General features: G+C 32.1%; 49 protein-coding genes (2 of these 49 running past the window's edge). 34 read left to right on the forward strand and 15 right to left on the reverse strand.

All coding sequences use genetic code 11. The features are described from left to right. The 7 genes from J1D01_RS02075 to queG all read left to right on the forward strand — a co-directional run. Positions 1–1248 carry the 3' portion of a cytochrome c oxidase subunit I gene (locus J1D01_RS02075; RefSeq protein ID WP_372936184.1) on the forward strand. It extends 543 nt beyond the left edge of the window, so the window shows 1248 of its 1791 coding nt (coding positions 544–1791); its start codon lies off the left edge, out of view; the stop codon is at positions 1246–1248. A gap of 217 nt (positions 1249–1465) precedes the next feature. Then, positions 1466–5635: a gliding motility-associated C-terminal domain-containing protein gene (locus tag J1D01_RS02080; RefSeq protein WP_421149656.1), complete on the forward strand. Its 4170-nt coding sequence runs from the start codon at positions 1466–1468 to the stop codon at positions 5633–5635. Between the two features lie 28 nt (positions 5636–5663). Next, a complete protein-coding gene (locus tag J1D01_RS02085; protein ID WP_372936180.1) occupies positions 5664–6620 on the forward strand; it encodes a PorP/SprF family type IX secretion system membrane protein in 957 nt (318 codons plus the stop codon). Between the two features lie 18 nt (positions 6621–6638). After that, entirely contained in the window at positions 6639–8522 is a 1884-nt protein-coding gene (locus J1D01_RS02090) for an OmpA family protein (RefSeq protein WP_421149657.1), read from the forward strand. A 140-nt stretch (positions 8523–8662) separates the two neighbouring features. Then, positions 8663–8878, forward strand: coding sequence for a hypothetical protein (locus J1D01_RS02095; protein WP_372936176.1), 216 nt, complete (start codon positions 8663–8665; stop codon positions 8876–8878). A 47-nt stretch (positions 8879–8925) separates the two neighbouring features. After that, positions 8926–9948 carry a Holliday junction branch migration DNA helicase RuvB gene (gene ruvB / locus J1D01_RS02100; protein ID WP_372936174.1) on the forward strand — a complete coding sequence of 341 codons (1023 nt, stop codon included), beginning with the start codon at positions 8926–8928 and terminating at the stop codon, positions 9946–9948. Positions 9949–9988: 40 nt separating this feature from the next. Next, a complete protein-coding gene (queG, locus tag J1D01_RS02105; RefSeq protein WP_372936172.1) occupies positions 9989–10915 on the forward strand; it encodes a tRNA epoxyqueuosine(34) reductase QueG in 927 nt (308 codons plus the stop codon). A 7-nt stretch (positions 10916–10922) separates the two neighbouring features. Here queG and J1D01_RS02110 read toward each other — a convergent pair whose 3' ends face one another. Continuing rightward, on the reverse strand, positions 10923–11057 hold the full coding sequence (locus J1D01_RS02110; protein ID WP_372936170.1) for a hypothetical protein: 135 nt from the start codon (positions 11055–11057) through the stop codon (positions 10923–10925). A 309-nt stretch (positions 11058–11366) separates the two neighbouring features. On the opposite strand from J1D01_RS02110, the gene J1D01_RS02115 reads away from it, so the two are divergent. The 22 genes from J1D01_RS02115 to tsaB all read left to right on the forward strand — a co-directional run bounded on the left by J1D01_RS02115 (position 11367) and on the right by tsaB (position 38207). Beyond that, entirely contained in the window at positions 11367–13664 is a 2298-nt protein-coding gene (locus J1D01_RS02115; RefSeq protein ID WP_372936168.1) for an NADP-dependent malic enzyme, read from the forward strand. A 51-nt stretch (positions 13665–13715) separates the two neighbouring features. Continuing rightward, positions 13716–14297 carry a Holliday junction branch migration protein RuvA gene (gene ruvA, locus J1D01_RS02120; RefSeq protein ID WP_372936166.1) on the forward strand — a complete coding sequence of 194 codons (582 nt, stop codon included), beginning with the start codon at positions 13716–13718 and terminating at the stop codon, positions 14295–14297. A gap of 6 nt (positions 14298–14303) precedes the next feature. After that, on the forward strand, positions 14304–21518 hold the full coding sequence (gene sprA, locus J1D01_RS02125) for a cell surface protein SprA (RefSeq protein ID WP_421149658.1): 7215 nt from the start codon (positions 14304–14306) through the stop codon (positions 21516–21518). Between the two features lie 65 nt (positions 21519–21583). Then, a complete protein-coding gene (gene gcvH, locus J1D01_RS02130; protein ID WP_372938145.1) occupies positions 21584–21964 on the forward strand; it encodes a glycine cleavage system protein GcvH in 381 nt (126 codons plus the stop codon). Between the two features lie 58 nt (positions 21965–22022). Continuing rightward, complete coding sequence (locus tag J1D01_RS02135) at positions 22023–22334, forward strand: VanZ family protein (RefSeq protein ID WP_421149659.1); 312 nt, start codon at positions 22023–22025, stop codon at positions 22332–22334. Between the two features lie 59 nt (positions 22335–22393). Beyond that, positions 22394–23113 (forward strand): energy transducer TonB, encoded by a 720-nt coding sequence (locus J1D01_RS02140; protein ID WP_372938143.1) that lies wholly within the window; start codon positions 22394–22396, stop codon positions 23111–23113. Between the two features lie 243 nt (positions 23114–23356). Next, complete coding sequence (locus tag J1D01_RS02145; protein WP_421149660.1) at positions 23357–24142, forward strand: energy transducer TonB; 786 nt, start codon at positions 23357–23359, stop codon at positions 24140–24142. Between the two features lie 130 nt (positions 24143–24272). After that, the gene (locus J1D01_RS02150) at positions 24273–26372 is read left to right on the forward strand and encodes a gliding motility protein RemB (protein WP_421149661.1); all 2100 of its coding nucleotides are present in this window, start codon (positions 24273–24275) and stop codon (positions 26370–26372) included. Positions 26373–26478: 106 nt separating this feature from the next. Continuing rightward, positions 26479–27372 carry a heme o synthase gene (cyoE, locus tag J1D01_RS02155; protein WP_372937517.1) on the forward strand — a complete coding sequence of 298 codons (894 nt, stop codon included), beginning with the start codon at positions 26479–26481 and terminating at the stop codon, positions 27370–27372. A 2-nt stretch (positions 27373–27374) separates the two neighbouring features. Continuing rightward, a complete protein-coding gene (locus J1D01_RS02160; protein WP_372937516.1) occupies positions 27375–27956 on the forward strand; it encodes a cytochrome c oxidase subunit 3 in 582 nt (193 codons plus the stop codon). Positions 27957–28102: 146 nt separating this feature from the next. Beyond that, complete coding sequence (locus tag J1D01_RS02165) at positions 28103–29086, forward strand: cytochrome c oxidase subunit 3 (protein WP_421149662.1); 984 nt, start codon at positions 28103–28105, stop codon at positions 29084–29086. A gap of 26 nt (positions 29087–29112) precedes the next feature. Further along, the gene (locus J1D01_RS02170; protein WP_372937514.1) at positions 29113–29493 is read left to right on the forward strand and encodes a cytochrome C oxidase subunit IV family protein; all 381 of its coding nucleotides are present in this window, start codon (positions 29113–29115) and stop codon (positions 29491–29493) included. 93 nt (positions 29494–29586) lie between these two features. After that, positions 29587–30306: a hypothetical protein gene (locus J1D01_RS02175; RefSeq protein ID WP_372937513.1), complete on the forward strand. Its 720-nt coding sequence runs from the start codon at positions 29587–29589 to the stop codon at positions 30304–30306. 4 nt (positions 30307–30310) lie between these two features. After that, positions 30311–31057 (forward strand): SCO family protein, encoded by a 747-nt coding sequence (locus J1D01_RS02180; RefSeq protein WP_372937512.1) that lies wholly within the window; start codon positions 30311–30313, stop codon positions 31055–31057. Then, positions 31050–31580 (forward strand): DUF420 domain-containing protein, encoded by a 531-nt coding sequence (locus tag J1D01_RS02185; RefSeq protein ID WP_421149663.1) that lies wholly within the window; start codon positions 31050–31052, stop codon positions 31578–31580. Before J1D01_RS02180 ends, J1D01_RS02185 begins: the two co-directional genes overlap by 8 nt. A gap of 1 nt (position 31581) precedes the next feature. After that, positions 31582–31800: a hypothetical protein gene (locus J1D01_RS02190; protein ID WP_421149664.1), complete on the forward strand. Its 219-nt coding sequence runs from the start codon at positions 31582–31584 to the stop codon at positions 31798–31800. A gap of 86 nt (positions 31801–31886) precedes the next feature. Next, positions 31887–32588, forward strand: a complete 702-nt coding sequence (locus tag J1D01_RS02195; protein ID WP_421149665.1) for an ABC transporter ATP-binding protein — start codon at positions 31887–31889, stop codon at positions 32586–32588. Beyond that, entirely contained in the window at positions 32581–33810 is a 1230-nt protein-coding gene (locus J1D01_RS02200) for an ABC transporter permease (RefSeq protein WP_421149666.1), read from the forward strand. Before J1D01_RS02195 ends, J1D01_RS02200 begins: the two co-directional genes overlap by 8 nt. 1 nt (position 33811) lies before the next feature. Then, a complete protein-coding gene (locus J1D01_RS02205; RefSeq protein ID WP_421149667.1) occupies positions 33812–35056 on the forward strand; it encodes an ABC transporter permease in 1245 nt (414 codons plus the stop codon). 14 nt (positions 35057–35070) lie between these two features. After that, the gene (locus J1D01_RS02210; RefSeq protein ID WP_372937896.1) at positions 35071–36198 is read left to right on the forward strand and encodes an efflux RND transporter periplasmic adaptor subunit; all 1128 of its coding nucleotides are present in this window, start codon (positions 35071–35073) and stop codon (positions 36196–36198) included. Next, positions 36185–37534, forward strand: coding sequence for a TolC family protein (locus J1D01_RS02215; protein ID WP_421149668.1), 1350 nt, complete (start codon positions 36185–36187; stop codon positions 37532–37534). The genes J1D01_RS02210 and J1D01_RS02215 overlap by 14 nt, the downstream gene beginning before the upstream one ends. A 1-nt stretch (position 37535) precedes the next feature. Then, positions 37536–38207: a tRNA (adenosine(37)-N6)-threonylcarbamoyltransferase complex dimerization subunit type 1 TsaB gene (gene tsaB / locus J1D01_RS02220; protein WP_421149669.1), complete on the forward strand. Its 672-nt coding sequence runs from the start codon at positions 37536–37538 to the stop codon at positions 38205–38207. On the opposite strand, the gene J1D01_RS02225 is transcribed toward tsaB, so the two are convergent. The 5 genes from J1D01_RS02225 to J1D01_RS02245 form a co-directional block, all read right to left on the reverse strand. Beyond that, on the reverse strand, positions 38204–39016 hold the full coding sequence (locus J1D01_RS02225; protein ID WP_372937893.1) for a mechanosensitive ion channel family protein: 813 nt from the start codon (positions 39014–39016) through the stop codon (positions 38204–38206). The genes tsaB and J1D01_RS02225 overlap by 4 nt on opposite strands. 82 nt (positions 39017–39098) lie before the next feature. Then, positions 39099–39458 carry a DUF1304 domain-containing protein gene (locus J1D01_RS02230; RefSeq protein ID WP_421149670.1) on the reverse strand — a complete coding sequence of 120 codons (360 nt, stop codon included), beginning with the start codon at positions 39456–39458 and terminating at the stop codon, positions 39099–39101. Next, positions 39455–41491, reverse strand: a complete 2037-nt coding sequence (locus J1D01_RS02235; protein WP_421149671.1) for a thioredoxin domain-containing protein — start codon at positions 41489–41491, stop codon at positions 39455–39457. Before J1D01_RS02235 ends, J1D01_RS02230 begins: the two co-directional genes overlap by 4 nt. Before the next feature lie 94 nt (positions 41492–41585). Then, on the reverse strand, positions 41586–41786 hold the full coding sequence (locus tag J1D01_RS02240) for a dodecin family protein (RefSeq protein WP_076699320.1): 201 nt from the start codon (positions 41784–41786) through the stop codon (positions 41586–41588). A gap of 86 nt (positions 41787–41872) precedes the next feature. After that, positions 41873–42775: a NifU family protein gene (locus tag J1D01_RS02245; RefSeq protein ID WP_421149672.1), complete on the reverse strand. Its 903-nt coding sequence runs from the start codon at positions 42773–42775 to the stop codon at positions 41873–41875. A gap of 147 nt (positions 42776–42922) precedes the next feature. On the opposite strand from J1D01_RS02245, the gene J1D01_RS02250 reads away from it, so the two are divergent. Beyond that, positions 42923–43927 carry a PorP/SprF family type IX secretion system membrane protein gene (locus J1D01_RS02250; protein ID WP_372935879.1) on the forward strand — a complete coding sequence of 335 codons (1005 nt, stop codon included), beginning with the start codon at positions 42923–42925 and terminating at the stop codon, positions 43925–43927. Between the two features lie 36 nt (positions 43928–43963). Here the strand turns inward: J1D01_RS02250 and J1D01_RS02255 are convergent, their stop codons facing one another. Then, on the reverse strand, positions 43964–45124 hold the full coding sequence (locus tag J1D01_RS02255; RefSeq protein ID WP_372935881.1) for a vWA domain-containing protein: 1161 nt from the start codon (positions 45122–45124) through the stop codon (positions 43964–43966). A 208-nt stretch (positions 45125–45332) separates the two neighbouring features. Between J1D01_RS02255 and J1D01_RS02260 the strand changes: the two genes are divergently transcribed. Genes J1D01_RS02260 through J1D01_RS02270 form a run of 3 tightly spaced genes read left to right on the forward strand, consistent with a single transcriptional unit; the run spans position 45333 to position 48809 of the window. Next, positions 45333–47501, forward strand: a complete 2169-nt coding sequence (locus J1D01_RS02260; protein ID WP_421149673.1) for a histidine kinase — start codon at positions 45333–45335, stop codon at positions 47499–47501. Next, positions 47502–48236, forward strand: a complete 735-nt coding sequence (locus J1D01_RS02265; protein ID WP_421149674.1) for a LytR/AlgR family response regulator transcription factor — start codon at positions 47502–47504, stop codon at positions 48234–48236. A 60-nt stretch (positions 48237–48296) separates the two neighbouring features. Then, positions 48297–48809, forward strand: coding sequence for a gamma carbonic anhydrase family protein (locus J1D01_RS02270; protein ID WP_372935887.1), 513 nt, complete (start codon positions 48297–48299; stop codon positions 48807–48809). Positions 48810–48884: 75 nt separating this feature from the next. On the opposite strand, the gene murI is transcribed toward J1D01_RS02270, so the two are convergent. The 8 genes from murI to J1D01_RS02310 form a co-directional block, all read right to left on the reverse strand. Then, the gene (gene murI / locus J1D01_RS02275) at positions 48885–49664 is read right to left on the reverse strand and encodes a glutamate racemase (protein ID WP_421149675.1); all 780 of its coding nucleotides are present in this window, start codon (positions 49662–49664) and stop codon (positions 48885–48887) included. A 70-nt stretch (positions 49665–49734) separates the two neighbouring features. After that, positions 49735–50241, reverse strand: coding sequence for an OmpH family outer membrane protein (locus J1D01_RS02280; RefSeq protein WP_372935891.1), 507 nt, complete (start codon positions 50239–50241; stop codon positions 49735–49737). Between the two features lie 28 nt (positions 50242–50269). Beyond that, complete coding sequence (locus J1D01_RS02285; protein ID WP_421149676.1) at positions 50270–51316, reverse strand: OmpH family outer membrane protein; 1047 nt, start codon at positions 51314–51316, stop codon at positions 50270–50272. Between the two features lie 124 nt (positions 51317–51440). Then, positions 51441–54059, reverse strand: a complete 2619-nt coding sequence (locus tag J1D01_RS02290; protein WP_421149677.1) for a BamA/OMP85 family outer membrane protein — start codon at positions 54057–54059, stop codon at positions 51441–51443. Next, positions 53992–54732 carry an isoprenyl transferase gene (locus J1D01_RS02295; protein WP_372935897.1) on the reverse strand — a complete coding sequence of 247 codons (741 nt, stop codon included), beginning with the start codon at positions 54730–54732 and terminating at the stop codon, positions 53992–53994. The genes J1D01_RS02290 and J1D01_RS02295 overlap by 68 nt, the downstream gene beginning before the upstream one ends. A gap of 1 nt (position 54733) precedes the next feature. After that, on the reverse strand, positions 54734–55420 hold the full coding sequence (locus J1D01_RS02300) for a DUF6089 family protein (RefSeq protein WP_372935899.1): 687 nt from the start codon (positions 55418–55420) through the stop codon (positions 54734–54736). 111 nt (positions 55421–55531) lie between these two features. After that, positions 55532–56416 carry an NAD kinase gene (locus J1D01_RS02305; protein WP_421149678.1) on the reverse strand — a complete coding sequence of 295 codons (885 nt, stop codon included), beginning with the start codon at positions 56414–56416 and terminating at the stop codon, positions 55532–55534. A 28-nt stretch (positions 56417–56444) separates the two neighbouring features. Continuing rightward, entirely contained in the window at positions 56445–57104 is a 660-nt protein-coding gene (locus tag J1D01_RS02310) for a CBS domain-containing protein (RefSeq protein WP_372935903.1), read from the reverse strand. Positions 57105–57191: 87 nt separating this feature from the next. Here J1D01_RS02310 and J1D01_RS02315 point away from each other — a divergent pair, with 87 nt between their 5' ends. Next, positions 57192–57671 carry the 5' portion of a pyridoxine 5'-phosphate synthase gene (locus tag J1D01_RS02315; protein ID WP_421149679.1) on the forward strand. 234 nt of this gene lie beyond the right edge of the window, so 480 of the gene's 714 nt are visible here — the first part of the coding sequence; it begins with the start codon at positions 57192–57194; the stop codon falls past the right edge of the window.

A 57671-nucleotide genomic window follows, 5' to 3' on the forward strand; every position in this document is an offset into this window, starting at 1 on the left:
ACCCTATGGTTAGTGGCTATGGCAATTTTTATTGCTTCATCATTATTAGGTTCTCTTAATTATATTGTAACAGTATTAAATTTAAGAACTAAAGGAATGTCTATGACAAGATTGCCATTAACAATTTGGGCTTTCTTTATCACAGCTGTAATTGGTGTTATTTCATTTCCTGTATTATTATCTGCAGCCTTATTATTAATAATGGATAGAAGTTTTGGTACGTCATTCTTCTTATCAGATATATTTATACAAGGTGAAGTTTTACATTATCAAGGTGGTTCACCTGTATTATTTGAGCATTTATTTTGGTTCTTAGGTCATCCAGAGGTATATATTGTAATTTTACCTGCAATGGGTCTGGTTTCAGAGATTATGGCTTCAAACTCACGTAAACCAATTTTTGGTTATCGTGCTATGATTGCTTCAATTTTAGCTATTGCATTTCTATCAACAATTGTTTGGGGTCACCACATGTTCGTTTCGGGAATGAATCCATTCTTAGGATCTGTGTTTACTTTTACAACATTATTAATTGCAATTCCATCTGCAGTTAAAGCCTTCAACTGGATTACCACCCTTTGGAAAGGGAATCTTCAAATGAACCCTGCTATGTTATTTTCAATTGGATTTGTATCAACATTTATAACGGGTGGTTTAACAGGAATTATACTTGGAGATAGTGCTTTAGATATCAATGTACATGATACATATTTTGTTGTGGCTCACTTCCATTTGGTTATGGGTATTTCTGCACTATATGGTATGTTTGCAGGTATTTATCATTGGTACCCTAAGATGTTTGGTAGAATGTTGAATAAAAACTTAGGATACATCCATTTTTGGGTAACTGCTGTTTGTGCTTATGGTGTTTTCTTCCCTATGCATTTTATTGGTATGGCAGGTTTACCACGTAGATATTATACAAACAGTAATTTTCCATTGTTTGATGATTTAGCAAATGTTAATGTAGTTATTACCATTTTTGCTTTAATTGGTGGTGCTGTACAATTAGTATACTTATACAATTTCTTTGTTAGTATATTCTACGGAAAGAAAGCATCTCAAAATCCATGGCGTTCTACTACTTTAGAGTGGACAACACCTGTTAAACATATTCATGGTAACTGGCCAGGAGAAATTCCTCATGTATACCGTTGGGCTTACGATTACAGTAAACCAGGACATGATGTAGACTTTGTTCCTCAAAACATTCCTCTAAAAGAAGGAGAAGAAGAGTTGCAGCACTAGTAAATAAAATTTTTTACATATATCAAAACCCGTCTAAAAGACGGGTTTTGTCGTTTAAGAGCATTTTTTTTCGATAAAAGGTAGATTTTTGCAAATAAATCGATGAAATACAAAAAAATCAGTTAAATTGCAGGAAATTAATTTTGTAAATCAAAACTGACTATTAATTGTTTTCAATTAATATATAGCTATTAACAACTATTAATTAACCCAATCTATGAAAACAAAACCTATTTTTAAGGTTTCAACGTTGTTTGTAACCTTTGTTATGGCAATGCTTTGGACGTTTTTTTCTGCTACTGCGCAATGTCCAACAGTTACTAATTCAACGCCTCCACCAATATGTAATGCTTCAGGATATACTTTTGCAGATTTAAGTGCAGATTATGCTACAGATAATGGTAATGGTATTGTTTGGTATAACTCACTTACAAGTAATGACCCTTATATTGATAATGAATTACTTTCAGAAGGAACTTATTACGCTGATGACAGTTCAGGATCTTGTGGTGCCAGACAGCCTATAACTATAAGTTTTCAAGTATCAGAAAGTGGTCAAAACCTTGATCAAATTTATTGTAGTAATGAAGGAGCTACAATACAAACCTATATTAATGATGTTTTGCAAACCAATATTCCAAGTGGAGGAGGTGTAGAAATTTACTATGACCTAGATTTAACAACTCTAGCTAACGTTACAGATGCTATTCCTAGCGGAGCAACAAAATATTTTATTGTTTTCACTGATAATGGAGGTTGTAGAAGTCAAGTAGAAATTGGTCAAGTAGGTGTTTTTATAGCACCAGCAGACCCAACACCAGCCAACCCACAAGAGTTCTGTTCTAATACTAACCCAACCATTGGAGATTTAGACCCAGGAACTACTGCTACAAATATTAGCTGGTATAATAGCGTAGATGCTTTTGGAGACCCTATTCCACCAGCATTAACATTATCAACTCCATTAGTTGATGGAAATACCTATTACGTTCAAATAAATGATGTATTTTGTGTTAGTAACCCTGTAGCAGTAAATGTTAATATTGATAAACCTGTAGATGCTGGTACTTCTGGAAATTTAGAATATTGTATTGATAATTTACCCACGTTAGATTTTAATTTATATGATGAATTAGGAGGAACACCAGAAACAACAGGAAGTTGGTCTGGGCCATTAACTACATCAAATGGTTATCAAGGTACTGTAAATATATCATCTTTAGCAGCAGGAACTCATACATTTGTTTATACTGTGCCTAGTACAGGTGTTTGTCCAGATGATACTTCAAATGTTGTTATTACAGTAAATGAAACCTTATCTTCTGGGATACCATCTACTTTAAATCCAGCTTCGTTTTGCGAGGCTAGTTTACCATCAGCGTTTAATTTACTTACATTATTAGATAATGAAGATGCGGGAGGACAATGGACACAAGGAACCTCAAGTTCAGACCCTGTAATTACATCTCCAATAGATTTAACCGGATTTACTCCAGGAACGTATAATTTTACATATACTCAAAATGTATCGCCTAACCCTTGCCCTGAAGAATCTACTACCGTTCAAGTAATTGTGTTAGAAGAGCCTAATGCAGGAGTAGCTGTAAATCAAACATTTTGTGAAAATGATTTAGTTGCAAATTCACCTTTTAATTTGTTCGATGCTTTAAACGGTTCTCAAGATCATGATAGTGGGATTTGGACAGATGCTTCTAACACCACCATTTCAAATGCTCTGGATATTACAACTCTTACAGTATCAGGAAGTCCTTATTCTTATAGTTATACCATTGATAACGGTACATGTTCTGATACAGAAGAAATAACTATTACCATTGAGCCTGCTCCAGAATCAGGTGAACCTGTATTAGTTATTACAGAATTTTGCGAAGGTTTAGCACCAGCAAGTTTTAATTTATTCGATTTATTAACAGGTGAAGATCAAACCGGAACTTGGATTGATGATGATGCAACTGGAGCCTTAACAGGAAACACGGTAGATTTATCAGGATTAGCACCTAACACCTATAATTTTACTTATGATGTAGATACCATTGGAAGTTGTGATGATGTAAACGTAACAGTAAGTATATTAATTAACCCCTTACCTAATACCGGAATACCAACTTCGGTAACATTCTGCGAAAACGACTTGGTAGCAAATTCACCTTTAGATTTATTTGGTCAATTATCAGGAGAAGATGCTGGCGGAACATGGTCTGATGATAATGCAACTGGCGCTTTATCAGGTAGTGATTTAGATTTAACAGTTTTAGCAGTTGGTTCTTATAATTTCACTTATAGCATAACAGACGCCAATAGTTGTACTAACAGTAGTACAATAACAGTTACAATTGAAGATGCTCCAGAATCAGGTACTCCAAATACACCAATTGAATTTTGTAAATTAGATATAACTACTGGTCAAACGTATGACTTATTTGATTTATTAACAGATGAAGACCAATCAGGAATTTGGAATGATGATGATGCTTCTGGAGCTTTAAGTGGAAATATAGTAACACTTGATGGTTTAGCAGAAGGAACTTATAATTTTACTTATGATGTGGATGCCATTGGAAGTTGTGATGATGTAAACGTTACAGTAAGTATTGTTATAAATGATACACCAGCACCAGTAGCTTCAACACCACAAGAATTTTGTGATAGTGCTACGGTTGCAGATTTAGTTGCAATAGGTAATGCAGTACAGTGGTACGATGTTGCTACTGGAGGAACACCATTAACAAGTACAACAGCGCTTGCAGATGCTAAAACGTATTATGCAACCCAAACCAATGCTACAACAGGATGTGAATCTTCAACAAGAACTGCTGTGTTAGTAACAATTCATCAGTCTCCAAATGCAGGAAATCCTAATACCACCTCAATAGTTACGTGTAACACAAATAATAATATAGATTTATTTACAGGACTAGATGGTACTCAAGATAATGGAGGTGTTTGGAGTAATAATGATGGCGTAGGTAACTTAACAGGAAACATATTTGATGCCACAGGAGTTTCAGCAGGAACTTATAGTTTTACTTATACCATAACAGCTTCGTCACCTTGTGTTGATGATAGCGAAACCATAACCGTAACCATAGAGGAACCTTTAGATGCCGGTACAGATGGAGCACCGTTAGGTTTATGTAGTAATAACGGAACAATAGATTTGTTTACTCAATTAGGAGGAACACCAGATTCTGGAGGAACATGGTCTCCAGCAATGGCAAGTGGTACAGGAGTTTTTAATCCTTTAGTAGATGCTCCAGGAACATATACGTATACTTTATCAAATGGATGTGGAACGGTTTCAAGTAGCATTGATGTAGCTGTAACCTTGGCGCCAAATGCTGGGGCAGATGCCACAGTAGATTTATGTGTGATTGATGAACCCATTGATTTATTTGAGCAATTAGGCTCTGGAGCACAAAGCGGAGGAACATGGTCACCAGCAATGGCAAGTGGTACAGGTGTTTTTGACCCAACAGCAGATGCAGCTGTTGTATACACTTATACCGTTGCAGCAGTTTCACCCTGTTCACCAGATGCTACAGCTACTGTTACCGTAACTGTTAGTGATACACCAACGCCAACGATAACAGATAACAATCCTGAATTTTGTTTGATTGACAATCCTACAGTTTCTGATTTAGATAGCACTATAAGTTCATCAGGAACTATTAATTGGTATGAAGATGCTTCCTTAACATTACCGTTAACAGGAACAGAAAGTTTAGTTGATGGTGAAGATTATTACGCAACACAAACCAATAGTTCGGGTTGTGAATCATCTAATGCAGTTCAAATTAATGTTACTGTTAATGATACGGCAACCCCAACATTGTTAGATGCTTCAGCAGAATATTGTGTTAATGATGATCCTGTAATATTAGACTTAACAAACAACATTGCAGAGTATGATTCAAACGCAGAAAATGTAGTTTGGTATGATTCTGAAACAGGAGGATCAACAATTTCTAGTAGTACAAACTTAACTAATACAACTTATTACGCGGCGTTGATAGATGCTTCAACAGGATGTGAGAGTAGTACACGTTTAGCTGTTACTCCAAACATAACCGCCTGTGGAAAACTTAAATTACCAGATGGTTTCTCACCAAATGGAGATGGTGTAAATGACACGTATGAAGTAGATAATTTAGCCTTATTATATCCAAATTTTGAAATAGAAATTTATAACCGAAACGGAAACCTTGTGTATAGAGGTAATGCCAACACACCAAGATTTGATGGTACTTCAAACCAATCTAGAATCATTTCAAAAGGAGATTTACCAGTAGGTGTATATTTCTACATATTTAGGTTTAATGATGGTGAAAATAAACCAGAACAAGGACGCTTATACTTAAGCAGATAATTTATAGATAAAGCAAAATTTAGAAACAATGAAACATTTAAATATATATCATAAAATAGCTGCTTTGTTAAGTTTGACGTTCTTGTCATTACAAAGTTTTGCTCAACAGGATCCTCAGTTTACTCAATACATGTACAACATGAGTGTTATTAATCCGGCTTATGCCACTGCAGAAGAAGGTATATTAAACTTAGGAGGACTTTATAGAACCCAATGGGTGGGTATTGAAGGAGCGCCTAAAACGGGAACCTTTTTTGCTCATACACCAATAAATGATAAAATAGAGATGGGAATATCATTTACAAATGATGATATAGGAGATGTTGTAAGTGAAAATAATATATATGCAGATTTTGCATATGTATTACCAGTTGGTGTTGAAAGTAAAATATCATTTGGTTTAAAAGCTGGTTTAACAATGTTCGATACTAATTTTGATGGGTTTGTGTTGCAATCTGGCGGAACAAATACCGATGTAGCTTTTAACGAAAACATCAATAAAGCATTCCCCAATTTAGGTATAGGAGCCTTCTTTTTTGCCAATAATTATTATTTAGGACTATCTGCTCCAAATATGTTATCAACAAAACATTTAGAAGAAGAAAATGGTGTAAAAGTAACAGGTGTTCAAAATGTGCATTACTTCTTTACAGGGGGCTATGTTTTTAATATTAATCAGAATATAAAACTAAAACCAGCTTTTATGGGTAGAGTTGTAAAAGGAGCTCCAATGGCTTTAGATGTTACGGCAAATGTTTTAATTAACGAAAAGCTAGAAGCTGGTTTAGGCTATCGCTTAGGTGATGCTATGAGTGCTTTAGTGAATTTTAGAGTTACTCCAGACCTTAGAATAGGTTATGCCTATGATTATACAACTACTAACTTAGGAGATTTTAACTCCGGATCTCATGAAATATTCATTTTGTTTGATGTTGATTTATTCGGATTTAAAGGCGGATATGACCGTTCACCAAGATTCTTCTAATATTCAATACTAGGAAACATGAAAAAACACACATACATACTTGCAAGCCTTTTATTAGTTAGTGGAATAGCATTAGCACAAAAGGAAAATATAAAAAGAGCAAATAAGCTTTTTAAAATGAAAGCTTATACCCAAGCAGCCAAAACTTACGAAACCAAAGAGCGTACACAAGAAGTGTTACAAAATTTGGCAGATAGTTACTATTACAATACCAGTCTTCAAAAGGCTATTGAAACTTATAGAGAATTATTTGTTAAATACGGAGACTCTATTGATATAGAATATCATTTTAGGTTTGCACAAGCATTAAAAGGAGTTAAAAATTATAAAGAAGCCGATGAACATTTAAGTAAATATTACAATAAACCAGTTAATACTTTAGAGTTTATTGAGGCTAATAATAAAATAACACCTCATAATTTTAAATTAAAAGAAATTGTAAATGAAGGTTCTAGTAGTGATTTTGGATTGTCTTTTTACGGTGAAAATAAAGTCGTTTTTGCTTCAACAAGAAATACAGAAAACCCTTCTTATGCTTGGAATGAATTACCCTATTTAGATTTGTACACTGCAACGCTTACAAATTCTAATACTTTAATTAATGTACAGCCATTTCCAGAGGCCATTAATACCAGTTTACATGAAAGCAATGCTGTGTTTACTAAAGATGGAAAAACCATGTATTTTAATAGAACCAACAGCACTCGTAAAAAAACTGATGAAGCGCGTATTGCCCACATTAAAATTTATAAAGCAGAATTAATTAATGGTGAATGGACAAATGTTACGGCATTGCCATTTACATCAAATAGTTATAGTACAGAACACCCTGCGTTAAGTAAAGATGAAAAAACACTATACTTTGCTAGTGATATGCCCGGAACTTTTGGAAGTTTTGATATTTACAAAGTGGCCATTAATGACGATGGTACTTACGGAGAACCTGAAAATTTAGGTGAAACAATTAACACCAAACACCGTGAACAATTCCCTTTTATAAGTGAATTTAATGTGCTCTATTTTTCATCAATTGGCCATCAAGGTTATGGCGGTTTAGATGTGTTTAGAAGCAATATGGTTAATGGTGGTTTTGATAAACCAGTAAATTTGGGAAACATCATTAATAGCAATTTAGATGATTTTGCATATGTAATTAAAGAAAAAGATAATGTGGGTTATGTGTCATCTAACCGTACAGGTTATGATAGAATTTTTAGCTTTTCAAGAGAAGAAAATCCATTAACAAAATATCTAGTAGAAGGTGTTGTGCAAGATAAAAACAGTAAAAAACTTCTGCCAGGAGCATTGGTAGAAATTATTAATCAATCTAATAAAACAATTAAAGATACTGTTGTAGGAGAAAATGGATATTATGTATTTAAATTAGAACCTAATAAATTATATAAAATTAGAGGAACTCGTCAAGCATACATAGAACAAGAATTAGAATTTTTAACGGGTAATTATGGTAAATCTCATAATATTGATATTAATTTAGAATCACTTGTTAGTGTTGAAGAACGTATTCATCAAAATGAAAAAGGTGAATTACATGTACAACTAGATAAAATATATTTTAATTACAATACATCTGAAATAACAAATGAAGCAGCCAAAACATTAGATGTTTTAGTAGATTTAATGAAAAAATACCCATCTATGAAAGTAGAAATTGCAGCTCATACAGATGCCCGTGGGTCAGAGCAATATAATTTAAACTTGTCAAAACAAAGAGCTGCTTTGGTATTAGAGTACCTAGTAAACCAAGGTATTAATAAAAACAGATTAAAAAGTGTAGGCTATGGAGAAACAAGGCCGCTTAATAAATGTATAAAAGAAGGTATTTGTGATGATGAAGAATATGATATTAACAGACGTTGTGAGTTTACAATTTTAAAATAACCAACCAAAATCCTTAAAGCCTTTCTTTCTAATAATCTTAGAATTGAAAGGCTTTTTTACATATGTTTTCATCGTTTATTTCTTTCTAAGTAAGTCATTTGTTTTATGTATTTTTATCATGTTATAAATTTGTAGGCATTATGGAATATTATATAATTGCAATAATTTTATTTTTGTTGCTAAGTTTTGTTATCCACAAATTAGCCTACAATAGGTTTAAAAAAATAACAGGAAGAACACCAAAAAGGAAAGAACTTTGGAGTATCTATCACTGGGAAGGTGTTCTAGGTATAAGTGCTGTAATTGTTCTTATTCTTGTATATATTTTAAAAACCACCAATGTTTTAACGCTTTAATGTTTTAAAAATCCGAAAGGTCAATCGGGTTAAGTCACACTATAAAAATGAACGAAAACCTAGATCCAACAAACGAGAATTTTTCACCCGAAGAATTAGATGTAGAAAAAAAGTTAAGACCCTTAGAATTTGATGATTTTACAGGTCAAGATCAAGTGTTGGAAAATCTGCAAATATTTGTAAAAGCAGCCAATTTAAGAGGAGAAGCTTTAGATCATACATTGTTCCATGGTCCTCCAGGATTGGGTAAAACAACTTTAGCTCATATTTTGGCTAATGAGTTAGATGTTGGGATTAAAGTAACATCGGGTCCAGTGTTAGACAAACCAGGAGACTTAGCCGGTTTGTTAACAAATTTAGAAGAGCGAGATGTTTTGTTTATTGATGAAATTCATCGGTTAAGTCCTATTGTAGAAGAGTATTTGTACTCAGCAATGGAAGACTATAAAATCGATATTATGATTGAAACAGGACCAAATGCTAGAACAGTTCAAATTAATTTAAATCCATTTACTTTAGTTGGGGCTACTACACGCTCAGGATTGTTAACGTCACCTATGCGGGCGCGTTTTGGTATTCAAAGTAGGTTAGAGTACTATAAAACCGATTTACTAACCACTATCATACAGAGAAGTGCTAGCATTTTAAACGTGCCTATTTCAATGGAAGCAGCTATTGAAATTGCAGGACGAAGCAGAGGAACTCCGCGTATTGCCAATGCATTATTGCGTAGGGTGCGTGATTTTGCACAAATAAAAGGAAATGGCACTATTGATATTAAAATTGCAAAATTTGCTTTAGAAGCCTTAAATGTAGATGCGCATGGTTTAGATGATATGGATAACAAAATTCTGTCAACCATCATAGAAAAATTTAAAGGTGGTCCGGTAGGAATTACAACCATAGCTACGGCAGTAAGCGAAAGCCCAGAAACTATAGAGGAGGTTTATGAACCCTTTTTAATACAACAAGGTTTTATAATGAGAACCCCACGTGGGCGCGAAGTAACAGAACAAGCCTACAAGCATCTAGGAAAAATTAAAGGACCAACACAAGGCGGATTATTTTAATACCTAGTGTTATTCTAAACAGGTTTCTAGATCTTTATTTATGACTTTAAAAACCAAACATACTCAACTTATAAAAACCGAAGCAAAACGCCTCGGTTTTTTGTCTTGTGGTGTTAGCAAAGCACAATTTTTAGAAGACGAAGCTCCAAGATTAGAAAAATGGTTAAGCCAAAACATGCATGGAGAAATGAGTTATATGGAAAACCATTTCGATAAGCGTTTAGACCCAACAAAACTAGTTGAAGGTTCAAAAAGTGTAGTATCTTTGTTGTTAAACTATTACCCAAGCCAAGAGCAAATAGAAAATAGTTATAAACTTTCTAAATATGCTTACGGAACAGATTATCATTATGTAATTAAAGATAAATTAAAATCTCTTTTACAATTTATTCAAAATGAAATAGGAGAAGTAAACGGAAGAGCCTTTGTAGATTCTGCACCAGTTTTAGATAAAGCTTGGGCTGCAAAAAGTGGTTTAGGTTGGGTAGGAAAACACAGTAATTTATTAACCCAAAAAGTGGGGTCATTTTATTTTATAGCAGAACTTATAATAGATTTAGATTTAGAATATGATGCTCCAGTTACCAATCATTGCGGTACTTGTACTGCATGTATTGATGCTTGTCCAACAGAAGCCATAACAGAACCTTATGTGGTAGACGGCAGTAAGTGTATTTCTTATTTTACAATAGAGTTAAAAGACAACATCCCAACAGAATTCAAAGGGAAATTTGATGATTGGATGTTTGGGTGCGATGTGTGTCAAGACGTTTGTCCGTGGAATCGTTTTTCAAAGTCCCACAGTGAACCACTTTTTAATCCGCACCCAGAACTACTATCAATAACAAAACAAGATTGGGAAGACATAACCGAAGAAACCTTTCGTAAAGTATTTAAAAAATCTGCAGTAAAAAGAACCAAGTATTCTGGTTTAAAACGAAATATTAGTTTCTTAAAGAAAAATTAGATTTTATTTAGTAAATTTCAGAGTAGGGCATTTTATAGGCATGCCTATATTTTATGGCATAAAGCCTTACCTTTATAGTTAAAATCCAATACTCGTAGTAAGCTTTTTTTCTAAACTGTTTTATTCTTTTATATAACTTCATAGGGCTTAATTTTAAAACAAAGTTAGCAAATTTACTTTTAATTTACAATTTGTTAACATTAAATTTACATTGGGATTAAAAATACACAACCAATAATTGAATTAATAACAGCCTCTATAACAAAGATTTTTAAGTTTTTAATAAATGTAATTTTATCTTCAAAATAGCTCTCAATATTATCAAAAGATTGACTGTTTTAGTTTTAACTATTCTTATATTTGAAGTTTAAAAATAGTTTTTCAAGCACTGTGTAAAGATGTCTTTTAAATCTGTTATTCTCACAGACAATAGAATTTAAAGTAATATATAATGAGAGAGCAAAATAAACGTAAAGAAGCCCTTATATACCACGCAAAACCAACACCTGGTAAAATTAAAGTTGTACCCACAAAAAAATATGCTACGCAAAGAGATTTATCACTGGCATATTCTCCAGGAGTGGCAGAACCTTGTTTAGAGATTGAAAAGGATAAAAATAATGCTTATAAATATACTTCTAAAGGAAATTTAGTAGCAGTAATATCAAACGGAACTGCTGTTTTAGGCTTAGGAAATATTGGTCCGGAAGCTTCAAAACCAGTTATGGAAGGTAAAGGTTTACTTTTTAAAATATTTGCAGATATTGATGTTTTTGATATTGAAATAGATACAGAAGATGTTGATGCATTTATTGAAACCGTTAAAAACATTGCACCAACGTTTGGAGGTATTAATCTTGAAGATATAAAAGCCCCAGAAGCGTTTGAAATAGAAAGACGTTTAAAAGAAGAACTGGATATTCCAGTAATGCATGATGACCAACACGGAACCGCTATCATTTCCGCAGCAGCACTAATAAATGCTATTGAGATTACCAATAGAAAAATTGAAGACACTAAAATTGTAATTAGCGGAGCAGGAGCTGCTGCTATTTCATGTTCGCGTTTATATCAAGCTTGTGGAGCCAAAAGAGAAAATATGGTAATGCTTGATAGTAAAGGTGTTATTAGAAAAGATAGAGCGAATTTGTCTTCTGAAAAAGCTGAATTTGCAACACACAGAAAAATAGATACTTTAGATGAGGCTATGGAAGGCGCCGACGTATTTATTGGCTTATCAAAAGCCGATATTGTATCTCCAGAAATGCTATTGTCTATGGCTAAAGACCCCATAGTGTTTGCAATGGCTAATCCAAACCCAGAGATTAATTATGATTTAGCAATTGCTACTAGAAAAGATATTATTATGGCAACAGGCCGTAGTGATCATCCTAATCAGGTTAATAACGTTTTAGGATTCCCATTTATATTTAGAGGAGCTTTAGATGTAAGAGCTTCAAAGATAAATGAAGAAATGAAAATGGCAGCCGTTAAGGCTTTAGCAAAACTAGCAAAAGAGCCTGTTCCAGAGCAAGTTAATGTTGCTTATGGAGAAACAAAACTAGCTTTTGGTAAAGACTACATAATACCAAAACCATTTGACCCACGTTTAATTGCCGAAGTTCCTCCTGCAGTAGCAAAAGCAGCTATGGATAGTGGTGTTGCTAAATCACCTATAACAAATTGGGAAGATTATCAAGATGTTTTAAGAGAACGTTTGGGGTCAGATAATAAAATGGTAAGGTTGCTTATAGACCGAGCAAAACAAAATCCTAAACGAGTAGTTTTTGCCGAGGCAGACCATTTAGATGTTTTAAAAGCTGCCCAAATAGTTTATGAGGAAGGCATAGCTAAACCTATTTTGTTAGGAAGAAAAGAAACTATTGAAGGACTCATGGCTTCAATTGATTTTCATGCCGATATACCAATTATTGATCCTAAAGCAGAAGAAGAAAACCCAAGAAAAGATAGATACGCAAAAGTATATTGGGAAAATCGTAAAAGAAGAGGGGTTACTTATTATGCAGCACAAAGGCTAATGAGAGAGCGTAATTACTTTGCAGCTATGATGGTTAATGAAGGAGATGCCGATGCTTTAATTTCGGGATATTCTCGTAGTTATCCTACAGTAGTTAAACCAATGTTAGAGTTAATAGGTATGGCGCCTGGGGTTACAAGAGTAGCAACCACTAACTTAATGATGACTAAAAGAGGGCCACTTTTCTTAAGTGATACATCCATCAACATAGACCCTAGTGCAAAAGATTTAGCTAAAATTGCACAAATGACATCAAAAGTAATAAAGTTGTTTGGTTTAAACCCAGTTTTAGCAATGGTGAGTTATTCAAATTTTGGTTCGTCTGGTAATGAGAAAGCATCTAAAGTACGAGAGGCTGTGGCTTATTTGCATAGATATTATCCAGATTTAGATATTGATGGAGAGTTACAAACAGATTTTGCTTTAAATGATGATATGCTTAGAGAAAAATTTCCGTTTTCAAAATTAGTAGGCAAAAAAGTAAATTCTTTAATTTTTCCAAATCTAGATTCAGCAAATATTACATACAAGCTTTTAAAAGAATTAGATGGAGCAGAATCTATAGGTCCTATAATGATGGGTATGGATAAGCCTGTGCATATTTTGCAATTAGGAGCCAGTGTTGATGAAATTGTTAACATTAGTGCAATTGCAGTAATAGATGCACAAGAGAAAGAAAAGTTAGAAAAGGCGAATGTTAAAAAGAAGTAAAACAATAAAAATAAATTTTACTACATTTGATTGGTTAAGGGATTAGTATAAATGATAACACATATTCAAGGAAAACTTACTGAAAAAAATCCAACACATGTTGTCATTGATTGCAATGGAGTAGGCTATATGATTAATATTTCTCTACACACCTACTCTCAAATTCCTGACAATGAAAGTTTAAAACTTTTCACACATCTTCAAGTAAGAGAAGATGCTCACACACTTTATGGGTTTTCATCAATTGCAGAAAGAGAGATTTTTAGGTTGTTAATATCGGTAAGTGGTGTAGGTGCAAGTACGGCTCGTACTATGTTATCTTCCTTAACTCCAAAACAAGTAAGAGAGGGTATAGCTAATAATGATGTAGCTTTAATTCAGTCTATTAAAGGAATTGGGGCTAAAACAGCACAACGGGTAATATTAGATTTAAAAGATAAAATCTTAAAGATCTATGATATTGATGAAGTTTCGGTTTCACAAGGCAATACCAATAAAGATGAAGCGTTATCTGCTTTAGAAGTGCTTGGTTTTACCAAAAAGCAAGCAGAACGTGTTGTAGATAAAATTGTTGCTTCTCAACCAGAAGCAGATGTAGAAACCATAATTAAACAGGCCTTAAAAAATTTATAAAATATTTTGAAGAGAACCAGCCTTAAATTTTATAAGTCGTTTAAACAATATACTTTTTTAGTTTTAGTGCTACTTAGCTCTATAGTTTCGTGGTCACAGCAAACACCCCAAGATTCTGTAAAAACAGGGTTTAGTAAGGGGTCTATAAAATCTCCCAATCCTAATAGTATTGAATCTAAATATACATATGACCCCGTTACAGATAGATACATTTACACAGAAAAAATAGGGAGTTTTAATATAAATTACCCCATTATTTTAACTCCTAAGGAGTATTATGAGCTTGTTGCTAAAGAAAATATAAGAAGTTATTATAAAGAAAAAATAGATGCTTTTGATGGGAAAAAAGTAGGTGAAGACGGACAGAAAAATCTATTGCCAGAATTTTATGTAAAGTCTGGGTTATTTGAATCTATTTTTGGAGGTAATACTATTGAGGTTATTCCTCAAGGATCTGTAGAAATGGACTTAGGAGTACTCTTTTCAAAACAAGATAACCCTGCATTTTCACCAAGAAACAGAAGTAATTTTACCTTTGATTTTGATCAACGAATCAATTTAAGCCTTCAAGGTAAAGTAGGAGAAAGACTCCAAGTAAATGCAAACTATGACACACAAGCATCTTTTGATTTTCAAAATCTAATAAAGCTAGATTACACACCAACAGAAGATGATATTATTCAAAAAATTGAAGTTGGTAATGTAAGTATGCCTTTAAATAGTTCATTAATTACAGGTGCTCAAAGTTTGTTTGGTGTAAAAGCACAACTGCAGTTTGGTAAAACAACCGTTACAGGTGTGTTTTCAGAGCAAAAATCTCAAGCAAATACAGTAGTATCTCAAGGAGGAGGTACTGTTGAAGAATTTGAGCTATTTATTAGAGAGTATGATGAAAACCGTCATTTCTTTTTGGCTCAATATTTTAAAGATACCTATGACACTTCCTTAAAAGATTACCCTTTTATAAATAATAAAGGACTTCAAATTACCCGAATAGAAGTTTGGATAACCAACCGAAGCAACCAAACCGATGATGTTAGAAATATTGTAGCACTTCAAGATATTGGAGAATCTGATAATGTTGGGTCTGCAGTTAATATTTATGCAGCTCCAGGGGCATTCCCTGATAATAGTAATAATGCTTTTGATCCAACCAATATTGGTGGCAGTGGGTCTCAATTAACAACCGCTATAAGAGATGTTTCTACCGTACAAAGTGGTATTACGGTTTCAAATGTTAAAGAAGGCTATGATTATGCAAAACTAGAAAACGCTAGAAAGTTATCATCTCAAGAATATGATTTAAATGAAGAGTTAGGGTATATTTCATTAAACTCACGTTTAAATAATGACGAAGTTTTAGCAGTAGCTTTTCAATATACTGTTGGTGGGCAAGTTTACCAAGTAGGTGAGTTTGCAAATGATGGTGTAGATGCTACTGATGTAGATTCAAGTTCTGGTGAAGTAACAAATCAAAGTTTAGTTCTAAAACTATTAAAAAGTAGCATAACCAGCGTAGAACAACCCGTTTGGGATTTAATGATGAAAAATATCTATGATACTGGTGCTTACAATTTAAGTCAAGATGATTTTACGCTAAATATATTTTATAATGAATCATCACTATTAAATTATATCACGCCTGTTGGCGGTAGTTTTGATTTAGATATAAACGGAAATCCAGTTTCCGGATCAACACCAGAGGAAGATTTAATTGAAAACGTACCCTTATTAAGAGTTTTTAATTTAGATAAACTTAATTATAATAATGACCCACAAGCCAATGGTGATGGCTTTTTTGATTATTATCCTGGTATAACCGTTATTCCAGATAACGGAAAAATTATATTTACAAGTGCAGAACCTTTTGGAGAATACTTATATAATGTGTTAGGTGGGGGAAATAACTATGAAGACAATACTTCATATAACGAAAACCAACAAAAGTATGTCTATGATATTCTTTATAAAGAAACAAAAACAGCTGCTCTAGAAGAGGTTGAAAAAAATAAATTTAAACTTAAAGGACGCTACAAATCTACAGGAAGTGATGGCATTTCATTAGGAGCCTTTAACGTTCCAAGAGGTTCAGTTACAGTAACTGCTGGTGGTCGTGTTTTGGTAGAAGGTATAGATTATACGGTAAATTACCAATTAGGAACCGTTCAAATTTTAGACGAAGCCCTAAAAGCATCTAGTACTCCAATTGAAGTTTCAACAGAAAACAATGCTGTTTTTGGGCAACAAACCAAACGCTTTACAGGGCTTAATATAGAACACAAGTTTAATGAAGATTTTGTTTTAGGAGCAACACTTTTAAATCTTAATGAGCGTCCTATAACCCAAAAAGCCAATTACGGAACAGAGCCAATTAATAATACCATTTTTGGTATAAACGGAAATTATGCTACCAAAGTGCCACTTTTAACAAGGTTAGCAAATAAACTACCTAATATAGACACAGATGTAGAATCTAATCTTTCACTACGTGGAGAGTTTGCTTATTTAGCTCCCGGATCACCCAAAGGAACAGACCTAAATGGTGAAGCAACATCCTATATTGATGATTTTGAAGGAACCCAAAATTCCATTGATTTAACTTCTCAGCAATCATGGTTTTTATCAAGTAGACCAGTAGATTTAGACGGTGATGGTATTGAAGACCCAGAAAGCGATATAAGTGCTGGTATTCAAAATGGTTATGGTAGAGCTATGTTAAATTGGTACACCATAGATCCTATATTCTACAGCAGTCAAAGACCAAGTGATATCACAGATGATGATATGTCTAGCCTTTATACCAGTAGAGTATTTATAAATGAATTATTCCCAGACCAAGATTTAGTACAAGGTCAAAACTCTGTACTTTACACTTTAGATTTGGCTTACTATCCACAAGAAAGAGGTCCGTATAATTTTGACCCTAATGCTGCAGACGGTACAATTGATAATCCAAGTGAAAGTTGGGCAGGAATTACAAGAGCACTAACATCTACAGATTTTGAACAACAAAATGTAGAATATATCGATTTTTGGGTTCAAGATCCATTTCAAGAAAACCCAACCAATCCAGGAGGTAAACTAGTGTTTAACCTTGGTAATATTTCAGAAGATATTATTAAAGACGGAAAAAAACTTTACGAAAACGGATTGCCAGAAGATGGAGATATAAGCCTGTTTACACCTACATCATGGGGAACCGTAACACCACAAAACCAATCATTAGTTTATGCTTTTGATACCACTGGAGATGAAAGAACAAATCAAGACGTTGGGTATGATGGTTATGATGATGTTGAAGAAGCTAATGTGTTTGGTTCTAATTTTGGGTCAGATCCAGCTAATGATAATTACGCCTATTTCTTAGATACCGATGGCGGCATTTTTGAGCGTTATAAATATTACAATGGTGTAGAAGGTAACACACCAGATACTTTTTCAGATACTGAAAGAGCAGCTAATACCCAACCAGATGTAGAAGATATTAACAGGGATAACACAATGAACACCATTGATAGTTATTTTGAGTACGAACTAGATATTACAAGACAAAATTTACCAGAAACACAGTCAGAATTTGAGAATATTTCTAGTACAAACCCTTTAAAAGATTTCTTAAGAGATTATAAAGAAAGACCACGTACCTTACCCAATGGAGACTCTGAAACAGTAAGGTGGTATCAATTTAGAATACCCGTTGAAGGAAGTCACGCAAGAGCTATAGGTGGTATAAGCGATTTAAGATCTGTTCGTTTTATGCGCATGTTTCTTAAAGAGTTTTCAGAAACAACCATATTCCGTTTTGGTACTTTAGATTTAGTTAGAAGTGATTGGAGACGCTACACACAAGCCTTAGATGAAGATGACCCAACACCTGATGACCCTCAAACCGAATTTTCAGTAGGCGTAATAGGTACTTTAGAAAACGAAGGCAGCTATCAAAGCCCTCCTGATATAGAACCAGAAGAATTGTTTAACAACAATACCGTTGTAGAACAAAATGAACAATCTTTAGTAGTAAATGTATGCAATTTAGAAGCCGAAGATTCTAAAGCAGTTTATAAAAACATCAGCATAGACATGAGGCAGTTTAAACGCTTAAGAATGTATATACATGCTGATGATGATGAAGGAGTTTTGAACGATAATGAACTAGTAGGGTTCATAAGAATGGGGAATGATTTAACTGAGAATTTTTATCAAATAGAAATACCGTTACAGATATCAACTTCTACAACAAGAGAAGGGCTTTGGCCAGAGGCTAATGAAATTAATTTAGAAATTGAAAAATTAGGAGATATTAAATCTCTCGGTATTTCAGATGGTTCATTAGTTAATGAAGATCCTACTTTTTATGATGTTGTTGGAGATGACCTAGTGCCTGTTTCAAATCAGTATTCAGGTTATGTTTCTGGCCAGCATAGAATAGGTATTAAAGGAAATCCAAATTTTGGCGATGTAAGAACATTGATGGTTGGTGTAAAAAATGCCACTACAAGAAATGATGTTTGCGCAGAGGTTTGGTTCAATGAGTTGCGTTTATCTGATATGGATAACGAAGGTGGTTGGGCAGCAGTAGTAAGTATGGATACCAACATTGCAGATTTTGCAACTATAAGTGCAACTGGTAGACAAAGTACCTCTGGTTTTGGTTCTATAGAACAAGGCCCAAGTGAGCGTAGTTTAGAAGATGTTAAACAATATGATGTTGTTACTAATGTACAAATAGGCCAGTTGCTGCCTAAAAAATGGGGCGTTCAAATTCCTTTTAATTATGCGCAAAGCGAAGAACTAATAACGCCAAAGTACGATGCATATTATGAAGATTTAACGCTAGAGTCTAGATTAGCCGCCGCAGAAACAGAAGAAGAAAAAGAAACTATAAAAGAACAATCTGAAGATTATACAAAACGCCAAAGCATAAACTTTATAGGGGTTAGAAAGACTAGAACCACAGACAAAACACCGCGTTTTTATGATGTTGAAAATGTAACCTTAAACTATTCTTATAATAAGGTAGAACACAGAGATTTTGAAATTGAAAATTCAGTAAACAAAACGGTTAGAGTTGGAGCTAATTATGCGTTCAATTTTAATCCTATTAAAATAGAACCTTTTAAAAAGAACGACTCCTTGTTTACAGGAAAGTACTGGAAATTCTTAAAAGATTTTAATCTTAATCTACTACCTTCAAGTTTTAGTATTAATACAGATATTAATAGGCAATTTAATAGACAAAAATATAGAAATGTTGAATTGAGTGAAGACGATATATCTGTAGAAGAGTTGTTTAGAAGAAACTATACTTTCGATTTTCAGTACACCATAAATTATAATTTAACAGATGCCTTACAATTAAACTTCAATGCAGCCAATAACAATATAGTTAGAAATTATTATAAGGATAACGATTTAATTGCAGGCGAACAAGATGAAACCCTAGATGTTTGGGATGGCTTGTTTGATTTTGGAGATCCTAACAGGCAAACACAAACCTTAGGTTTAACATACCAGTTACCACTAAATAAAATACCAACCTTTAGTTTTATTGATGCAAACTATCAATACACAGGAACTTTTAATTGGGAAAAAGGCTCAGATTTATATGGCGAAGTTATAGGTGAAGACATTAATTCTATTTCAAACTCTAATGTGCATGACCTAAATGCATCTTTAGATATGAGTAGATTTTATAAGTATATAGGTTTAGTTAAAAAACCAATTAAAAGAGTTAGAAGTAGAACAACATCTGCAGGAGGTCCCCCAGGAACAAGTAATAATAAAAATAAACCAAGACCAAAAATAAAAGACCAAACAACCACAAAAATATTAAATGCAGGTGTTGATATTTTAACCAGTATAAAAAGAATGCAATTAAGATATTCTGAAAACAACGGAACCTACTTACCTGGTTATACTCAAACGCCTGGTTTTATTGGTACGCTTAGGCCAACAGTTGGTTTTACATTTGGTAGCCAAAGTGATGTAAGATACCTAGCAGCTAAAAAGGGGTGGCTAACAGTTTTTGATGAATTTAATCAGCAATACACAACTACCCAAACCAAACAGTTAGATGTTTCTGCAAGTTTAGAACCAGTAAAAGATTTAAAAATTGATATAGTTGGAAATAGAACCTATTATGAAAACTATTCAGAAAACTATACAGTTACCAATGGTGTGTATAACTCGTTAACACCAAATACCTTTGGTAATTTTAATATTTCTACGGTATTAATAAAAACAGCTTTTAGTAAAAGCGATGAAAACATATCTAAAACTTTTAATGAATTTAGAAGTAATAGATTAAAGGTTGCCGAACGATTAGCCGAAGAATTTTATGGCCAAGGCGTATTATACGCAAGAGATGATGATGGCTACCCCTTAGGTTTTGGTAAAACAAATCAAAAAGTGTTATTGCCAGCATTTTTAGCTGCCTATACAGGACAAGATGCTAACAAGGTTAAAACAGGAGCTTTTAGAGATATTCCTATTCCAAACTGGGATTTAAAATATTCTGGTTTCATGAAATTTGCATGGTTTAAAAAACGTTTTAAACGTTTTTCAGTAACTCACGGGTACCGTTCAACATACACTATTAATCAGTTTAATACAAACTTAAATTTAAACACAAATCCAGATGATAACGAAGCTCCAATACCTGGTTTAGAGTATGCAAGTCAGCCATCAGAAGCCTTAGATCAATCAGGTAACTATAAAAACGAACGTTTGTTTGGAGGCATTAATTTAACAGAGTCTTTTAGTCCCTTAGTTAAAATTGATTTTGAAATGAAAAACTCTGTGTCAGTTTTAGCAGAAGTAGCTAAAGATAGAATGTTATCACTAAGTTTTGATAATAACTTGTTAACCGAAGTTCAAGGAAACGAGTATACACTTGGTTTAGGTTACAGAATAAAAGATTTGCGTATTAAGTCTAAATTAGCGGGTCCTAAAAAAAGCGTTGTAAGTGATTTAGATATGAAAGCAGATATCTCAGTTAGAGATAATAAAACTATAATAAGGTATTTAGATTTAGAGAATAATCAAGTTACTTCAGGGCAAACTATTTGGAGCTTAAAATATACGGCAGATTACGCTTTTAGTAAAAACCTAACAGGTATCTTTTACTTTGATTATGCCTTTTCAGAATACGCTATTTCAACAGCATTTCCTCAAACAACCATTAGGTCTGGTATAACACTTAGATATAATTTTGGAAATTAATAAATATCAGTTGAATTTATCAGTTTGAATAAATACATTTGTGTAAATAACTTAATTAGTAAAAAATGAATATTCCATCAGAATTAAAATACACTAAAGACCATGAATGGGTTAAAATAGAAGGAGATGTGGCAACAGTTGGTATTACAGATTTTGCGCAAAGCGAATTAGGAGACATTGTATATGTTGAAGTAGAAACCGTTGATGAAACCTTAGATGCAGAAGAGGTTTTTGGTACCGTTGAAGCAGTAAAAACAGTGTCAGATTTATTTTTACCACTCTCTGGTGAAATTATAGAATTTAATGAGGCCTTAGAAGATGAACCAGAATGCGTTAATTCAGACCCTTATGGAGATGGATGGATGATAAAAGTAAAGTGTTCAGATCTTTCAGAAGCAGATAATCTTTTATCTGCCAATGATTATAAAGCCTTAATTGGTGCTTAAAAAAACAATACTTTTAATAACTATTGCTTATACCGTATCTCTAACAATTGTTAGTTTAATGAGGCTTAATAACCTTCCAGATATTAAGATTTCGTTCGGAGATAAAATATTTCATTTTATAGCCTATGCAGTGTTAACCATATTGTGGTCTTATTCATTTTTGTTTTCATTTAAATTTAAGATGAAAAAAGCACTTTTATCATCAGCTATATTATCGGTAGTTTTTGGCATAGTTATTGAGTTACTACAAGGTAGCATGACAGATTATAGAGCATTAGATGTTTATGATGCCTTAGCAAATACATTAGGAGTATTACTAGCATCACTGTTATTATGGGCAATAAAAAGTTTACATATTAAAAAATTATAAACTCTTGCTTTTTTGATAAATAAATAGTTATTTTAGCAATCTTGATAAACGTTTAAATTATGGAACCGAAAAAAAATTCTAAAGCAAATGTAGGACGTAACAGTTCTCTTTACTTCGCAATTGGTTTAGCATTAATGTTGTTTTTAACAAACTATGCAATCAATTACAAGACTTATGACAAAGCAGAAATTGACATAGGTCAATTAAATATAGATGAAGAGATTGAAGAAGAAATTCCAATCACAGAACAAATACAAACACCACCACCGCCACCGCCACCACCAGCAGCTCCAGAAGTAATTGAAATTGTTGAAGATGAAGTAGAGGTTGAAGAAACTGTAATAGAATCAACAGAAGTAGATCAAGAAACTGAAATTGTTGAGGTTGAAGAGGTAATTGTAGAAGAAGTAGAAGAAGATATTGATGTACCATTTGCTGTAATTGAAAACGTACCAGTTTTTCCAGGTTGTGAAAAAGGAAATAACAACCAGAAAAGAGCATGTATGTCTAAAAAGATATCTCAATTTGTAAATAAAAAATTTAATACAGAGTTAGCTAGTGACCTAGGTTTATCAGGAAGACAACGTATTAATGTAATATTTAAAATTGATAAAACTGGAGCTGTTACAGGTATTAGAGCAAGAGCACCACATCCAGGATTAGAAAAAGAAGCTAAAAGAGTTATTGGTATGTTACCAAAAATGAAACCTGGTAAACAACGTGGTAAACCGGTAAACGTTCCATATTCGTTACCAATTATCTTCCAAGTTCAAGATTAATTTAATACAGTTGTTTTAACAACTTAGTATAATCTTAGTAAAGTATATAAAATCCCGTTACAATTTTGTAACGGGATTTCTTTTTTGGTATGCTTATTGTGATTTTATCATAATATTAACATTTAAACTATAATTTATTATGATAATGAGTAATTCAAAAAAATAGTTGAAATTACCGGTAACAACTATCTTTTTTGTTTACAAATTACATTTGATTTTAGTTTTCAATTAAATCAAAAACAAATGAAAAATCAAAAAGATTCTCACAGTCTCATTCGGCAAAATGAGCAAACTGTGAAAAACACACAAAAGCATGATGCTAATTTACAAAAAAACTCCACCCTTTACTTTCAAGTAGGGCTAATAGTATGCCTTCTGGTTACCTTTGGTTTGTTTGAAATGAAATTTGAGACTAAAATTCCTCCTCAAGTTACTCATGATGTAGAATATGAAGACGATCTTTATGTATTCAATGACCTTGTAAAGCCTAAAGAAGAGGTTAAAAAGAAGGAAGTTAAACGTAAAGAACTAGTACATCAAAATCCAGTTAGTGGAGAAGAAGAGCCAATAAGTGAAGATATATCAGATATTTTTGAACCACCCACTAATGATACTCCCTTCAACCCAGATGCTTTACCAAATTTAGATGGTGAACCAGAGGATGACCCTATTGTTGATTTTATTTTTATAGAAGAAGTACCAATTTACCCAGGTTGCGAAAACAAGAAAACTAATTTAGATAGAAAAAAATGTATGTCTGATAAACTCTCTAAATTAATTAGAAAAAAATTTGATACATCGATAGGTGATGACTTAGGGTTGTCTGGTAGGCAAACAGTATTAACACAATTCACCATTGATACACAAGGCAATATAATTGATGTTAAAACAAGAGCACCTCACCCAGAATTAACAAAGGAAGCTCAACGTGTTATTAATAAGGTGCCTAAAATGAAACCCGGTAAACAAAGAGATAAACCAGTAAAAGTTAGGTACACTTTGCCTATTATTTTTCAGGTTCAAAACTAAGCAAAAATAATTTTTCAAAACTTAAACCGTTATCAAATCAACCGATAGCGGTTTTTCTTTGTTCATGTTCTCTTAATGATTACTTAAAATGTGCTATCTTTCAACTTTAAATCAATTCTTAATCTTTTACATGGTAAGACTCGTTGTACTATTCCTACTTTTAGTTCAATTTAATGGGTATACACAAAACAAGTTTTTAAACGAAAAACCTCCTGTTTTCCCTAATTGTAATGGTACAGAAATAGACTCATTACAAGCGTGTTTTGATAGAAATGTTTTCAATTATATTTATGAAAATTTTAAGCTGCCACAAATTGTAATTAATGAGAATTATAAAGGAAGAATAACAGTGTTGTTTGAGGTTGATAAAACCGGAAACTTTAAAGTAATTTATGTAGATGCTTTTTATAATGAATTAAAGGAAGAAGTAAAACGTGTTTTTAAACAGTTACCTAAAATAACCCCAGCAACATACAACGGAAGGACTACATTTAAACAATATTCTATTCCAATACAAATACCTTTAGTTAAACAAACACCTAACACTACAGATTTACAAACTGAGAAAGAAATTTCTAAGCTAGAAATTGCGGCTAAACAAGAGTTTGATAATGTTAAAAATGGAATAGAACCCTATAACAATAAGCGTTTTTCAAGTGAATTAAATATACAGTTTGTTCATAGCGATTATGCCAAATTTGATAGAGCTATAAATGTTATAGGCACCAATAGCCATACTGCTTCTAAACCTTTTTTGTATTCCGAAGTTTCAGAATATTATAATTTTGAAAAAGAATATGAAGATCTTAAAAAAGAAACCAAAACATGGGCAGGTAAAAAACTGTGGAATGAACATTTAGTGCAACTTCAAAGTAAAGATTATTGGTTTACTATAGACCCAGTATTCGATTTACAAGTAGGAAAAGATACCGATGCAGATTTTAATTCAACCTATAATAACACTCGCGGATTTGTAATTCAAGGAGGTTTGGGTAAAAAATTCAATTTTTATTCGGCAGTTTTTGAAAGTCAAGGGCGCTTTGCAGATTATGTAAACCGTTATGCCGAAAGTTTAAAAGCTTTTGGTCCAGACCCGGCAATAATTCCTGGGCGTGGTATTGCAAAACGATTTAAAACAGATTCTTATGATTACCCGGTAGCCGAAGCATATTTGTCATATTCACCAGCTAAGTTTTTAAATATTCAATTTGGTCATGGTAAAAATTTTATTGGAGATGGTTATCGTTCACTGTTATTAAGTGATGTTGCTAGTCCGCATCCATTTTTAAAATTAAACACTAAATTCTGGAAATTAAAGTACACTAACACCTTTATGTGGTTGAAAGACGTGCGCGATGAAGTTGTAGAAGATAAAGCCTTTTTAACAAAATATGTTGCCAATCATTATTTAAGTTGGAATGTGTCTAAACGTTTTAATTTAGGATTGTTTGAATCGGTGCTTTGGACTAATAGTAATGATAGAGGTTTTGATGTTAACTATCTAAATCCTATAATTTTTTACAGAGCTATTGAGTTTGAAACCGGACAAGGGGCAGGAAATGCTTTATTAGGAGCTTCGGCTAAATACAAATTTACAGATGATATCAATGCTTACGGACAATTTATTTTAGATGAATTTTCGCTAAGCGATATAAAAGGCGGTGAAAAAAGTTGGAAAAATAAATACGGCTATCAATTAGGTCTAAAATATTATAATGCGTTTAAAGTTGATAATTTATTGCTGCAAGTAGAGTATAATCGCGTCCGTCCGTACACATATTCGCACAATACCATAGTTTTAAATTATGGGCACAACAACCAGTCTTTAGCTCATTTGTGGGGTGCTAATTTTAGCGAGCTTATTTTAATTGGACGTTATAGATTAAACAGATGGTTTGCCGATGCCAAATTTATATTTGGAAATAGAGGACTTGATTATAATGATGGAACCGATGATTATAGTTATGGAGGCGATATTTATAGAGATTATAACGACCGACCTTTTGATACAGGTGTTGAAGTAGGACAAGGTATAAAAACCAAATCATTTTATGCTAATTTACAAGCAGGTTACTTAATTAATCCAGCATCTAATTTAAAAATATTTACCGATGTTACCGTTAGAAATTTCAACCCAAGCGCAACCACAACTACAACTTTTGATAATAATACTCTGTGGTTTAATTTTGGACTGAGAACAGATTTATTTAATTGGTATTTCGATTTTTAACAAAGCTATTTCTAATTCGTTTGGTGCCTTATCTTATTTTGCTAACAAACCTATTGCTAAAATACTTTAATAGAGTATCTTTGCACTCGCAAAACACAATAGAGCATTGGCTAGGTCTAAATCTTCAGCAGCAACCCCTTCAATAATTTCAGATTTCAAAGAAATCACTAAAATGCGCTTGTCATTAAGTGTAGTATTTTCTTCGCTTGCAGGTTATTTGTTGGGTGTTGAAACTATAGATGTTAAAACACTTATTTTATTAGCCTTAGGAGGTTATTTTATGGTAGGTGCTTCAAACGGGTTTAATCAAATAATAGAAAAAGATTTAGATGCCTTAATGAAGAGAACTAAAAATAGGCCTATTCCTGCAGGAAGAATATCTGTTACTTCAGCCTTTATTATTTCTTCAATTTTTACGCTTTTAGGGATTATTATTCTATACACCATTAATAAGCAAACAGCAATGTTTGGTGCTATATCTATATTTTTATACGCTTGTGTATACACACCACTTAAAACAATGACGCCAATAGCAGTTTTTGTTGGAGCTATACCAGGAGCTATTCCTTTTATGTTAGGTTGGGTAGCAGCAACAAATAATTTTGGTATTGAACCAGGTACGCTTTTTGCTTTACAGTTTTTTTGGCAATTTCCACACTTTTGGGCTATAGGTTGGTTTTTGTATGATGATTACGAAAAAGCAGGATTTAAAATGCTTCCAACAGGTAAGAGAGATAAAGGTACTGCAGTACAAACTATTATGTATACTATCTGGACTATTATAGTGTCTATTATCCCAGTATTTGGGTTTACAGGTAAATTACACTTATCTGTTGTTGCTGCTATAATAGTTTTTATACTTGGTTTAGTAATGCTAAATTTTGCAATTAGATTATTTAAAGAAATGACCGCAAAAGCTGCAAGACAGTTAATGCTTGCTAGCGTATTATATATTACACTCATTCAAATAGTGTACGTAGTAGATAAATTTTTAACATAACTATGGATTTAACCCAAGGAACACCAATAGAAAAAAAGGCGAGAGCCAAAAAAATGATGCTTTGGTTTGGTATCATTTCATTAATAATGTCATTCATGGGGTGGACAAGTGCTTTTATTGTAAGTAGTTCCAGACCAGATTGGTTAAAAGATTTTGTTTTACCAGACGCCTTTATTATTAGTACCATTATAATTGTAATAAGTAGTTTAGCTTTTATAATGGCTAAAAAAGCTTTAAAGCAAAATAACAAACAAAGTACAACGCTTTGGTTGTTAGTAACACTTGCTTTAGGAATTACCTTTATAATTTTTCAGTTTAGAGGATTTCAACAAATCATAGATTTGGGTTATAATTTTACTGGGCCAACCAGTAATGTAACCATGTCTTACATATATTTAATAGCCATTGTGCATATTTTACATGTTATTGCAGGTTTAATTTGTTTGTTAGTGGTAATTTATAATCATTTTAAACAAAAGTATGATGCACAAAATTCACTTGGGTTTGAATTAGCGGCTACCTTTTGGCATTTTATAGATATTCTGTGGGTTTATCTCTTTTTATTCCTCTATTTTGTAAGATAGCATATTAATATTTTAATAGAAATATTTACGTGTTTTTATAAATTTCAGAAACTGATATTTATCATTGTTTAAAATTTAAAGGTTATATTTCGTTAGATAAATAAAATGATTATTTTTGTGCAACTTTTAAATAACAACCATTATATATGAGTACTACAGTTGTAAATGCTGAAGCAGAAGGAAAAACTTGGGCAGGCGGTAATGAACCGTTAAAAGCAAGTTACGGTAAAATGATGATGTGGTTTTTCATCGTTTCAGATGCTTTAACTTTTTCGGGCTTTTTAGCAGCCTACGGATTTTCTAGATTCAAGTTTATAGATTCATGGCCAATTGCAGATGAAGTGTTTACGCACGTACCATTTCTGCATGGTCAAGAATTACCAATGATATATGTAGCATTTATGACCTTCGTGCTTATTATGTCATCGGTAACTATGGTTTTAGCGGTAGATGCTGGTCATCATTTAAATAAAGCTAAAGTTACTTTATATATGTTTTTAACCATCATTGGTGGTTTAATTTTCGTTGGTTCTCAGGCTTGGGAATGGGCTACTTTTATTAAAGGAGATTATGGAGCAATTCAAACAAAGGGAGGTAATATTTTACAATTTGTAGATACAGAAGGGCATAGAGTTGCTCTAAGAGATTTTGCCATAGCAGATACACACGCCGAAAGAACTCAGCAAGAAAGAAAGAACGGTTTATGGTTTGTTTCTGAAGAAGCATTACCAACCTATACTATTGAAGAAGTAATTCACGGTTTAGAAGCTAATGATAATATATTAGTAAGAACACAAATATTAAATGAAGAAGGCCAAAAAACGGTGTTGTCTAGAGCAGAGTCTTTAAAACAAATTAAAACTAATGGTGTAGCAGTTGTTGAAGGTGCCAATCTTCATGTTAATGAATATGGCTCGCCATTATTTGCAGATTTCTTTTTCTTTATTACTGGTTTTCACGGATTCCACGTGTTTTCAGGTGTGGTTATCAATATTATAATTTTCTTTAATGTGGTATTGGGAACTTACGAAAGACGTAAGAGTTACGAAATGGTTGAAAAAGTGGGGTTATACTGGCACTTTGTAGATTTAGTTTGGGTATTTGTATTTACATTCTTCTACCTAGTTTAATTCATCAAAATAAGATTTAAATAAAAATGGCACACGCACATAATTTAGCAATATTAAAAGGATTAATAAAATTTAAAAGCAATACCCAAAAAATTTGGGGAGTGCTAATTTTATTATCTGTTGTAACAGCAATAGAAGTTGGTTTAGGAATTGTAAAACCAGAATGGTCTATGGCCAAAGTTTTAGGAATGAAACTTTTAAACTGGATATTCATCATTCTTACCATAGTAAAAGCTTATTATATTACATGGGATTTTATGCACATGCGCGATGAAACAAAAGGTTTAAGACGCGCTGTTGTATGGACAAGCATTTTCTTAATACTTTATTTAATTTTTATCTTGTTACAAGAAGGTAGCTATATTTTTGATGTATACAGAGATGGATATATTAAAAGAGATTTTTAATTAAGCAATTAAATACTAAAATATAAGTTAAGAAGGTGGTTTATAAGAACCACCTTTTTTATTTTTGTGTAATTTATTTACAGTAAAAACAAAATGGATTTAAAGAAAGTTGGCCGATATGTTGTTTTAGGAGTTTTATTCTTCCTACCTGTAACTTTTTTGTTAATGTTATATCCAGCTACTCATAATTACAATCCGTTAGATATAGTTAAGGAGAATGTTTTAGAATTAAAACAATTTTCAGTTAATAACGGGGAACCAGTTGTACTTAAAAACCATATAACAGTTTTAGGGTTTTTAGGAGATAATCCTATGAATCATTCTACAACAGCTTCAAATTTAAAGGAATTGGTATATGATAAGTTTAAAGGTTTTAAAAAATTTCAAATAGTAATAGCAGTTCCCAGAGGCTCCGAAGAAATAGCCGAAAAATTAAAGCAAGAAATAAGTCAGTATGAAGATTTAAAATTCTGGCATTTTGTGTATGGAGAACCAGAAGCTATCCATAAACTATATAGAAGTTTAAAATCGAATTCCTCTTTAGATACTACTCTAGCAACTAATGATGTTTTTATAATTGATAAAGAATTGAATCAACGTGGACGAATTGACGATAGAACTGATAATGAATTAGAAAAAAACAAACCAATTTATGGATTAAATGCCTATAACTGTATTGAAGTAGCAACCATAAAAAATAAAATGAGTGAAGATATGCGTATTCTATTCACAGAATACAGACAGAAACGAAAAGGAGAATTCAATTCTGATATTAGACGTGCTAACGATTTAAAAGCGGAAAAAATTAATTGATAAAATGAGTAAAAAAACAAACTATTCATACGTAGGCATTGCCTTTATTATTCTAGTTTTTGGAATCATATTTGTTCCTAAAATTGTAGATAGAATTAAAGAAGGTGATATAACTAGGCAAGAAAGTAGAACTGATTATGCTAATGAAAAAAACACAAAAGCATCAGATTTAGTTTTTATACCAGGGGTAAATGGCAATAAAAAAGTGCCAGAATTCAGTTTTACCAATCAAGATGGGAAAACAATTACCAATAAAGACTATGAAGGTAAAGTATATGTTATAGAATTCTTTTTTACAACTTGTCCAACAATTTGCCCTAGAATGAATCAGAATCTGGTAAAAATTCAAAATGAATTTAAAGACTTTGAAAATTTCGGGGTGGCCTCATTCACCATAAATCCAGAACACGACACACCCGAAGTTCTTAAAGCATATGCCAATGCCTATGGTATCACAAATTCTAACTGGAATTTATTAACGGGAGAAAAAGATGCTATTTATAAATTAGCAAACGAAGGGTTTTACATTTATGCTGCCGAAAATAAAAATGTAGAAGGCGGCTTTGAGCATTCTGGTAATTTTGCCTTAATAGATAAAAATGGGTTTATTCGCTCTAGAAAAGATGCTTCTGGAAACCCTATTATTTATTATGAAGGAATAACCTCTGAAGAAGAACAAGTAAATGACGAAGGACAAAGAGAACAAATAAGCGATTTAAAAGAAGATATAAAAAAACTACTTAATGAGTAATTTAGAGAACGTAACCAATGATAAAAAATATAACAAACTAATAGTTATATTATCAGTAGTAATTCCATTAGCTGTTGCTGCTCTTTTCGGAATTAAAATAGATTATGAAATGCCTGTTTTCTTGCCTCCAATTTATGCATGTATAAATGCAGTAACCGCCTTGGTTTTGGTGTTGGCATTTATTGCTATTCAAAAGAAAAAAATAAAATTACATGAGCGTTTAATGAAGTTTGCCATTATACTGTCAGTGCTTTTTTTACTAATGTATGTAGCTTACCATATGACTAGCAATTCTACCAACTTTGGTGGTGATGGGTTTGTAAAATATTTTTATTATTTTATTCTTATTACCCATATTGTTTTGTCTGTAGCAGTTATTCCGTTTGTGTTAATCACCTATGTAAGGGCTATTACAAATAATATAGAAAAGCATAAAAAAATAGCAAAAATTACATTTCCGTTGTGGCTTTATGTGGCTATTACTGGTGTTGTGGTATATATAATGATTTCACCATATTACTAAAATGAAGCGTGTTCTATTATTTTTTCTTTTTGTTTTCATCTTTTTTCTAGATGCAGAAGCTCAATGCGCTATGTGTAGAGCAGTTTTAGAAAGTGAGGAAACTCAAAGTGCTGCCGAGGGCATTAATGATGGTATAGTATATTTAATGGCCATACCTTATATTCTTGTTGGTGGCATAATATTTTTTATTTATAGAAAGTATGGTTCTTTAAAAAAGTAATGTAAATTTTTAGTGTTTTTCTGTAACATTTCTTTGTGTTAATAGTCTAATTTTTAAGTCGGTTAGACTTGTATATATCAAACCAAATGTTAGAAATAAAAGAATTACACAAATCCTATCCCATAGGAGATTCTCAATTACATGTTTTAAAAGGAATAAACTTATTTGTTAAAGAAGGTGAAATGGTAGCAATCATGGGGTCTTCTGGTTCCGGTAAATCTACATTGCTTAATATAATTGGTATGTTAGATCAGGCAGATTCTGGAGAATATATACTAGATGGGTTACCAATAAAAAATCTTACCGAAAAAAAAGCAGCCGTTTATAGAAATAAGTTTTTAGGATTTATTTTTCAGTCGTTTAATCTTATCAATTACAAGAATGCACTAGAAAATGTAGCATTGCCATTGTATTATCAAGGCATGAAACGTAAAGAAAGACAGGAGTTAGCTCTCTTTCATTTAGATAAAGTAGGGTTGGCAGATTGGGCACACCATTTACCAAAAGAGCTTTCTGGTGGTCAAAACCAACGGGTAGCCATAGCTAGAGCATTAGCAGCAAACCCTAAACTGCTATTAGCAGATGAGCCCACGGGTGCATTAGATACTAAAACATCTTATGAAATAATGGAGTTCATCCAACAATTAAATGATGAAGGTAAAACCATTTTAATGGTAACCCATGAAGAAGATATTGCCAATATGTGCAAGCGCATTGTTCGTCTTAGAGATGGTATAATTATGGAAGATAAAAAAGTAACCCAAGTAAGAGCCAACCAACATGTTTGATTTAGACCTTTGGCGGGAAATATTTCAAAGTATTAATAAAAACAGAACTAGGAGCCTACTATCTGGTTTTACAGTGGCATTTGCTATACTTTTATTTACCATATTATTTGGTATAGCTAATGGTTTAAATAACACTTTTACAGAAGCCTTTGGTACAGATGCAACAAACTCAATAGTTATTTTTCCTGGAAGAACTAGTAAAGCTAATAAAGGGCTTCAGGCAGGTAGACGTATTCAATTCAAAAATAAAGATTATGATTATATTCTAGATGAATATAATGATAAGATACAATATATAACTGCTAAGGTAAACAGAAACGTAACGGCTTCTTTTAAAAATGAAAAGAACAGTTATCAAGTTAGGGCGGTACACCCTGAATATATGTTTATTGAAAACAATCAAATTAAATACGGGCGTTACATTAACCAAAATGATATTATAAATAAAACAAAGGTAGCAGTTATTGGTAAGGTTGTAGAAGATGATTTGTTCTTAAAAACCAATCCAATCGGACAATACATTAACCTTAATGGAATCCAATATAAAGTAGTAGGTGTTTTTACAGATGATGAAGGTTATAATGAAGAAAATGTTATTTACACACCAATATCAACCGCACAACAAATTTATGGTAATAATGATTACATAGATTTTATGCACTTAACCTTTAACCCCAAGTTAAATTATAATCAGGCAATTGCTTTTGGTAATGAAATAACCAAAGATTTAAAAGAAAGATTTGATGTAGCAAAAAGTGACCAAAGAGCCATTAGGGTTCAAAATATGGCGTTGGCATCAAAAAATATAGAGCAATTCAATTTTGTATTAGGAGCCATCATATTAGTAATTGGCTTTGGTACACTTATAGCTGGTATAGTAGGTATTAGTAATATTATGATTTTCATTGTTAAAGAACGCACTAAAGAAATAGGTATTCGTAAGGCTTTAGGAGCAACACCAAAATCAATTGTTTCAATTATTTTAATAGAGTGCATTATTATAACAGCCATAGCAGGATATATAGGTTTGTTAATAGGTGTAGGAGTTTTAGATTTAGCTACACCAACATTAAAAACGTATTTTATTAAAGACCCCGGAGTAAGCACAGGCTTAGTAATTGGAGCCACTATAGTTTTAATATTGGCCGGAAGTATTGCAGGCTATTTCCCAGCTAAAAAAGCATCAAAAATAAAACCCATTGTGGCATTAAGGAATGATTAGCATGTTAAGATTTTTATTTGATAGAGACACCTGGCAAGAAGTTTTTGATAGCTTTAGTAAAAATAAACTAAGGTCTATTTTAACTATGGTGGGAGTTTGGTGGGGTATACTTTTGTTAATAGTTCTATTAGGTTCTGCACGTGGTTTAGAAAATTCATTTAACCGCCTTTTTGGAGATTTTGCAACAAATAGTGTATTTATTTGGGGGCAAAGTACAAGCAAACCGTTTAAAGGTTTTCAAGAAGGTAGAAGAGTGCAGTTAGCTTTATCTGATACAGAAAAAATTAAAGAAAATATTGAAGGTGTTGAGTTTGTAGTTCCTAGAAGTCAAAATCAAGTTACTGCTGTTAGAAATTTTCTTTCTGGTAGTTTTAGAGTAGCAGGAGATTACCCGTTGTTAGATAAAGTTGAAAAAAAGAAGCTAATTCACGGAAGGTTTATCAATCAAAACGATATTGATGATAAGAAAAAAGTGGTGGTACTCTCAGAAGATATCTATAAGCAACTTTTTGAAAAAGACGAAAACCCCATAGGTGAATATGTTCAGTTAAACAACATAAACTTTAAAGTAATTGGCATGTTTGAAACGTCTAATATCAACATGGGGCCACCAATAGATATGCATATTCCATTTACCACATTTCAAACTATTTTTAATAGAGGAGATAAAATTGGGTGGATGATGATAACAGGAAAAATAGAATATAATATAGTACAAATAGAACAAGACGCTAAGTTATTATTAAAAAACTTAAATGATATTCACCCCAAAGATAACAGAGCCTTAGGTAGTGCTAATGCAGGAAAAGAAATTGGTAAAGTAACCGGCTTTTTAACAGGCATGCAATTTTTAACATGGTTTGTAGGCTTAGCAACTCTAATAGCAGGTGTGTTTGCAATTGGTAATATATTACTCATTACCATTAAAGAGCGCACTAAAGAAATTGGCGTTAGAAGAGCATTAGGGGCAACACCATTTGAAATTAAAAGACAAATTGTGTTAGAAGCAGTGTTTCTAACCATGATGGCCGGTTTTTTTGGAATAATAACAGGTGGACTAATTTTAATTTTAATAGATAAACTTTATGGGCAAGGAATGGAAGCTGCTTTAGTAAACGCTTCTGTACCAATAATTGTTGTGTTTGTATCACTTATTATTTTGGTGATTTTAGGCACTCTTATAGGCTTAATTCCTGCCTTTAAAGCAACAAGTATAAAACCAATAGAAGCATTAAGAGAAGAATAAACAATTTTAAACGCATGAATAAGACAGTAAAAATTATTTTAGGCATTGTAGCATTGTTACTACTAGTTTGGGTATTAAAATATTTTAAAGATGCCAATTCTAAAGATGTTATAGAATATAAAGTAGAAGAACCTTTTTATACTTCTATAAACACCAAAGCAGTGGCAACAGGTAAGCTAAACCCCGAAGAAGAGATTGAATTAAAACCTCAAATCTCTGGTATTGTAGATGAAATTCTTGTAGAAGAAGGTGATGTTGTTAAAAAAGGAGATTTAATAGCAAAAATAAGGGTGGTACCTAATGAGCAAAGTTTAATGAGTGCTAAAAGTAGAATAGCATCTGCTAAATTATCTTTTGATAACGCCAAAACTTTATACGAAAGAAATAAAGTTCTCTTTAATAAAGGTGTCATTTCAAAACAAGATTTTGAGAATAGCGAGCTATCATTTAATCAAGCAAAAGAGTCTTTGGCTCAAGCTCAAAACGACTATCAAATTATAAAAAGGGGGTCATTATCTGGAGGTAATACAGCTAACACTAATATTATAGCCCAAATATCTGGTACTATTTTAGAAATCCCTGTGCGAGAAGGAGACCAAGTTATACAGAGTAATAATTTTAATGCAGGTACAACCATTGCCACTGTAGCAGATATGAGTTTAATGATTTTTGAAGGAAAAGTAGATGAATCTGAAGTAGGCAAATTAGAAGAAGGAAAAGAAATAAAAGTAATTCTTGGCGCTATAAACGATAAAGAGTTTCCTGCAAAATTAACCTTTGTAGCACCAAAAGGTGTAGAAGAAAATGGAGCAGTACAATTCACTATTAAAGCAGATGTTGATGTAGAATTAAGCACAAATATTAGAGCTGGTTATAGTGCCAATGCAGAAATTGATATTGAAAGTAAAGACAGTGTGTTAGCTATTAGAGAAGCCTTACTACAGTACAATAGAATTACTGAAAAACCTTTTGTTGAAATTTTAGAAGGAGATGACAAATTTAAAAAACAAAATGTAACACTTGGTTTGTCTGATGGAATAAATGTAGAAATACTAGAGGGAGTAAAAGAAGGTGATAAAATTAAGGTTTGGAATAAAGCGTCAAAAGATAACGAAGAAGAAGATAATGATGAAAACGATTAAAAAAGTAATGCCTTTTAAAAAACATAATATAGCGTTTTTTACGCTGCTAATTACTGTATTAAGTTTTGGGCAACAAAAACAATGGACACTGCAAGAATGTGTTGCCTATGCCTTAGAAAACAATATTTCTGTTAAGCAAGCCAGTAACAGCTTACTTTCAAATGAACAAGATATTGTAGCTGCTAAAGGACAGTTTTTACCATCGGTAAGTGCTAGTGCTTCAAACGGATTAAGCTTAGGAACTAGCTTAGTGGCAGAGGGTATTTTTGCAAATAGAACCAGTAATTCAACTAGTTTTGGAGTTAGCGTATCTCAAACCGTTTTTAATGGATTCAGAAATTTAAACACCTATAAACAAGCAAATTTATCGTCAGAAATAGGTGCATTAGAACTTAGTAGAATAAAAGATGATATTTCTTTAAATGTAGTTAATGCTTATTTAAATGTACTTTTTAATAAAGAAAATTTAGAAACAGCTCAAGCTCAATATGAGTTTAGTAAAAAACAATTAAAACAGGAGAAAGATTTGGTAGATGCAGGAGTGCAACCCAAAGCTAATATTTATGATGCCGAAGCCACATTAAGTAGAGATGCACAACAAGTTACCATTGCAGAAAATAACTTTAATTTAGCGCTTTTATCGTTATCGCAATTACTACAGGTGCCATTTAATAATTTTGATGTAAAAATTATTGATGTTGATGCGCCTTCAGAAGCTCTTTTATACAGTAATGTAGAGCCTATTTTAAATTTTGCCTTAGAAAACCGTAGTGAAATTAAAATAGCAGAAAAGAATATAGAGGCAGCACAATTAGGAACCGAAATTTCAAAAGCAGGCTACCTGCCTAGTGTATCATTTAGTTATGGTTTTGGCGCCAACGCCTTTTATTCTAATTTAATAGATAATGAAGCGGCATTTTTAGAACAATTAGATAATAACAAAGGGCACAGTTTTAACCTTAGTGTGGGAATCCCTATTTTTTCAAGGTTTCAAAATAAAACATCAGTTGCTAAATCTAAAATAGCAGAAGAAAGTAGAAAGTTAGATCTAGAACAAGCTAAAATAACTCTAGAATCTAATATTCAAAGTGCTTATACAGACGCACAAGCGGCATTAAAAGCTTATGTAGCAGCAAAAAAATCATTAGAATCTCAAGAATTAGCATTTAACAATTCAAAAGAACGTTATGATATTGGAGCAATGACAGCTTTTGATTTAGAGCAGGCTAGAGTACAATTAATAAATGCCCAATCTTCTTTAATAAATGCTAAATATGATTTTGTTTTTAAGACAAAAGTTTTAGACTTTTACATGGGAAAACCATTAACAGAATAAATTGGCACTAATACTTAATATAGAAACAGCAACTACCAACTGTTCGGTAGCACTTTCAAAAGAAGGAAAAACCATAGCATTAAAAGAAGACAGTAGAAATGGCTATTCACATGCCGAAAAATTACATGTATTTATTGATGATGTTCTAAAAGAAGCAAGTGTGAGCAAGCATGATTTAAACGCCATAGCGGTTAGTAAAGGACCTGGGTCTTATACTGGGTTGCGCATTGGGGTTTCAGCGGCAAAAGGTTTAGCCTTTGCTTTAAATAAACCGTTAATTTCAGTTCCTACCTTAGATGTTTTGGCACAACAAGTACAGTGTAAAGAAGGTGTAATTGTAGCTATGTTAGATGCTAGAAGAAAGGAAGTCTATTCTGCTATTTATGACGCTAATCACTGTCAAGTAAGAGAAACCCAAGCGCAGATTTTAGACAAAAGTTCTTTTAATGAATATTTAGAAAAAGGAAACGTTTATTTTATAGGTAGCGGTGTAGAAAAAACAAAAGAAATTATTAGTCATTCTAATGCTGTTTTTATTGAAGATAAGTTGCCTTCTGCAAATGAAATGGGAGCCTTAGCTAATAATAAATATAAAATAAGCGACACCGAAGATGTCGCTTATTTTGAACCATATTATTTAAAAGATTTTGTGGCTTTAAAGCCAAAATCTTAAGCTTCTTTATGTATTTCAACTTGATGTGGGTAAGGAATTTCAATACCTGCTTTATCAAGAGCTTCTTTTACGTTTTCAGTAACATCAAAGTAAACACTCCAATAGTCTTCTGTTTTACACCACGGTCTTGTTGCAAAATTAACAGAACTATCAGCCAATTCTAATACAGTAACAGCAGGAGCGGGGTCTTTTAATACTTTAGGGTGCGAAGTTAAAACATTCATTATTACCTCTTTAGTTTGTTTAATATCGGCATCATAGCTAACACCAAAAACCAAATCTACACGACGTGTACCTTCTGTTGAGTAATTAACAATATTGCCATTTGATAGGGTTCCGTTAGGAATAATAATTTCTTTATTAGATAACCCAGTTAGTTTAGTAGTAAAAATTTCAATTTCTTTTACTACACCAATTTCTCCTTGAGCTTCTATTAAATCACCAATCTTAAAAGGTTTAAAAATCATTATTAATACGCCACCTGCAAAGTTACCTAATGAGCCTTGAAGTGCCATACCAACAGCTAAACCAGCAGCAGCTAAAATAGCAGCAAAAGAAGTGGTTTCAACTCCTAATTGAGAAAGAATAGCTAAGAATAAAAGAATTTTTAAGCCCCACCCAATTAGGTTAAGCAAGAATTTTTGTAAACTAATTTCATAGTTTTGTTTGGTCATTACTTTAGCAATGCCATTATTTACCTTTTTTATTAGCCAAGAACCAATTATCCATATAACAATGGCTCCTATAACTTTAATTCCGTATGTTACAATGAAGTCTTGTGCGATATTAATATATCTTTCTAAATCCATAATCTATTGTTTTTGTTTAAGTTAAAAAATTATAAAATGTTGTTATTTATTTTAGTATTAGATGAATAAAAAAATAGTTAAATTAACTAAATAAAAAGCAAGCTAATAATGTAATAATAGCAGGAATTGCCTGAACATAAAATAGCTTTATTTTCTTTGTAGAGTAAGACCCATAAATACCTGCAATAGTCACACATATTAGAAAAAAAATGGCAATATTTATTTCTTTTTGTATGATGCTGAAAATTAAACCAGCGGCTAAAAACCCATTATACAACCCCTGATTAGCAGCGAGTACTTTGGTTTCCTCTGCAAATGCTTTAGATTTTAATCCAAACGCTTTTACGCCTTTGGGTTTAGTCCACAAAAACATTTCTAGTATTAAAAAGTAAATATGTTCTAAAGCTACAAAGGCAATCAAAAGTGTTAATATAAAAATCATTCTTTTAAAATTTTTATGGCTTTGTTAACCTCAGAAAGGGGAAGTTTACAAGCCTTGTTAATACATACATAAATAAGAGTTTTATCAGGATTATACCTGTTTATTAGTAAGGGCAAATTGCTTTTAACAAGGCTTCCTGCAATAAGTTTATTGGGGAGATAAGTTTGGTTTAGCTCTTCAATTTTTTGTTTTGCTTTAGGGCCAACAATAGCTACTTCATAATAAGGGATGGTGTAATTAAGCATTAAATCTAACCAGTTTGAATAACCCGAAGCATACTCTTGAATTTCTGGCTTAACGTTGTTTAACATTGTTATTGCGGTTTTACTATAATGTTTATTATCAAAATAGTGGCCTAACTTAAACAGATTTTTAGCCATTATAGAGTTGCTACTAGGAATAACGTTGTCTCTATATTCTATATTTTTTGAAACTAATAAAGCATCTTCATTTGAAGTAAAGAAAAACATGTTGCTGTTTTTGTCAAAAAAATGGTCAAAAGTGTAGTTGGATAAATCTCTTGAAAAGTTAAGCCATTTAATATCTAAAGTGTTTTCATATAAAGCAATAAAAGCTTCAATCACAGAAGCATAATCTTCTAAATAGCCATTTATTTTACTTTTACCTTCTTTATAAGTGTGATAAAGACCACCATCTTCTTTTATTAATTTATTTACAATAAAAGAGGCGTTTTTTAGAGCAGTTTCTAGATATTCTTGTTTTTGAAACACCCTGTAGGCATCAATATAGCCTTTTAGCATTAGTCCATTCCAAGAGGTTAGGGTTTTGTCATCTAATCTTGGTTTTGAACGTTTATTTCTAATTTCTAAGAGTAACGTTTTCCAATAGGAGGTTTTTTTATGAAGCTCTTCATTTGAAACATGATGCTTTTTAATGATGATTTCATCATCACCTTTTCTAATAAGCACATAATTACCATGTTCCCAGTGACCATGATTGTTAATATTGTAATAATCTGCAAATAATTTGAAATCTTCTTTCAGAATAGCTTTTAATTCTTCTTTAGCCCAAACATAAAAAGCACCTTCTTTTAGTTCACCATTAATATCATTGCTATCGGCATCAAGGGCAGAGTAAAAGGCACCTTCAGAGGTAGTCATTTCTCTTTTTATATACTTTAGGGTTTCTTCAACAATGTTTTTGAATAAGCTGTTTTTTGTAACTAGGTAAGCATCTGCGTATAAACTAACTAATTGGCCATTATCATAAAGCATTTTTTCAAAATGAGGTACATGCCATCTGTCATCAACAGAATACCTTGAAAACCCACCTCCTATTTGATCAAACACACCGCCATAAGCCATTTTTGTTAGTGTTAGGTTTACATAATTTAAAACATTTTGGTCGTTATTTTGGTAAGCATACCGTAATAAAAAATGGTAATTATTAGGCATCATAAATTTAGGAGCTCTATTTAATCCACCGTATCTGTTATCAAATTGCGTAGCCCATTTTTTAACTGCAACATCAATAAATCTACTTTCAAATTTTGGTACATCTGTGTTTAATTTAACTATGCTTATAGATTTTAAGCCTTTTTCAACATTGTTAGCCTGTTGATAGAGTTTTTCTGGGCTTTCAATATAAAGTTTAACTAGTTGTTCTAAAGTGCTTAACCATTGTTCTTTAGGGAAATAAGTGCCTCCCCAAACAGGCCTTCCGTCTGGTAAAGCAATTACGTTTAAAGGCCAACCACCACTGCCAGTCATAAGTTGAACCGCATTCATGTAAGTTTGGTCTACATCAGGTCGTTCTTCTCTATCAACTTTAATATTGATATAGTTTTTGTTCATAATATCTGCTACTAAACTGTCTTCAAAACTTTCGTGTTCCATAACATGACACCAATGGCAAGCAGAATACCCCACACTAATAAGTATTAGTTTTTTTGTTTTTCTTGCTTCCTCTAGTGTTTTATTATTCCATGCTTTCCAATTTACCGGGTTGTGTGCATGTTGCAGAAGATACGGGCTGGTTTCTTTTATAAGACTATTAGTATATTGGTGTTGCATGATGTATCATGGTTTTACTAAACATATAAATATAAGGCATAAAAAAGCGCTCATGAAATGAACGCTTAATTTTAATTTAATTTAGAAAATTTTTTTAATCAACTTCAAAAGTTAATTTAAGATTTACTCTAAATTCTGTAATGTCATTATCTTTTACACTTGCACTTTGATCTTGAACATAAACAGAACGTATATTTTTAACGCTTTTAGCTGCTTGTTTAACAGCCTTTCTTGTGGCGTCTTCCCAACTTTTTTCTGAGTTTGATAATACTTCAATTACTTTTAATACTGCCATAATAATGTGTTTTAATTATTTAATGTTTTTATTTTGTTTGTCTTTATAAGATACAAAAAAACATTAAAAGTCACAGGGTTAAGAAATTATCCGTTAATGGCTTCTACCATTTCTACTTTTCCTGGAAGCATTTGTTTTAGCATGTTTTCAATGCCATTTTTAAGAGTAAATGTTGAAGAAGGGCAACCACTACAAGCGCCTTGCAGTAATACGCTTACGTTTTTAGTGGTTTCATCGTATGATAAAAATTGAATATTACCTCCATCACTGGCAACTGCGGGCTTCACATATTCTTCAAGAATGTTAACTATTTCTTTTGATGTATCATCAAGCGCTTCAAAATGGGTATCTTTTTGTGTTGAGGTGTTTTGTAGTTTTTCTGAAGCTTCAGGCAAAACAACTTCTTTTCCGCTTTCAATAAATTGTTTAATAAACTCTCTTAGTTGAATAGTTATATCTTGCCATTCAGATACATCATATTTGGTTATTGATACGTAATTCTCTTCAATAAAAACGCTCTTTACAAATGGAAAATGAAATAATTCTGTGGCTAGTGGAGATAGTTTAGCTTCATCAATTGAGGTAAACTCAAATAAAGCAGTTACAATCTTTTTGTTAGCAACAAATTTCATTACTGATGGGTTGGGAGTTGCTTCGGCATAAACTGTAACAGGTATTTTTTTTGGAGCTTCGGCTTCAATGATTACAGTGCCTCCACCATTTAAATAGGCTTCAATTTGTTGAGCAACTTCGTCTTGTACATCAGTCCATTGAACAATGTCATAACGTTCAACAGCCACAAAGTTTCCAGAGATATAAACCTTTTTTACAAATGGCAAATAGAACAGTTGTTGTGCTAATGGTGAGGGTTTTGCTTCATCAACATTGTTAAATTCAAAACTTTGGTGTTTTGTTATAAATTGATTTACTTCAAATTTTACTATGGCGTTGTTTGATGTTTCTTGCACAGAAACCTTGAAAGTGTTCATTTCGGCTAATTTTTTTCAAAAATACTAAAAGAAAACTACAGATATCATATATTTGGATTTGTATCTCAAAATAATGAGATTAAAAAAAGTAATTTTTTAATAATCAAGACGTTTGTATAACACCAAACCTACTTGGTAATAAAGTTTATGAGATTAAAAAATATATTAATGCTAGTAGTAGGAGTGTTATTTACCACTATTGCTACTTCCCAAGAAGGCTTGCCTATTTATACTGATTATCTTACAGATAATTACTATTTAATACATCCGTCTATGGCTGGAGCAGCAAATTGTTCTAAGGTTAGGCTAACTAGCAGACAACAATGGTTTGGGCATGATGATGCTCCTAGATTAAGTACTTTAAGTATTAATGGACGTATTGGAGAAACACCTTCTGCTGTTGGAGGTATTGTTTATAGCGATAAAAACGGATACCATTCACAAACAGGTGCTTATGTAACGTATGCACATCACCTCATGTTTTCTAGAAGTGAAGTAGATTTAAACATGCTTTCTTTTGGTTTAAGCGCTGGATTTATTCAGTATAAATTAGATGAAACATCATTTTTATTTGATGGTCCAGACCCTGCAATTGATGGTATTGTACAAAGTGCTACCAATTTTAATATAGATTTTGGGTTTTCTTATCAGTTTTTAGATTTTTATGCGCATGGAACTGTAAAAAATATTTTAGATAATGACGGAATTAATAAGGAACCTAATGTTACTAGTAATTTAAGACGATATTTATTCACCGTAGGAGGCGTTTTTGGAAAGTTAGGAAGTACTTGGAGCTATGAACCTTCAGTCATGTTACAGTACAGAGATGCTACAGAAGAAGCTTCGGTTGATGTAAATGCGAAAGTTTACAAACAAATGGATTTTGGAACGCTTTGGGCTGGTTTATCTTATAGAAACAGTTTTGATGGAGCGGAATATATTAGTTCTAACACAATTAATAGTCAAAGATTACAACAAATAACGCCGCTTGTAGGTGTAAATTATAAAAATTTTATGTTTGCTTACACGTATACACACCAAACTAATTCTGTGGTATATACTAATGGTGGTTTTCATCAATTTACTTTAGGCTTTAACTTTGGCTGTAGGCGTGAACGTTATGATTGTAAATGTCCGGCAGTGAATTATTAAATATAAAAAGGCTCATTAAAAACGAGCCTTTCTTTTTTAATCCCAAGTATATTTTTTCTTTTTTGCTTGTTCTTTAATAGCTTTTGTCATAGCATTTTGTAATCCGTTATTGTTTTTTTGGGTTTGTATTGATATATGTTTTCTTCGTTTGGTATGTAACTCTTGAATTTTCTTTTGAATGGTTTCTCGTTCCTTTTTCTTTTCAGCAATATAGGTTTCAATTTCAATTTTAGATTTTCCTTTAAGAGCTTCAGGAAGCACGTCATCGTTTAAATCTTCTATAGTTACTTCTTTATCTTCAACAGCATCTACTAAATCCCAAGATTTGTTTTTATATAAATGAGAACTTTTACTTATAGTTCTTTTAACAGCATTAGCTTTACTGTAATAACTAGCATTACTGTCTTGTTCTGCTTGTAAGGCTATTTTAGAAGCGCCACGTTTACCATAAGCTACATACGTTTTATTTAGTTTTTTATTCAAAATTAAAATTTCGTCATCATAAGGTGAAGCTATATGAACCGTTTTTTGGTTATGATTTATGGCTATATAATCTCCATTAGTTAATTTGGCACCGTCTTTCCAATAGCTAGAAATACCCTGATTATAATTGCCACAAAAAATAGTATTAATGGTAACATCTTTTTCTTTTGCGTTTACCGATGCATCTTTGTAATTAACTTTTCCTTGTGTAAAAGGCTCATTTCCTGCAATAAAAATTAGTTTTAAATCATCAGGGTTTTTACCCCAATTAAGTTGGTTTAGTGATGTTTGAATTACTTGTCCGCAATACTCATTACCACCATTGGTAGTTAAAGAAAAAAGTTCTTTTGAGATGTCATCTAAATCTTCACTAAAACCTAAAACTTGTCTAATATAACCCTCGTCACTATTAAGTCTGTCATTACCATATTCGTATAAAGCAATTTGTAAATTTGGTTTGTTGTTGCCACATTTAGCGTAAGATAACTCGTTTACTATATCCCAAAGTTGTGCTTTAGCTTGGTCTATTAAACCGTCCATACTATTGCTAGTATCTAGTAAAAGCGCCACTTTAATAAATTGTTTGTTGGGTTTTGTATTAGCAATGTTTGTTTTAGCTAAAGCTGTTTGTTTAGGTGTTTTATTTTTGGCATTACACGCCATAAAACTTACCATGGTTAAACTTAAAATAAATGTTTTAAAATAAATTTTCATAAGATTTTGTTTTTTGATTAACACTGTAAATCTAGAACCAAGGTTTTTGTAAAAAAAAGGAGAATGAGTTAAGAGGGGGTTTAAATGAGTGAATAGTTCTTACTAATTTGTAAATAAGGATTTTTAAGCTCAAAAAGCGTTAAAAATAAATTTAGCTATTTTATTAAACCAATTAAAGTGTGTAAGTTTATCTAATATAAAGTAGCATATGCGCATAGCTTTAAAGCAAATATGGTTTTTTTGTTTGTTTTTCAACACGTTTTTTGGGTTGGGACAAATTAGTAATGATGAAAATTCGCCAAGGTTTACAGTAAGAGGTAAAGTTGTTGAAAGCGGTTCTCAAGACCCAATTGCCAATGTTAATATTGAAGTTAACGGAGGTTCTTATACCACAACCGATATTTTTGGAGAGTTTAGAATACAAGCAAAAAAAGGAGATGAACTTACCATTAGGCATAAAGATTTTGAAACCATTTACTATATAATTAAAAGCAATGAACGCATTTTGGTTAAAGTAGAACCCGATAACCCTATACAAGATAAATTTATTAGCAAGCGTTCTAAAAATAAAGAACCCCAGTTTAATTGGTATATAGATTCTGCAGAAACCTACCTTAAAAAAGATGCTAAAAAAAGTATTAGATTTATTACTGAAGCTTTAAAATTAAGTGATTCTAAAAAAGAAAATGCAGAGGCTTATGAGGTTTTAGGAGATATTAATATGTTCTGGAAACAATACGATCTTGCCTCTTCAAATTACCAAGTTAGTATACAGAATAACCAGAGTAACCAAGTAAAATTAAAGCTAGCAGTAGCCTATAAAGAAAATAGAAATTATCAAGAAAGTTTAGATTTATATAACCAAATTAATAAACGCTCATTATCAAACTATCAGTTGGTGGTTTTATTTGAGGGTTTAGGAGATGTGTACAAGTTAACTAACCGTTATGACGATGCTGTAAAAGCATATAGAGAAGGGTTAAACATAGCGCAGAAACATTTAATTAAACCTAAAATAACCGATTTAAACTCTAAAATAGCCGAGGTTTATAATGCAAAAGGAGAAACAGATAGTGCGCAAGGATTTTTTAATAAATCATTAAAATTAGCGAGTGAGGAAAACAAAAAAAGAGCATTAGAGGAAAAAATAAAAGTAGCAGATTTTCAGAGTAAAAGTAAAAATTACTCAAGTGAAATTGCACTTAGAAAACAAGCTCTAGAAGATATAAAAGATATTCAAACCGATTCTATTTTTGATAATGAAAGCCCATTAACCCCACAACGGCAAAACTATAAAATAGGTAATGCCTATGCACTTCAAAATGATATTCCTAATGCTATTAATTTTCTTGAAAAAAGTATAGAAGAAGCCGATAAAAAAGAAGATTTAATTGTGCAAAAAGATGCCACCAAAAAGTTGTCTGAGATTTATGAAAGTTCAGGACAATTTGATAAGGCTTTAGTAGCCTATCAAAACTATGTAGATTTGGTTGATAAATTATATGTTAAAAAAGAACAAGAAATAGCACAGGCATCAAAATTTAGTAAAGACCTTATAAGCAAGCAAACTAGAATAAATAGTTTAGAGAGCGAAAAATCTTTGGCAGACACTAAATACCAACTCAATGCAGAACAAAGTAAACGCCAAAAGCTGGTTATTTATTCACTTATAGGAGGTGTTTTATTGCTTTTAATTGCAGCATTTTTAATGTTTAAATACATAAGGCAGCAACGGTTAGCAAATAATTTGTTGGCATTAAAATCATTGCGTAGTCAAATGAATCCTCATTTTATTTTCAATGCTTTAAACTCTGTAAATAGTTTTATTGCTTCAAACGATGAACGTACAGCAAATAAATATTTGTCAGATTTCTCACTTTTAATGCGAGCAGTTTTAGAGAATAGCGAACAAGATTTTATTCCTTTAGAAAAAGAAATAGAACTACTCAAATTATATACAAAATTAGAGCATTTCAGATTTAAAGATAGGTTTGATTATAACATTAATATAGACAAAAACATTAACATAAAAGACTTTGTAATTCCGCCCATGCTGTTGCAACCTTACATTGAAAATGCCGTGTGGCATGGGTTACGCTATAAAAAAAGTAAAGGACATCTAGAAATTAACATTACTCAAACCTCCTCAGAACAGATTAGTATTAGCATTACAGATGATGGTATTGGTAGAAAAAAATCTAAAGCTTTAAAAACAGAACATCAACAAAAACAAAACTCAAAAGGGATGGGTAATATTAAAAAACGCGTGTCTATTTTAAATGAAATGTATAAAGATAAAGTAGATGTTTTGGTAACAGACTATCAAAAAGCCGAAGATACCGGAACAAAAGTTGTTGTAACACTTAAAAAGGATTAAATGAAACTAAACGCCATCATAGTAGAAGACGAGCAAACCAGTAGAGATATTTTAAAAAATTACCTAAATAAATATTGTTCAAACGTATCCATTTTAGGAGAAGCTGCTAATGTAGATGAAGCCTTGGTATTAATAAGAAAACATGATTTAGATTTGGTGTTTTTAGATGTAGAAATGCCTTATGGTAATGCGTTTGATTTACTAGACAAAGTTGGCGATATAAATTTTGAAACCGTTTTTGTTACAGCTTACAATCATTACGCTATAGATGCTTTAAACGCACATGCCTCTTACTATTTAATGAAACCCATTTCTATAGATGAGCTGATTAAAGCGGTAGATTATGTGACCAAGATAAAAACAAAAGAAAACGCCCTGCAAAATCAAGTTTTAGTACCTAACACCAACGGTGTTAATGGTAAATTAACCATTCCGCAATTAGATGGCTTTGAGGTTTTAAACACATCAGAGATTCTTTTTTGTAAAGCCGATGATAATTACACTGAAATTTATCTGTTAAATAACAAAAAAAAGGTAGTAAGTAAAACTCTAAAATATTTTGAACAAGCATTAAATAACTTCAGTTTTGCACGTGTGCATAAATCATATTTAGTAAACGTAAATGAAGTTGTTAAATACTTAAAAGGAAAAGGAGGAAGTGTAGTGCTAAGCAACGGAAAAGAAATTATGGTTTCGGCATCAAAAAAAGCAGATTTATTATCCTATTTTAAATAGATTTGTTGCTTCATAACTTTTCAAAATTAAGAGCTATTAATTAAATTAATCAATAAAAATATGCCAGTTATTTTACCAGTAAAAGACACATTGCCTCAAATACCAGAAGATTGTTTTGTAGCTCCAAACGCCACCATAGTTGGCAATGTAACAATGGGAAACCAATGTAGTGTTTGGTTTAGTGCTGTTGTACGTGGTGATGTTAATTACATTAAAATGGGTAATAAGGTTAATGTACAAGATGGTGCCGTTATACATTGTACATACAAAACACACCCAACTATTATTGGCAATAATGTATCTATTGGGCATAATGCGTTGGTACATGGTTGTACAGTAAAAGACAATGTATTAATTGGTATGGGTAGTATTATTATGGATGGCTGTGTGGTAGAAAGCAACAGTATTATTGCAGCAGGCGCAGTGCTTACTCAAAACACCATAGTAGAAGCAGGCAGCATTTATGCAGGTGTGCCAGCCAAAAAAATAAAAGATATTAGCAAAGAATTAATCTCAGGAGAAATAGATAGAATAGCTAATAATTATATAAAATATTCCAGCTGGTTTAAATAAAATTTAGGCGTTACCCTACGGGTCGCGCTTTCCGCGTTACACGGTAACTTGCTGCAATCGCTAACGCAAGAATCGTTAAAAGTCAAGATAATTTATACTGTAATTTGAATTTAAAAGCTGTTTAATAACGTCTGGATTCCCGTTAGTAAAAAACTCAATATTGGGATTTGATGTTTCAGTATTTAACAAATTGTACTGTTTTAAAATAGCCTTTGTTTGTCTTGCAACGGCTTCACCAGAATCAATTATTTTTACATGTTTAGGTAGTAAATCTAACAAAATTGGCATTAAATAGGGGTAATGAGAACAACCTAAAACTAAATAATCAATATTAGCTTGTATCATAGGTTCTAGGTATGTTTTTAAAAGAGCCTTCATTTCATTAGAAAATAATTTTCCGCTCTCAATTAAGTTAACAATACCATTACCAACTTGTTCAATAACAGTAATATTATTGGTAAACTTGTCTGAAGTTTTAGAAAATAACTCGCTACTAAGCGTACCATGAGTAGCTAAAATGCCTATTGCATTGGTTTTAGTTTGTAATGCAGCAGGTTTAATGGCAGGCTCTATGCCTATAAAAGGTATTTTGTACGTATTTCTTAAAAAATCTATAGCGTTGGTTGTGGCCGTATTACAAGCAACTACAATTATTTTACAACCTTTTTCAAGTAAAAGTTCTGTATTCTTAATGCTTAAGTTGGTAATAGTTTCTTTTCCTTTTGGACCGTAAGGAGCATTTTTACTGTCTGCTAAATAAATACTGTTTTCATTTGGTAAAAGCCTGTGAATCTCTTTCCAAATGGAGGTGCCTCCTACACCAGAATCAAAAATGCCAATAGGTTGTTTGTTCATAGTTTAGCAAAAATAAAAAAGCTGCTTAGTAAAAAGCAGCTTTAAAGTAAGTTATTTGTATTCAGGTAAATTAAATACCAAGTTCTTTTTTAACATCGTCTAGTAAATTTTTTCCATCGGCTAAAATAGTTACACCAACAGAAGAATCTAATACATAATCAAAACCTTGTGCTCTTGCTACTTTTAAAATAGCTGCTTTGGCTTTTTCTGTAATTGGTTGTAATAAATCCATTCGTTTTTTCTCTATATCTTGAGCAGCATCGTTTTGAAACTGTTGTATGTTTTGTTGCATACCTTGAATTTCTTGACCTCTTTTTGCGTTTTCTTCATCGGTCTTTGTTGGTGCTTCGGCTTCGTATTGTTTTACTTTATTTTGAAATTCTGTTATTGTAGATTGGTAATCTGTTTGATAAGTTTTTTGCAAAGCTTCTAATTCTTTTTGCGCATTTTTCATTTCTGGCATTGCAGCAATTAATTCTTGGGTATTTATATGGGCGATTTTACTTTGAGCTTGAGAAAAACTAATACTCCCTATGCATACTGCCGTTGCTAATAAAATAGTTTTTAAGTGTTTCATTTTTAAATTGTATTAAATGTGTTATAAATTATTTGTTTTGGTTTATACTGTCTCTTACTTTTTGTTTTTCTTCTAGAGCTTTTTGTCTTTCCTCTAAAATTTTCTTCTTTTTTTCTTCTAAAGCTTTTTTTCTAGCTTCTCTTTCAGCTAATTTTTTTTGTCTATTTTCTTCAATTAATTGCGCTTTAGTTTTTACTTCTGTCTCTGTTGTTGTATCTGTATCTGTTTCTGTCTCTTCTTTTTCATCATCATCTGTTTTAGCTTCATCTTCATTATTTTCTGTTTCAGAAACTTTGTTTCTAGCATCTAACTTAGCTTGTTTAGCTTTTTCGCGTTCTTCTAATATTTTTTGACGTCTTTCTTCTGCTGCTTTAACTTTTGCTTCTCTAGCTGCTAATTTTTTCTGTCTAGCTTCTTCAATGGCACTTTCTCTTTCTTTTTTCTTTTCTTCTAATGCTTTAGCTCTTGCTTCTTGTTCTAAATTTACCTCAGGTACCAATTCTTCTTCTTTGGCAGCTTTTCGTTCAGCTTTAGATTGCGCCTGAGTTCTTTTGGCGGTTCTGGTTATACTTCTTATAACAGTTTCGCTAATATCGTATTGTTTAGCAGAAAAGAGTATGGTTGTATTAGAGGATTTATCTAGAATAAAATCATACTTTCTATTTGTTGCTATATCCTGAACAGCTGCAAATATTTGATCTTGTACTGGCTGCATTAATTGTTTTTGTTGAATAAACAAATCGCCATTTGGACCAAATCGTTTTTGCTGATAATCTAATATTTCTTTTTCTTCAAAATAAATATCTTCTTCGCGTTCTTCAATAAGCTCTTTTGTTAAAAGTGCTTTTTCATTGCTTAAATCTTTACGCTTTTGTTCTATGGCACTAAGCTTTGCTGCAATTTCATTTTTCCATTTATCGGCTTTTTGATTTAATTGCGCAATGGCTTCTTGATATTCTGGAACGTTTTCTAATATATACTCAGTGTCTATATAAGCTACTCTAACACCTCGTTGGGCATATGAAGAGATACTTAGTAAAACTAATGTCAGTAAAAAAAGAACCTTGTTTTGCATGTTATATGTTTTTATTTCTTTCACTTAATCTTCAAAATTAACGAATTTTAACTTTAAAAATTTTAATTCTTGTGCAAAACATCAAACATGTATTAGAAAATATCGTGCCAAAATAATTTTAGACTTAAAATTGTTGCCCTATTATGAAGTGAGTTTCCCAACCATTTTTGGTAGTTTCTCCAATGATAGGGTCAAAACCATGTCCGAAATCTATACCTAGTAAACCAAATGCAGGCATAAAAATTCTAATACCTAAACCAGCAGATCTTTTAATGTCGAAAGGATTGTAGTCTCTAAAGCTATCATAAGATGCGCCTCCTTCTAAAAACCCTAAGGCATAAATTTTAGCAGATGCTTTTAAGGTAATTGGGTAACGAAGCTCTAAGGAGAATTTATTATAAATAGTACCTCCATCTGTACTTGATAACGATTGGTTTGGATAACCACGTAATTGAATAGCTTCTCTACCATCTAAACTATAGGTTCCTAAACCATCACCTCCAACAAAGTATCTTTCAAAAGGAATGACTCCTCTGTCGTTATTATAGGCTCCTAAGAAACCAAATTCTATTAATGGTCTTAAAACTAAATCTTTTGCAATTTGGTTATACCATTCTCCTGTAAAGTTTATTTTATAAAACTCTAGCCATTTGTAGCGTTCTTGATCTATTTCGGCAAGTTCATCGCTGTCTCCATCTAGTACGGCTTGTTCTCTGTCATCAGCAAGTTCGGCATAATCTACTCCATTAACTAATGAATAAGGGAATGTGAATTTTGCTGTTGCAGAAAATTTAGAACCTCCTGTAGGGAAAATAGGGTCTATTCTGGTATCATTTCTACTTAAACCAATGGTGTAAGATAAGTTGTTAGAATATCCGTCTCCAAAGGTAAATAAACCAGTATTGTAGTTGTTTAAATCGTAACGTTGGTAACTTATAGCGTTTGAGAGTGTAAAGTATTCATCTGGTACAGATAAACGTTTTGCTAAACCAAAAGTTATACCAGTAATGTTAAAGCTTTGGTCTTTATCGGCAGATCCTGTGGTGTAATCGTATAAAAATTGTTTGGTGTGTGTAAGTGATGTTGAAAATTGAACAGGTTTTTTACCACCTAACCAAGGTTCTGAAAACTGAAAACTGTAAGTTTGGTAATATTGGCTAGCTTGTAAGCGTAATGCTAAACGTTGACCATCTCCCATAGGGATGGGTTTGTAGGCATCTTTTTTAAAGATATCTTTTATTGAAAAGTTATTAAATGAAAGTCCTAGTGTCCCAATAAAGCCACCACCACCATAACCACCTTGTAATTCTATTTGGCTAGAGCCGGTTTCTTTTACAGAGTATTCCATGTCTATGGTACCTTCAACCGGGTTAGGGTTGTTAAAGTTTGGTGATATTTCTTGAGCATCAAAGAACCCTAGCTGCCCTAACTCTCTAACGGTTCTTACTACGTCTGATTTGTCATATAATTGTCCAGGGCGTGTTCTTAATGCTCTATAAACAACATGGTCATTTGTTTTGTCATTACCAACAACAGAAACTCTATTAAAGTAAGCGGGTTTTCCTTCTGTAATTCTAATTTCCATATCAATTACATTATCATCGGCACTTACTTCAACCTGACGAATACTAGAGAATAAATAACCGCTGTTTTGGTATAAGTTGGTAATATCATTACCATCTGGTTTTGTGTTATCGGCTATTCTTTTTTGTAATAATACACCATTGTAGGTATCTCCTTTTTCAATACGAAGGATGTTTTTTAACTGTTGGTCTGTATAAACGGTATTACCAATAAATTTAATGTCTCCAAAGGTGTAAAGTTCTCCTTCATTTATATCTATATTAATAGATATGGTTTTATCATTGTTATAAATGATGCTATCAGAAATAATTCTAGCATCTCTATATCCATTTTCTTTAAATTTATCAACTACACTTGATAAATCTGCTTGATATGCAGAATCTATAAACTTAGAACGTTTTAAGATACGTAAGCGGTTAATTTTTTTTGTGCTTTTCATGGCTTTTCTAAGTTTTTTATCACTTATAGCATTATTGCCATTAAACACAATATCTTTAATTTTTACTTTTTCGCCTTTATCAATATTTAGGACCATATTAACACGTGCACTTCCTGTGGTGTCTTTAACTTCTATAGTGTTAATGTGTACTTTGGTGTTTAAAAATCCTTGTTTTTTATATTTTTTTGTTAAGAAATTTTTAGTGGTTGTAATAAGGTTTTCTGTTACTTTAGTACCTTTTTTGAGTTTGTTCTCTTCTATTATACTTTCAACTTTTCCTTTTTTAACACCATTTACTTTTAACTCATTTAGTTGCGGTAAGTCTTCTAACCTAATTTGAAGGTTTGCTGTACCGTTTTCAATATTAGTAACATAAACTTCAATGTTGTTAAATAGCTTGGTGCCCCAAAGTTTTTTAATGGCGTTACCTATTTCTTCTCCTGGAATATTAATTTCTTGCCCTTTTCTTAAACCAGAGAAGTTTACAATAGTTTGCTCTCCAAAACTGGTATTTCCTAAAACAGAAATAGTGCCAACAGTGTATTTCTTACTTGAATTAAATGATAAATCTTGAGCTTGTATATTAGAATAAGCTACCGTAGTAAGCAAGATTGCTAAACTGAATTTTAAATATGTTTTTAACGGTAGTCTGTTAGTTAAGTTGTTCACTTGTTTTCCCAAATCTTCTCTCTCTTTTTTGATATTCAATAATAGCTTCATACAAATGCTTCTTTGTAAAATCGGGCCAAAGCACATTGGTAAAATATAATTCTGCATACGCTATTTGCCAAAGCAAAAAATTACTAATGCGTTGTTCTCCACTAGTTCTAATAAGCAAATCTACATCTGGTAAATTATGCGTGTAAAGATGCTCATTTATAATTGATTCATCAATATTATCGGGCGAAATTATATTATTTTTAACTTTAATACTAATCTCTTTAACAGTATTTAGTAATTCTTCTCTAGAGCCGTAGCTTAAAGCTAAGGTTAGAGTCATTCTGTTATTAGATTTAGTTTTGTTAATTACCTCTGAAAGTTCTTTAAAAACCTTGGTTGGTAATAGTGATAGATTGCCAATTGCCGATAGCTTTATGTTGTTGTCTTGAAGCGTTTTTATTTCTTTTCTTAATGAAGATATTAGAAGCTTCATTAGGGTTTGAACTTCTAATTTTGGTCGGTTCCAGTTTTCTGTTGAAAAAGCATAAAGTGTTAAATTTTTAACACCTAGTTCTGCACAAGACTCAACTGTTTTTCTAACAGATTTAGTGCCATTTTCATGACCAAAAGCCCGCACCATACCCTTTTGTTTTGCCCAACGACCATTACCATCCATTATTATGGCAATGTGGTCTGGGAGCTTTTTGCTTAGTATGCGTTCTTTTAAATCCATTTTAGTTTATACAGTAACATGGGTTTTCTCCAAAGGTATAAGTTAAAGTTATACCAGAAAATACATACCAGTCATCATTATTAATATTTCCAAATCTATACTGATAATTAGCAGGGTCTTCAGGTAAGCTTCCGTCTAAATTATCAGAAAAAGTATATCTGGCTCCAATTTCAATACCAAATATAATATTATCTATAAAAGTAGCTTTGTATCCTAATGTCATAGGAATACCAAGTGCCCAACTAGAACTGTTTTCAGATGTTTGTACACCATTTAAAAAAAAGTGGTTATCATGTTTAGCAGCTGTTATTCCAGAGTGTAAATAGGGAGTTCCTATTTTTCTTTCAGAATGTAAGTTAAAATCTTTAAAAGTAAACTCCATTCCCAAAGAAAGTTCTGTAATATTTGTTGAAAATTCATAGCCTCTTTGAATTCGTCTTGGGTCATCAGAATTGGTATCTATGCCTTCTAATTTGCTGAAAATAAGAGAAGCTCTGTAAGAGTGTCTTCGGCTTCTGTTCCATTTGTAAATACCGCCAATAGCTAATTGATTTGGAGAAATATAATTGGTAGCTCCTACATCGCCAATAAAATTAGAGCCTCCTAAATAGAGCCCTATTTCATTAATTTGAGAGTGGCCAAAATGGATGCTTAAAATACTAAATACTAATACGGTTAAGTGCCTCATAGATATTCAAAAGTTTGCAAATATAATAAATAAGATTAGCCAAAAGTAATTTGAACTAAATTGTATTAGTGTAAAAACAGTATTTCTTAAAAATTATTGTGAAATATTGGTTTAATTACGCTTGTCTTCTCCCCAAAGTAATTTTTTTCTAAGGGTTATTAAAAAGCTTTCATCTAGTAAATCAATCATTTTAATTTTAAAATTAGCTTTTTTAATTGTTATCAATGTACCGTTGTCAAGTGTGGCAATTCTAGAATCTAATGAAACTAAATGCTGTTCTTCTCTACCATAAACTTTAAGTTTAATTTCTGTGGTATCTGGAATAACAAGTGGTCTTGCACTTAAATTGTGTGGGGCAATTGGTGTTAAAACAAAACTATTAGTGTCTGGTGTTATAACAGGGCCGCCACAACTTAAAGAATATCCGGTAGATCCTGTTGGGGTTGAAATTATTAAGCCATCGCTCCAATAAGAAGTTAGATACTCATCATTTAAATAGGTTTCAACGGTAATCATAGAGGTAGTGTTCTTTCTGCTAACAGCTATCTCGTTTAAAGCAAAATTTAAAGTGCTAATTTCTTTATTTTCTGGGGTAGTTTCTACGGTTAATAAACTGCGTTCAGAAATTTTGTATTTACCATCAATAATATTTTGAATGGCTTGTTCTATAGCATCAACTTGTATGGTAGCCAAAAAGCCTAAACGCCCTGTGTTAAGCCCTATAATTGGTATATCAATATCTTTTATAAAAGTAATGGCTCTTAAAATGGTACCATCTCCGCCTACACTTACTAGAAAATCAAAAGAGGTGTCTAAAGTGTCAAAGGTTTTAAATGATATATAATCTTGAAAATTAGGCGATTCTTTTTTTATAATATTGAAAAACTCGGTTTCAATATAGGCATCCATATCTTTTTCTAATAAGTAATGGAAAAGGGTTTCAACCGATTGTGTGGTTGTATCGTTATAAAATCGTCCAAAAATGGCTACCTTCATTTTAATTTTTTTTTGGCCTTATTAAGGGTTACATGTTTAAATACTTATTCAAGTAGTCTGATCGTTCTTTTAAACTTTCAATGTATGTGTCTTCTTCATGACCAGATATTATATTATAACTGTATCTTCGGAATGTTTGAATAATATCATTTAAACTTGAGTTGCCTATTTTAAGAGTTACTTGTACCACATCATTTTTTATGTTTGAAACAAAAGCCCCTAGTAATTTACCATTGTTAGATTCTACAATTTGGCTTATTTCACTAAAAGAATAATCGTTTATACCTTTTTCAATAACTAAAACTGCTCCTGGAGCATGAAAGAAAGGAGACTCGTTAAAAAGGCTTATAATATCGTTGAGTTCATAATAACCCAAATAATTATTTTTTTCATCTAATACGGGCATAATATTAGATGAGTTTTTAGCAAAAGCTTCTAATACATCTAGCCAAAGCGTAGTGTTTCTAACATAAAAATTTTCTATTGCATAAAGGTATTCACTAACAGGTTTACTACTATCAAAACAATGTACATCTGTTTCAAAAAGAACTCCTGCAAATACACCATTAATATCTTTAACCGGAATATGTGAATATGTTAGTTGATTAAATAGTAGTTGCAAATCTGCTATTTTACTACTGCTTTCAACAGGTTTAATATCGTTTATAATATATTCTTGCAATTTCATAAGAGCTAAATGTATACCATGCAAATTAATTAAAAAAATAACACTTAAGCCTTTTCTACTTTGTATTTTTGTTTTAAAAAACAATTCATGACAAAGTTAAGTGTAAACATTAATAAGATTGCTACGCTAAGAAATTCTAGAGGTGGTGATGTTCCTAATGTAGTGCAATTTGCAAAAGATGTTCAGCGGTTTGGAGCCGAAGGGGTAACCATTCACCCAAGGCCAGATGAACGCCATATTAGATATCAAGATGCACGCGATTTAAAATCTGTGGTTTATACAGAATATAATATTGAAGGAAATCCTATAAAATCTTTTATAGATTTAGTTTTAAGTGTACAACCAACACAAGTTACTTTAGTGCCAGATGCTGAAGATGCCATTACAAGTAATGCTGGTTGGGATACCATAAAGCATAAAGATTTTTTAATTGATGTTATTAAAGAATTTCAACAAAACAACATTAGAACTTCTATTTTTGTAGACCCCGTTTTAAAGCAAATTGAAGGCGCTAAAGAAACCGGAACAGATAGAATTGAATTGTATACAGAAGCATTTGCACATCAA

It is taken from the genome of Seonamhaeicola sp. NFXS20, from assembly GCF_049132085.1.
In the GTDB taxonomy this organism is placed as follows: domain Bacteria; phylum Bacteroidota; class Bacteroidia; order Flavobacteriales; family Flavobacteriaceae; genus Seonamhaeicola.

Excerpts from the sequence above, each read along its gene's own strand:
- J1D01_RS02270 (WP_372935887.1), top strand. The coding sequence starts at position 48,297 with ATGCCAGTTATTTTACCAGTAAAAGACACATTGCCTCAAATACCAGAA.
- J1D01_RS02215 (WP_421149668.1), top strand. The coding sequence starts at position 36,185 with ATGAAAACGATTAAAAAAGTAATGCCTTTTAAAAAACATAATATAGCG.
- J1D01_RS02265 (WP_421149674.1), top strand. The coding sequence starts at position 47,502 with ATGAAACTAAACGCCATCATAGTAGAAGACGAGCAAACCAGTAGAGAT.
- J1D01_RS02210 (WP_372937896.1), top strand. The coding sequence starts at position 35,071 with ATGAATAAGACAGTAAAAATTATTTTAGGCATTGTAGCATTGTTACTA.
- J1D01_RS02135 (WP_421149659.1), top strand. The coding sequence starts at position 22,023 with ATGAGGCTTAATAACCTTCCAGATATTAAGATTTCGTTCGGAGATAAA.
- J1D01_RS02150 (WP_421149661.1), top strand. The coding sequence starts at position 24,273 with ATGGTAAGACTCGTTGTACTATTCCTACTTTTAGTTCAATTTAATGGG.
- J1D01_RS02290 (WP_421149677.1), bottom strand. The coding sequence starts at position 54,059 with ATGAAGCTATTATTGAATATCAAAAAAGAGAGAGAAGATTTGGGAAAA.
- J1D01_RS02090 (WP_421149657.1), top strand. The coding sequence starts at position 6,639 with ATGAAAAAACACACATACATACTTGCAAGCCTTTTATTAGTTAGTGGA.
- J1D01_RS02280 (WP_372935891.1), bottom strand. The coding sequence starts at position 50,241 with ATGAAACACTTAAAAACTATTTTATTAGCAACGGCAGTATGCATAGGG.
- J1D01_RS02250 (WP_372935879.1), top strand. The coding sequence starts at position 42,923 with ATGAGATTAAAAAATATATTAATGCTAGTAGTAGGAGTGTTATTTACC.
- J1D01_RS02245 (WP_421149672.1), bottom strand. The coding sequence starts at position 42,775 with ATGAACACTTTCAAGGTTTCTGTGCAAGAAACATCAAACAACGCCATA.
- J1D01_RS02205 (WP_421149667.1), top strand. The coding sequence starts at position 33,812 with ATGTTAAGATTTTTATTTGATAGAGACACCTGGCAAGAAGTTTTTGAT.
- J1D01_RS02310 (WP_372935903.1), bottom strand. The coding sequence starts at position 57,104 with ATGAAATTGCAAGAATATATTATAAACGATATTAAACCTGTTGAAAGC.
- J1D01_RS02200 (WP_421149666.1), top strand. The coding sequence starts at position 32,581 with ATGTTTGATTTAGACCTTTGGCGGGAAATATTTCAAAGTATTAATAAA.
- J1D01_RS02190 (WP_421149664.1), top strand. The coding sequence starts at position 31,582 with ATGAAGCGTGTTCTATTATTTTTTCTTTTTGTTTTCATCTTTTTTCTA.
- J1D01_RS02175 (WP_372937513.1), top strand. The coding sequence starts at position 29,587 with ATGGATTTAAAGAAAGTTGGCCGATATGTTGTTTTAGGAGTTTTATTC.
- J1D01_RS02260 (WP_421149673.1), top strand. The coding sequence starts at position 45,333 with ATGCGCATAGCTTTAAAGCAAATATGGTTTTTTTGTTTGTTTTTCAAC.
- J1D01_RS02165 (WP_421149662.1), top strand. The coding sequence starts at position 28,103 with ATGAGTACTACAGTTGTAAATGCTGAAGCAGAAGGAAAAACTTGGGCA.
- J1D01_RS02225 (WP_372937893.1), bottom strand. The coding sequence starts at position 39,016 with ATGGATTTAGAAAGATATATTAATATCGCACAAGACTTCATTGTAACA.
- ruvA (WP_372936166.1), top strand. The coding sequence starts at position 13,716 with ATGATAACACATATTCAAGGAAAACTTACTGAAAAAAATCCAACACAT.
- J1D01_RS02160 (WP_372937516.1), top strand. The coding sequence starts at position 27,375 with ATGGATTTAACCCAAGGAACACCAATAGAAAAAAAGGCGAGAGCCAAA.
- queG (WP_372936172.1), top strand. The coding sequence starts at position 9,989 with ATGACTTTAAAAACCAAACATACTCAACTTATAAAAACCGAAGCAAAA.
- J1D01_RS02085 (WP_372936180.1), top strand. The coding sequence starts at position 5,664 with ATGAAACATTTAAATATATATCATAAAATAGCTGCTTTGTTAAGTTTG.
- J1D01_RS02145 (WP_421149660.1), top strand. The coding sequence starts at position 23,357 with ATGAAAAATCAAAAAGATTCTCACAGTCTCATTCGGCAAAATGAGCAA.
- J1D01_RS02300 (WP_372935899.1), bottom strand. The coding sequence starts at position 55,420 with ATGAGGCACTTAACCGTATTAGTATTTAGTATTTTAAGCATCCATTTT.
- J1D01_RS02295 (WP_372935897.1), bottom strand. The coding sequence starts at position 54,732 with ATGGATTTAAAAGAACGCATACTAAGCAAAAAGCTCCCAGACCACATT.
- J1D01_RS02195 (WP_421149665.1), top strand. The coding sequence starts at position 31,887 with ATGTTAGAAATAAAAGAATTACACAAATCCTATCCCATAGGAGATTCT.
- gcvH (WP_372938145.1), top strand. The coding sequence starts at position 21,584 with ATGAATATTCCATCAGAATTAAAATACACTAAAGACCATGAATGGGTT.
- J1D01_RS02115 (WP_372936168.1), top strand. The coding sequence starts at position 11,367 with ATGAGAGAGCAAAATAAACGTAAAGAAGCCCTTATATACCACGCAAAA.
- J1D01_RS02095 (WP_372936176.1), top strand. The coding sequence starts at position 8,663 with ATGGAATATTATATAATTGCAATAATTTTATTTTTGTTGCTAAGTTTT.
- J1D01_RS02230 (WP_421149670.1), bottom strand. The coding sequence starts at position 39,458 with ATGATTTTTATATTAACACTTTTGATTGCCTTTGTAGCTTTAGAACAT.
- J1D01_RS02285 (WP_421149676.1), bottom strand. The coding sequence starts at position 51,316 with ATGCAAAACAAGGTTCTTTTTTTACTGACATTAGTTTTACTAAGTATC.
- J1D01_RS02080 (WP_421149656.1), top strand. The coding sequence starts at position 1,466 with ATGAAAACAAAACCTATTTTTAAGGTTTCAACGTTGTTTGTAACCTTT.
- J1D01_RS02110 (WP_372936170.1), bottom strand. The coding sequence starts at position 11,057 with ATGAAGTTATATAAAAGAATAAAACAGTTTAGAAAAAAAGCTTACTAC.
- J1D01_RS02305 (WP_421149678.1), bottom strand. The coding sequence starts at position 56,416 with ATGAAGGTAGCCATTTTTGGACGATTTTATAACGATACAACCACACAA.
- J1D01_RS02170 (WP_372937514.1), top strand. The coding sequence starts at position 29,113 with ATGGCACACGCACATAATTTAGCAATATTAAAAGGATTAATAAAATTT.
- J1D01_RS02180 (WP_372937512.1), top strand. The coding sequence starts at position 30,311 with ATGAGTAAAAAAACAAACTATTCATACGTAGGCATTGCCTTTATTATT.
- J1D01_RS02185 (WP_421149663.1), top strand. The coding sequence starts at position 31,050 with ATGAGTAATTTAGAGAACGTAACCAATGATAAAAAATATAACAAACTA.
- J1D01_RS02235 (WP_421149671.1), bottom strand. The coding sequence starts at position 41,491 with ATGCAACACCAATATACTAATAGTCTTATAAAAGAAACCAGCCCGTAT.
- J1D01_RS02255 (WP_372935881.1), bottom strand. The coding sequence starts at position 45,124 with ATGAAAATTTATTTTAAAACATTTATTTTAAGTTTAACCATGGTAAGT.
- ruvB (WP_372936174.1), top strand. The coding sequence starts at position 8,926 with ATGAACGAAAACCTAGATCCAACAAACGAGAATTTTTCACCCGAAGAA.
- murI (WP_421149675.1), bottom strand. The coding sequence starts at position 49,664 with ATGAACAAACAACCTATTGGCATTTTTGATTCTGGTGTAGGAGGCACC.
- J1D01_RS02240 (WP_076699320.1), bottom strand. The coding sequence starts at position 41,786 with ATGGCAGTATTAAAAGTAATTGAAGTATTATCAAACTCAGAAAAAAGT.
- J1D01_RS02140 (WP_372938143.1), top strand. The coding sequence starts at position 22,394 with ATGGAACCGAAAAAAAATTCTAAAGCAAATGTAGGACGTAACAGTTCT.